The sequence below is a fragment of the Emticicia sp. TH156 genome, assembly GCF_002855535.1.
Classification (GTDB): domain Bacteria; phylum Bacteroidota; class Bacteroidia; order Cytophagales; family Spirosomataceae; genus Emticicia; species Emticicia fluvialis.
The window spans coordinates 1-57,671 of record NZ_PKRS01000001.1; the positions used below are offsets into that span (position 1 = coordinate 1).

The following is a 57,671-nucleotide window of genomic DNA, read 5'->3' on the forward strand; positions in this document are numbered from 1 at the left end:
ACAAAAACCCCGAAATTCCAAGAAATTGGCAGTTTTCGGGGTTGTTTTTTTATGTAATACGCTGATATTTAATTACTTATCTCTCATAAGGTTTCCCTAAATACTTTTCTCTGGCATAAAATCTTTAGGACTACATTCGAAGTCCTTTGCTATTATATTGAGTTGGTTTAGCGAATACATACTAGGATAATTGCGACTTTCAATCTGACCAACATACCCATCAGAAACATCCAATATCATAGCAATATATGATTGAGGCCTGTTAAGTTCTTTTCGTTTTTTCTTAACATTTTCAACGATAGCAAGCTCAAATGCAGATTTTACCTTACTCATAATAAGCAAGGAGTAAATATTTTTGCAATTTTATACTTAGTTATAGCTTAGTTTTGTTATATTTGTATAGTTTTAAGGTATTAAACTAAGATCTCGACTGCAAATTCCGACAATTTGATTTAGAGCGAGATGGTAGAATTAATGCCCGTGTGACTACTTTTGCCTAACTTTGGCGATGTAGCACATGGGTTGCTACCATTTGCCGTCTCTAAAAGCCGTCGGAAGCTTGCAGTGCGGTGGGTAGTGCCCTGTGCTACATTGCTTTTTATAGCCCACCGAACGAGACTCGTAAAATAGATACGAGTTATGCAGCATCTTTCATTTTATCGCAATCTTATTTGGGCTTTGTTCGGCCTCAGCATAGGCGTATGCCCTAAACAGCTCTTCAAGAACATCATCAAGTCTCCGGTGTAAGGTGGTGGTAATCTCCTTGTTGCCAAATTTTTCTATCTAAACTGTTACAATCATGAACGTAAAAAAATACGTATGGGCTTTGCTATGCCTTTACCTAAGCCTATCAACCCATTTTCTCCTCCCTGCCCAGACTCTTCGTGTGGGAGACACTCTCCCACCGGAGCTCTGGCGCTTGCCGCTCCAGGTTGTCAATCATCCTGCAGGTAAGGAAACACTCTTGTTGCATGAGTTTAAGAACCAACCCATCATCCTGGATTTCTGGGCAACCTGGTGTGCTCCTTGTATTAAGAAATTCCCGCAGATGGGAGAATGGCAAAAGCAGTTGGGTGACCGGCTCCAGTTTATTGGTGCCACGGGTGATGACCGGGAACGTATTACTGCTTTTATTAAACGTTACCGGGCAAGAGACAGCAGCCGCTTTGTCCCTGTCACTGCTGTGAGTGCTTCTGTATTACAACAATATTTCCCCTATCAGTCCATTCCGCAATATGTCTGGATAAATCAGCAGGGAATCATTCAGGCGATTACTTATGAAAGAGATCTCACGCTGGAAAATTTGAAACGGTTTATCCATGGACAAACCTTTGCCTACACACTCAAGCAGGATCTGGTGAACTTTGATTATGCGGCACCGCTTTTTGTAAACGGTAATGGAGGTGAATCTGCGGCTATCCGGAATCGCTCCCTGCTGACCGGTCCCATACAAGGTTTAGGCTTAATGATTACTACGGTAAGAGGTAAGCCGGAAAAACCGGTTACCCAATTGACCTGCATTAACTGCAGCATTGCTCAGCTTTTTTCAATTCCCTATCCTGACATAGAAAACTGGCCACCTGCCAGAGTGATTGTAGAAGTCAGGAATGATACAACTGTTCGCTTTAAAGGATCCGAAGAGGGGTATGAAGACTGGAAAAAGCACAACACCTACTGCTATGAATTGAATCTGCCCCCTACGCCTGTCTTGAAAGCGAAAGCGCTAGCTGCCGCAGACTTATTCAGGTACTTTGGGATGACAGGGCATTTCGAAGAAAGGGAAATAGACTGCCGGATTTTCACGGCTAATGAAAACTTCCATCTCGCTCATACCCGCGGAGGGCCGGCTGAAAATAATATGCATGCGCCGGACAAGGAAAAATACTTTAAAAACGCACCGGTATCACTTGTGATGGATTACCTCAATAGGAAGCTTCCCATCTATCACATAGATGAAACCGGATACCGGGGGAATCTGGATCTCAGCCTGCCCGTGGCTATTGACGATACCCGGTTGTTGGATGAGCAACTATCCAAGCAAGGGATAAGTATCTCTATGCAAAAAAGAAAAATAAAGGTGTTTGTGATTACCGAAAATCCATCTATCCCATGAAAAAGTACTTAACTTTCTTTTGCTTGATGGTCTGTTTAGAGCTCTCAGCTCAGACCTTACTCAGCGGTCATATTTCAGCTGAAGACGGAAGTGCCCTACCCGGAGCTACTGTACGTCTGCTCGCCAGTGGCGCTTCGACTTTATCAGATGCCGAAGGTCGTTTTGAGATCCTGCTTCGTCTGGAGAAGGATACCCTTACGGTGAGCCATATCGGCTATCTTTCTACGCGAGTACCGGTCTCTGCTTTAATAGTGCGGTCTCTTGATATCCGACTGATTCCGGCAGAGTCTTTATTAAATGAAGTGATGGTCAGTACGGGTTATCAGTCTTTGCCTCAGGAAAGGGTGACCGGCAGTTTTGAGAAAATCAATGCTTCCCTGATTAACAGAAGTGTGAGTACGGATCTGTTGAGCCGGCTGGAAGGGGTTACCAGCCTGTATTTTGATAACAGAGCGGGTATCGGAGGCCGTAAACTCTCCCTTCGGGGTCGCAGTACCATCCTAGCGGGTGCCGACCCTTTGATTATCGTAGATGGCTTCCCTTATGAAAGTTCGCTGGAAACACTCAATCCCAATGATGTGGAAAGCATCACGCTTTTAAAGGATGCCGCAGCTGCTTCGATTTGGGGAGTTAGAGCCGCCAATGGGGTCATTGTGGTAGAGACCAAAAAGGGTAAGGCAGCCAAACCTGTCTTTGAGTTCAGAACTAATTATACGCTAGGTATGCAACCTGATCTCTATTATGCCCCTTCCATGGCTTCGAAGGATTTTATCGAAGTAGAGCAACTGCTTTTTGATAAGGGCTACTATAACAGTTCTCTGACCAATAACCGTTTCCCGCTGATTTCGCCGGCCGTAGAGGTCCTTGCTGCCCAAAGAAGCGGCAAGATCACCGCACAGGAAGCCTCAACCCGGCTATCAGGTTTGGTAGCTCAGGACGTACGCCGGGATATGGCTCAGTATTTCTACCGGAAGAGTCTGAATCAGCAGTATTCTGCTTCGTACAGAGGTGGGACTGACCTATACACTTATTATCTGTCTGCCGGCTGGGATCAGAACCTGTCTAACCGGGTAAGGGATGGGAACAGCCGTTTGAGTCTGCTATCTTCTAATCATATCCGGCCTTTGAAAAATCTGCAGCTGCAGAGTGTTATTTCCTATACTCAGTCCCGCAGCACTGCCAATAATCCGGTAAGCAACCTGGCTCCTACTTCCAAGGCCCTTTATCCTTATGCAGCATTGGCTACAGCGGACGGGAAGGCCCTGCCCTTAGATAAGGACTACCGGCAGGCTTTTATTGATACGCTGAAAGATAGCCGCTTACTGGACTGGAATTATCGTCCGTTGGATGAGCTAAGGCTGGCGGATAATACCAATTTGCAGCATACCTTTCGTTTCAATACAGGAGTGAACTACCAGCTGCTGCCCGGATTGAGTGCCGATGTGAAATACCAGTATGAAACACAGCTGTCAGATATGCGTAACTATTATGCGCAGGAGACTTATACTGCCCGTAATCTGATCAATCGCTTTACGCAGATCAATGGGAATCTGGTCAATAGACCAGTGCCTCTCGGAGGGATCCTGGATTTAGCAGAAACCCGTCTGTCAGCGCATACCGCCAGAGCGCAGGTCAATTACGCAGTCAATTGGGGTGAAAGACATGCTTTGAATGTACTGGCCGGCTCAGAAATCAGACAGACCACGGCTTTGTCAAATAATTACAGAACCTATGGGTATGATGATCAGACTCTGGTATTTGGCAGTGTGAACTATGTCGATCTGCTGCCCACTTATCATAATCTGAACGGAACGCAGCGGATTGTCAATCCCGCAGGTTTTAACCATACGCTGTCTAGGTTTACTTCTTTTTATGGCAATGGCTCCTATGTCCTGGATGATCGCTATTCTCTTTCTTTCAGTGTTCGCAAAGATGCTTCTAACCTCTTTGGGGTAAGAGCCAATCAAAAGGGGGTTCCGCTTTGGTCAGCAGGTTTAAGCTGGCAACTGAGTGAGGAAGCGTTTTTCAGCAATGCAGGGATAGACCTGCTCAAATTACGCTTGACCTATGGCTTTAATGGCAATGTCGATAACACCGTTTCTGCCCTGACTACCCTCGCTTATTATTCGAATGCTGCCCTCTCAGGACTGGATTATGGCATGGTTGCCAACCCGGGGAATCCTGATCTTCGCTGGGAACGCTCAGGTATGTTGAATCTGGGTCTTGATTTTGGGCTGAAAAACCGGATGTTTTCCGGAAGTATAGATTATTATGTCCGACGCGGAACGGATTTGTTGGGGGAGGCGCCCATAGACCCGACCACTGGCGTTACCAGTCCTACCGGCTCATTTGCCTATAAGGGGAATGTGGCCGCCATGCGTGGAACAGGACTGGATGTTGCCTTACACTTTTCCCAAACTTCGGGAGCCTTGACCTGGAAAACTGACCTGATTTACGGATATGCAACTAATCAGGTAACTAAGTATCAGGCCTTGTCCACCGTGGCTTCTGCTTATGTGGGTTCAGGCAATCTGATCACGCCTGTCAAAGGCCAACCGGTATATGCCTTGTACAGCTATGCGTGGGCGGGCTTAGATCCCATAACCGGAGATCCTCAGGGATACCTGGAAGGACAGGTAAGTAAAAACTATACATCTATCCGGAATGCCTCCCCTGCTACTTTAGTGTATCACGGTTCAGCGGTACCTGAGCATTTCGGATCCATCCGCAATACCCTGTCTTATAAAAGCATCAGTATTTCTGCCAATGTTGTATATAAGCTGGGTTATTATTTCCGTAGGTCTACCATTCATTATGCCAATCTCTTCAGTACCTGGCAGCACCATGCGGACTATGCACAGCGGTGGAAAGCCCCGGGTGATGAGGCATTCACACAGGTGCCTTCACTGGTGTATCCCAATGTCAGTAACCGGGATGCTTTTTACAATTCCGCTGCGACACTGGTGGAAAAAGGGGATCATGTGCGATTACAGGACATCAACCTGAGCTATGACTTTCCGGCTGCCGGCAACCGTAACTCTTGGCAATGCTACCTGTATATCAACCAGATCGGCATGTTGTGGAAAGCCAACGCATCCGGTCTTGATCCGGATTATTATGCCAGCGGGTTTCCTGTACCCACCAGTTATGCTTTAGGATTGAAATTGAATCTTTAAACTTCCCAACTATGAAAAAATATCTTTTAGTGCTGATGCTGGTACTCCCATGCAGTGGCTGTCAGGAATTCCTGGATGCCAAACCGGACAAGAAACTGGCCATTATTACCAGTGTGAAAGAAGCCCAAACGCTTTTGAATAATGTGAATATCTTGAATGGGGCTTATCCCTCGGCCGGACAGGTGGCTTCAGATGAATTTTATTTATTGACCGCCGACTGGCTGGCGGTGAATACGGCATTGGAGCGTAATGCGTATATCTGGCAGGAAGAGGTATTCAATGAGAATCCACGCAATGACTGGTCTCTTTCTTATCAGAAAGTCTATTATGCCAATCTGGTACTGGAGGGTTTAGCGGCAGGGCGAATCAAGGGCACTTTGGAGGAGACAAATTCGATTAAAGGACAGGCCCTGTTTTTCAGGGCTTATGCCTGCTATCATCTGTTACAGATTTTTGCGCCGGCCTGGAATCCGCAGACGGCTGCAACAGATCCGGGAATCGCGCTGCGGCTCAGCTCTGACCTGCATGCGCCTACCGTGCGTGCCAGTGTGGAACAGGGTTACCGGCAATTGCTGGAAGATGCCCGGTCTGCGTCAGAGCTGTTACCTGTCGAAACATCCGTTAAAACCCGCCCTTCCAGGGTGGCGGCCTTGGCTTTGCTGGCCAGAGTATACTTGACTATGGGGGATTATCCACTCGCGCTGGAACAGGTTGAAAAAGGATTAACCTACCGTTCTGTACTGATTGATTTCAATACTCGCAATCCTGCCGCTGCTTTTCCTTTTCCGCTGTTTAATGAGGAGGTGATCTTCCATTCGCATATGAGTACGCCGGCGATGTTTTATCCGCCTGTTTTGAAGGTGGATTCCTTGTTACTTAACTCCTATCAGGCGGGTGATTTAAGGTCTCAGCTGTTCTTTGGTTCCAACCCGGGTGGCAGTTTTCATTTCAAGGGGAGTTATGCCGGTTCTAATAATCTCTTTAATGGCCTAACGGTCGGAGAATTAATGCTGATTAAGGCGGAGTGTCAGACCCGTTTGAATCAGGTAACGCAGGCCGCCAGTACGCTTAATGCTTTGCTGCAAAAAAGATGGAAGGCCGATTTGTTTGCACCGGTGGTTGTTTCTAATGCTCAAAAGCTGTTGGATCTGGTGCTGGAAGAAAGAAGGAAGGAGCTGGTTTTCAGAGGCTTGCGCTGGATGGATTTAAGAAGGCTCAATCTGGAGCCGGAACGTGCTGTTACGATCAGGCGTCTGGTCAATAATCAAATGTATGCACTGGAACCTAATAGTGCCCGATATGTCTTCAAAATTCCTCAGGACGTGATTGCCGCTACGGGGATTGCGCAGAATCCATAGAAAAGGGTGGTACGCGCCACCCTTTTGCTGATTTAAAACTTGTAATTCAGTACCTGAACGGTGCCGCTCAGATCCGGCTTTCCGGGATCGCCTTCAGGGGCCATGATGATGCATCTGACTGAGGTACTGTTCGGACAGTCCGGAATGCTCCCGGCCGGTTCGTAATTGTCTGCTACACTTTCTCCCCCGCTTGTGTTAGGGATAAAATGCCACCTTAAAGTAGTCGTTCCCGCGGATTTAGTCATACGCTGTTTTTCCGATAATTTAAACGACATAGTCGCCACTGAGAGTAGCAGGGCAAATCCCCAGAGCAAGTGCTTTTTTACTAATGTTTTCATGATAAAAAAAATTAAAGGTTAAAAATTATACTTTGCCTTTAGGCCGGCAAACCCTTGGCAGCTCCACCTCCCGCGTTGCTGCTTCGCTTTCGTTGCATCAGATAAAAGCCCCATCCGCTCAGGGCTGTAAAAAACAGATTGAACAAGAAGTGTTGTCGCCAGCTCATTCCACTGATGACACTTCCGCAGCTACAAGGTAATTTCTCCCAGGCTCCTAACAGAGCCAGGCCAATGTACACCGTGAAGATGGTCATAAGTAGTAGAGAAAGCAGTAGACCATAGTACTGCATCCGTACCATAAGCAGAAATAGTATTGTAAGACCTTCCAGCACAGGAAGTGTGTAAATGAGGATATACCCTAATTTGTCACTAAAGGGTTGTCGCAGAATTTCGGTCTTAAAAACGGTAAAATCTATGATCTTATCCAGAAATACAGGGATCCATAGAGCCAGCAACAAAAGAATTATAATTTTCAACCTCATACGGGTAATGATTTTACCTTGCAAAGTTCAGAAGCTCTTTTGACTTACGAAACAGAAAATTGGAAGGGTTTTAGGGGAAAAAGGTTCAATTCTTTTCCAATTCTTCACCTGGCAGGTCTGAAGGTTTTATACGGGTTATTTTGAATAGCAAGAGTATGGAAGGGCAGGATGTATATCGAAGAAAACTAATAGGTAGAAAACATACTATTAGTATAAAAATAGAATTATTTCGGGACTTCATAACCAAGAAAATTCGAAAACACGTAAATCTGATTACCGCCAGTCAGGGCTATAAACAAATACCCTCTTAACCTCTTCCATAGCTATGAGCATACAATTAAATTAATCACTAAAAATCTTCTAAGTTATAACAGAGAAAAATAGAGTAGAAATTCTGCATTTTCCGATATAAAGTGGCTACTAACAAGGATTGGCTATCTTACAGCCTTCTATAATACTAGTTGATGTACTAATGTGTTAATTTTGTTTAGTGAATCAATGACAATAACCAGCTCTAAAAATGAAGCGAAGGATAGAAGAATATACTTGCGTATATACATACTCGTTCTTTACGTTTTTATAACTTATTTGTTCAGTTTGGTTCACGCCACATACTAAATCAAGTACTTAAAAATTACTTTTGCACATGACAACCAGAGAAACAAATCTCCCTCAAAATTCCGGCTATGACATGAATCAAGTCTTCTTAAATTCAGTCTCGAATGCCAATTAATCGTTAACGCTCTCTGATATCGAATATTCTGATTCGATTATCCCCAATAATCATTGGGTAGGCTTTGCTATGGCTTAAATGTTCTCATTCTTTTCATTACTAAATCAAACACGCAGGAATTTCAATGAAAAATTCACTCTTTTTTGCTTTGTTTATTTGCCTCTCGCTTAGTGCAGCGGCGCAACAAGGCTCTTCACTTGTAGCTCCCTTTGAGGGACTCTCAAGTAGATTAAGGCTACTGCCTCCGAATGCTGCCAAAACGCAGGAGGCCGGAAATGTTCCGATTAACTTCAGTACAGGGCAGCTGAACTACAGCATGCCGCTTTACCAGATTCAGGTAGACGAAAATCTGAGCATACCTGTTCAGTTGGCCTATAACAACACAGGTTTGAAACCGCAGGATGTACCCACCTGGGTAGGAAACGGCTGGAATCTGGATGTTGGCGGCACCATTGTTCAGAACATCAATGGAGTATCTGATTTTGAAGGCAATGGTCTACAAAACGCAGGTGTCCGTACTGAAATGGTAAATTATATGAATGGTGGAATGACTGACCCTACCAAATACTACTATTTGACAGAGGTATTGAATGGTCAGAAAGATTCTCAATATGATTTATTTTCATTCAATTTTCTTGGTAGAAGCGGCAAGTTCTATTTTCAGGGCGACAGTATTATTCTGATGAATAAGATGCCCATTAAAATTGCGTATGCTTCTAATTCATTTACTATCACTGACGAAAAAGGTTATCAGTTTGCTTTCACATTGTCACTTGCAAATGGTGGAACTTTCTCAGACGGGTTTGTACATCCAATTTCTGACCCCTCCTATTTGAGCAGTGTTACCTGGTATCTCAAAAAAATCACTTCTCCAAATGGGGTTGAAGTAAACTTTAATTATATTCAGGATGCTTCTTACGCAACAAATGTCACGGGCGTATCTTACTCTACCGGATTTACTGTTGCAGAAGAATGTGTATATAATGGTGGATTTGCCCCAAGCTCAACCACTACCGAGACGGGTATCGCACAATACCTGCTGGATAATATTACATGGAAGGGAAAAACAGTAGATTTCCAATTCTTTGATCGAAATGACCTGATAGGCATTACTGGCACTAAGGCAAAGGGTTTGTCAGCCATTGTGGTGTCTGACGAGGCAGGTCTGGAAACCAACCGGATAGGTTTCAGCTATGGTTATATCGGAACAAATGACCGCCTGCAGTTGAATTCAGTATCGTTCATTGAAAACAAAACTCCGTATGCGTCTGTTCAGACTACTTCTTTTGAGTATTTCGCGAAAGTTGGTGACGATATTCCTATCCCCTCTCTCCGAATTTCAGGCGTCACTCGACCTGCTAACAATGGTGTAGACCATTGGGGTTATTACAACGGAAGTAATGGTACTAATAAAATTCCGTTTGCCGATTACTCTCAGATTACTTCCACTCATTTAACTAATTTCGGAGAAGCCGACAGGGGAGCGAATAATACTTATTCTAAAATAGGTATGCTGAAAAAGATAATCTATCCTACAAAAGGCTATACAGAAATATTCTATGAACCAAACACGGCGACCTTTAAAACGGCAGACATTCCTTTCTTTTTAAAATGGCAAACACGTGAATCAGTTCCCGGAGACAGCAGCAGATTGCAGATAGGTGGTAACCGGGTATCGCGCATTGTTGATTATGCAGGATCTTTAAAGTCGAACGAGAGAATTATTACTTACGAACAGGCTAATCTGCTGGCAGTGCCCTATTATGTTACAGCTATTGAATCGGGTCTACCAAGCAAAGCGCCATGGCCAACAGCACCATGCACCTCTTGCGGGTCAAGATATTTTATCTCAGAGAATAATGTCCGTAACTGGGATGGCTACCAGATAGAGTACAGAAAAGTGACCGAGACTTACGGAAGTGCCGGAGAAAATGGCAAAAAAGTGTACGTGTTTAAAGGCAACAGTTTTGTAGGCACTCAGATTTCTGAACCACCCCACGCTGCTTCTATTAATTTAAATTGGCGAAGTGGAAATCTGGAAAAAGAACAGACCTTTGAGAAAACAGGATTGACTTACACGTTGGCAAAAGAAGTAACAAATGTGTATAACAATCCAACAACTGTTCCTCTTACAAGATATGGGTTCAAAGCCGGAAGAACCATGGCTTGTACACACACCGATATTTCTTCGGGGTTTAATTACAATTATTTCACACATGTTATTACCCCTGTCTTCACAGACCATTATAAGTTAGAATCCACTACTACCTCTGAATATTCAGGAGGTGTGGCTTTAAGCAATACTGTCAGTTATGCTTACACGCCGGAAATGCTTCAGAGAAGCACCAAAACTATCAATAGCAAGAATAAAGTAGATTCAACGATTAATTACTACGCGAATGACTATAAAAATATTGCCGGTAATAATGTTGACCAATTAAAAAGCAAGAACATCATTGGCATGCCGCTGAAGGTTGTCCGTAATGTAGATAATAAGACCGTTGACGGGGTAATGATTAAGAGTGACACCAAGGGCAACCCCATTGAAGTATATCGTTATGAAAATGCCTCACTGGTTAAACTTGCGCACGATTCTTCTCAGTATATTCCTTCTCAATTTAAACTGTTGGAAAGCAGAAAGTATAGCAGCAAGGGGAATCCGATAGAGATAAAAAGATTAAATCAGCCGGCAACTACTTACGTTTGGGGATATAAACACTCTTATCCGATTGCTTCCGTCCAAAATGCTACAGTTGCCAATGTAGAAGCCGTCATTGGCAGTCTGGAAACAGTGGCAGACACTTACAACTCCACCAGTGTAGAAACCATTGGTACTAATCTGCGCAGCGGCTTGCCTTCTGCCATGGTAACCTCTGGTGTGATGAGATCGGGTGTAGGACAAAGCCTGATTGTGGCTCCAAACGGACTTAAAAGCAGCTTTGAGTATGATGGCGTAAACAGGTTGAGTACCGTTAAAGACCACACAGGAAACCTGACGGATCTTTACAGGTATTACTATGCCACAGGGGCTGAAACCTGCGCTACTCCGGCTGCTCCTGTCATTTTAACAACAGGCACAACGCTTTGCTCGGTTACACTTACAGCAGCAGGCTGTGAAACCGGCACAGTTCTATGGTCGAACGGAGCTATAGGTAACTCTATTTCTGTAGGCACAACCACAACAACCAGTTATACTGCCCGATGCAAAGTAGGCACCTGCGTAAGCGCCGCATCTAATGCTTTAGCAATTCCCGTGCTTCCTTCTACCTGGAGTGCCATGGACTTAGGAAATCCTTCTGTACCCGGCTGTACGCAAAATTCTTTTGGAACCTTTACTATGTTAGGCCATGGCATTGTGGGTGGCACTTCTGATAGCCTCCACTGGATGTATAAAGCCTTTACTGGTAATGTAACCATCATTGCTAAAATCAATTCCATTCCGGGCGATGACGGCGACAGAGCTGGTATCATGATACGCAGCAGCCTGAATGCCAATGCCAAATTTTACACGCTGATTCAGGATGGAAACGCCAATGTGGGTGAACTGAAACGTGATACAGACGGTGGCACCGGAGGGTTATACAGCTATGCGCCATCTGCACTAAACCAGACCTGGATAAAAGTAGTGAAGACCGGAAGTACCATCAAGGGGTATTACAGCACGAACAGTAATCCGGAGGCTAACAATGCCTGGAATGATTCATTCAGCCTGACAGGCACCAGCCCGACAACACTCGACTTCGGCAGTAGTTTCTACATAGGTTTTGCCTTATGGGGGGGCTCCAATCAGACCATCTTTACGAATGTGAGCATTAACGGAGTAGCATTATTTTAAATCTGCACATACCAATGAAAAAAATTATCAACTTATTATGGTTTTTGCTTCCGCTATTTAGCTGGGGGCAAACCATTACCAATCACAAAAATGCTGTTGTTCACAGTTCTTTCCGTGTCAGTGGTGCAAGCACCTCTGATGCAGGTGATGCAACGAAAGCGTTGATTTCTATACAGTATATGGATGGCCTGGGCCGTCCATTACAAACGGTTGGCTATAAACAGTCTCCTACGGCAAAGGATATAGTCTTTGAAGGGAAAGCATACGATAGCTTAGGACGTGCCGTAAGAACCGCACTGGCTGCGCCGACTACTGTGCAAACCGGGGAATATCAGGCCAATCCTTTTGCGCTTGGTACCACTTTTTACGGCGACAACTTTGCTTATAATGAAATAACGGCCTTTGATAACTCTCCGATGAACCGACTGAGGGCACAATACGGTGCGGGACAACCCTGGAGAACAGCCAACAGGAGAATTCAGACTTTTGATGAAATAGCCGGTAGTGCGGTGCATCTGTATAGTTCAGACTCAACCGGGAATATCACACTGCATGGAATTTTCTCGAATAACAGCCTGTATAAGACCCGGGTGGTAGATGAGCAGAACAATACCTCAGTTGAAATAAAAGACAAAGCTGGTAACGTGATACAAACGGAAAGACAAGTAGGCGGTGCAACTTACATTACCTATTATGTGTATGACGATTGGCAACGGCTAAGGGCTGTGATACAGCCGGAAGGTAAGAATTTGAATGCAAGCATTGCCAAAAACTCAGATGCCTGGAATAAGTGGGTGTTCGGATATAACTACGATGCGGCAGGAAGAGTGATTGAAAAGCATACGCCGGGCGCGGGGTGGTCATCAATAGTCTATGACAAAAACGACCTCCCGGTTTTGACGCAGGATGCCAGTCAGGCTGCTTTAAACAAATGGTCGTTCACTAAATACGACCAGTTTGGCAGGGTAATTATTTTGGGTGAATTGAACAGTTCGTCAAGTCGGGCTACATTGCAAGCCGCTTTTGACGGCGTGACCAACACCTATGAAACCTGGCTTGGCGTGACGGGCTACTCTAACGTCAGTTATCCGATTAGCTATGGCTCAACAGACGAAAAAACCTGGAATTTTTATGACGGATATGATTGGATAGCCGGAGAATGGGCGTTTAGCTCAGGTACTGCCTATAATGCCGGCAACTACTACAGTAACTCTAAAGGGTTGCAGACAGGATCGTTTGCCCGCAGTCAGGACACCCCAAGCAAAGTTTACCATACTGTTTTTCATTACGATAACAAAGGCCGTAAGATGCAGAGCTACCGCACGCATGATAAGGGCGGAGCTACACCTGCCACTAAAGCCATTGTTACCAATCTGGGGTATAATTTTGCAGGTGAAGTAACCAACGAGAAAGTGCTGTATCAGGTAGATGGTCTGTCAAACACAGAAACCCTTGCCGCTTATGAGTACGATAACACGGGTAGACAGACGAAGGTATCGCATGGCATCAACACTGCGGTGGCTGAAGTGAGAAGGTCGGAATATGATGAGGCCGGACGAATGAAACAGGCCAAAATACGAGCTACAGGCTCATACACTGCCAATGGTACTGCTATCAGTGGTTTACAAACTACCGATTATACTTACCACTTAAGAGGGCAGCTAAGAGGCATTAATCTGGATGGCTCAGGCAACCCTGTTCCAAACGCCAGCCAGGGGGATTTGTTCAGCTATAGGTTGGATTACGAAACTGCCTTTTTCTATGATGGCAACATCGGTAAGCAGTCGTGGCAGGCCAGCAATAATAATGCACCTTCGGGTCTGCGCAGCTATACATTTACTTATGATAACATCTCGCGCTTAAAGTCTGCTACTTATGCCGGAGTTGGTTCGGAGAACTATTCATTACCTACCATTAACTACGACAGAAACGGTAATATTACCAGTATGCAGCGGAATGGTAAACTGAGCAGTAGTTACGGGTTAATGGACAACCTGACATATACCTACTCAGGTAACAGATTGACGCGTGTGGAAGATGCCGTATCTGGCAATTATGATGTAGATTTTGTGAACCGGAATTCGGGAACTGATGACTACACCTATTATGCCAATGGCGCTTTGAAAGCTGATAAGAATGAAGACATCACCGATATTATTTATAGCACTTATGCCAATCAGCCTGTAGAAATTCAGCTTAGCGGTAGCAGATGGATTAAAAACTTCTATGATGGCGAAGGCCGACTCTACAAAACCAGCTATTCAACGGGAGAATACTGGGAGTATCTGGATGGAATGGTTTTCAAGAACGGTGCTTTCTATCAGCTGACCACACCTGAAGGCAGGGCGAATTATCAAAGCGGAGCCTGGTCTTATGAGTATTTTATTAACGACCATCTGGGTAACACCCGAATAGCCTACAAAGCAACCGGCTCAGCCTTGACTAAAACATCAGAAACTTCTTTTGACCCTTGGGGAATTGTGTTAAAAGATGTGGGTTTGGTGAATGCTTTTCAAAATAAATTTGAATATCAAAATAAAGAAAAGGAAAGTACGTTTAACTTGCGAAGAATTAGCTTAGGCGCAAGGACTTATAATGCGAGTATAGGGAGATTTGATGGGGTGGATTTTTTGGCAGAGGCCAGTGAGGATTTTTCACCATACCAATATGCAGCAAACAACCCGATTCTTCTAGTTGACTTTTTTGGATTGACCGATGTTAATGGAGATGGTATTGATGATGGAACGGTTTTACCAGAAATTGTAATAAGAGGGGAACGTAACAATAATGAACGTACCCTCGATAACATACAGAGAACACTTGATGTTTTTGGTTGGATACCAGGGGTACAGACTGTTGCTGGAATTGCCAACGCAGGTATAGATGTCGCTAGAGGAAATTACGGTTCTGCATTAATAAATTTAGGCACTTCAATTCCCGTAGCGGGTTATCTTTTCAAAGGTGCCAAAATAGCTGCCGTGACTACTAAAGTGGTTAGTAGTATTGTAAAAATGAAGGTAGTTAAGGGCGCCTTGGCTCTTACATATCACAATATGAAATCCATATCCGGCTTTGCAAAACATCATGTTATTCCACAAGCACTTTTAAAAAAATATGGGGATGAATTTGCAGAAGCTGGGTTTAACATTCATGCAGGTGAAAATATCCGATATTTAGAAAATGGTTTTCATACCAAACACAATGCGTACACCAACGTTGTATCAACAAAGTTGGAAAAAATCATTAATGAGAATGGGAAGCTAACTATGGGTGATATCAAAAATGTAATCAACGATATGCACAATATTATTGACAAAGCACAAGATTCATACAAAACCACTGGTACATCCTTAAATAACTTTATTAAGCAAAATTTTTAACAAATTATGATTTACTACATTCTTAAAAATAATACCGAACCCAAAATAGTTGGTGTTAATGATGGTGCTGGACAAGCTCATATTCAGGTAGGTGATTTTTTAGAAAGAAACGTATGGTATAAATCTATTTTTCATGAAACTAAATTAGCTGGAAAAGATTGGTGGAAACCATGGGCCAATATTACCCAATATGCTCAACCACTATATGGAGTATTTATGGAAAATAAATCTAAACACACAGACTATATCGGATTCTTATATAGGGGCTTTGTAGTTAATAATAAATTGCGAGATATATTAGAAAGCGTAAATTTACCAAAAAACCATAGATTTTTAGAAACTACTTTTCTACAAAAAGGAAAGATTGTTGATGGATATTGGTGGTTTGTTTATGATATGGATACAGGAGAGCAAACGGTTGATTTTGCTAAAAGTGAATACGATTTACGCTATCACAAACGAAAATTGGGAGAAGACTTTTCAATCAACATTCGCACTTATCAAGACTATATGAATGCGTTTTACGAAACAGGCAGTGCAATAGGTGTTTCGAAGCTAGTATTTAATCAAAATTTTGACCAAGAATTGGATATTTTCGGAATGCAGTTTTTGGGCTCAAATAATTATATTTCTGACAGACTGTTAAAAAAGATGGAAACTGCCAAAATAACAGGCTACGAAGCTATATCACCAGAAAGGGCCAAAAGACGAGCAGAATTTTTAGATGATACTTACTGCGAACTAATTTTCAAATAAGTTAGCAGACGCAATTGCGACTATTTACTTTAAGGCCATCCAATAGAATATTCATTGGGTGGCCTTTATTTATTAAATTGCCCATCTATAAAACACCAATGTGGTCTTTAAGGAAAGCGCCCATTCTTTAATTGTAAAGAATTCTCCCAATATGATTGGAATATTTATTAACTAAATTAGGAACACAAAAGGGAATAGCCAAAAAGCTTATTAGAGAATCGGATGAATATTTTAAAAGTATTGAAGTAAATCATAATACAAAGACAAGGATACCTGGAAACAGAAAATAATTATATCAATGAAAAAAAATAATATCGAAAAAATCCTCAAAAAAGTTGTTGAATACTTAACGGATGGAAATTATAATTTAGTCTATGAAAATGACAAGAATAAAAGGTTATCAATAGCTGAAATAGAAACTGCAATAAAAGAATATAATGGAACTATTTCATTTCCACCTAATAATGCTTTTGATAATTTTTACGATTATAATGATGAAAGTAGCAATGAAAACTTTATTGAGTTCAATCTCTGGTTTGATAACAGTGAAAGTGATTTAACACTAAGTATAACGATCTACGAGACAGGAGAATATAGCATAGAAGACATCCATGTATTATAATCATTTTATCCTGAAGTAAGTTGGCAAATTATGTAAGAGCATTTGTTTTAGGGCCATTCTGTCTCGTCCTGAAATAGGTTGATAGATTTAAGTAGGAGTATTTAGTTTAAGGCCATCCAATAATTAACCTATTGGATGGCCTTTTTATTAAGCAATGAAATGATGACTAAGCCGACCCAACCCTAAACAAATTTGAATATCAAAATAAAGAAAAGGAAAGTACGATTAATTTGAGGAGAATTAGCTTAGGTGCAAGGACTTATAATGCCAGTATAGGAAGATTTGACGGGGTGGATTTTTTGGCAGAGGCCAGCGAGGATTTTTCACCATACCAATATGCAGCAAACAACCCGATTCTTCTAGTTGATTTTTTTGGGTTGGCCGATGTTAATGGAGATGGTATTGATGATGGAACGGTTCTACCAGAAATTGTAATAAGAGGGGAACGTAATAATAATGAACGTACGCTCAATAACATACAAAGAACTCTTGATGTTGTTGGTTGGATACCAGGAGTACAAACTGTTACTGGGATTGCCAACGCAGGTATAGATGTAGCTAGAGGAAATTACGGTTCTGCATTAATAAATTTAGGCACTTCAATTCCCGTAGCGGGTTATCTTTTCAAAGGTGCCAAAATAGCTGCCGTGACTACTAAAGTGGTTAGTAATATTGTAAAAATGAAGGTAATTAAAGCTTCTATACCTTTAGTATTAAGAAAGTTACAACCAGCTGGTTCTCAAATCCACCATATAATACCAAAAGCTGTTTATAAAGAACATTCTGAAATTTTTAACCAACTCAAAAATTTCGACATTGATAATATAGGAAATTTAATACCCTTAAATAAAGGGTTTCATGGAAATCATCCTGCATATAGTGAATATGTGGCAAAAGAACTTACAGAGTTAGCAGACAGAACAATTGACAAAAAATTGACAATTCAGCATATCAATCAAGTTGTTCAAAAAATGGAGGGCATAATTCAAAATGCTCACAATAGCTCATTACATTTGAATGATTATATTAAAACTCTTAAATAAATGGAAGTAGAATATTATATTTTCACAACAGATGGAGGTGAGCCTAAGGTAACAGGTATTAGAACTGGCACTGGACAGGCATGGTTTGATGATACTTTTTGGGCTAAAAATAAGCAAATTAAAGATTTTATGTGGCCCAATGATAGAAAAGACAATAGATTTCGCACGGGTATTCAACCAGATTTTAGCTTAGATTTAAGAGGACTACCTATGCACAAAAATGCCAAACATACTGATTTAATCTATCTTAGTTCTTTACTTCATGGATTTATTGTTTCTTCAAAATTCAGGGAATTGTTGGAACAATTCAAACTGCCTCCTCATAATTTTTATCAAGTCTCTTTTAATCAGCCTGATAAAAAAAGCAAGGAGATTAATGAAGTTAGCGAATACTGGTATTTTTATTTTCAAAAAGAAACAGGGGAGCAAACAATAGATTTTGCAAATTCAGAGTTTGATAGGAGCTTTCATACAAAATATCTTAATCTAAAAGAAGATGAATTACGAGTAAGTACATATGAAGAATATATGAACATTTTTTATAATACAGGTACTGCTTTAGCCGCAACTAAGTTATTTCTTAATGAGAGTTTCAACAAAGAATTGGATCTCTGGAGATTTAGTTTGTTATCATCAAAATGCTATTCTTCTGAGAAATTAATAAAATCAATTGAAGAAAAAAAGATAACAGGCGTGAGAGCTATTACACGAGAAAGAGCTAAGAAAACTGCACAAATGATAGGTGAATCCTCATGTGAGCTGTTTTTCGTGAATAGCCTTAAGAAATAGATACAGGATTAATAATTGTTAAAATTAGTTTATCAAGCAGTAGTAATCGAATATTTACTACTGCTTTTTTCGCCTTTTAGAGGGATTATTTGCTTCTAATCCTCTTCTACATTTAATTCTTAGGATAGACTTTGTAATGCTACTACTAGAATACAGATTATTATTGCAAATATAAACAAACCAAAGTATCGCATGGCATCAACACTGCGGTGGCTGAAGTGAGAAGGTCGGAATATGACGAGGCCGGACGCTTGAAACAGGCTAAAATACGAGCTACAGGGTCTTATACCGCCAATGGTACTGCTATCAGTGGTTTACAAACTACCGATTATACTTACCATTTAAGAGGGCAGCTAAGAGGTATTAATCTGGATGGCTCAGGCAACCCTGTTCCCAATGCCAGTCAGGGAGACTTGTTCAGCTATAGATTGGATTACGAAACTGCCTTTATTTATGACGGCAACATCGGTAAGCAATCTTGGCAGGCCAGCAATAACAATGCACCTTCGGGTTTGCGTAGCTATACTTTTACTTATGATAATATCTCGCGCTTAAAGTCAGCTACTTATTCCGGAATAGGCTCGGAGAACTTTTCTTTACCAACCATTAACTAAGACAGAAACGGGAACATTACCAGTATGCAGCGAAATGGTAAACTGGGCAGTAGTAGCTATGGGTTAATGGATAACCTGACTTATACCTACTCAGGTAACCGCCTAATGAAAGTGGAAGATGCCGTATCGGGTAATTATGACGTAGATTTTGTGAACCGCAACTCTGGAACTGATGACTACACCTATTATGCCAACGGTGCATTAAAAGCTGATAAGAATGAGGACATCACCGACATTATTTATAGCACCTATGCCAATCAGCCTATAGAAATTCAGTTGAGTGGCAGTAGATGGATAAAAAACTTCTACGACGGCGAAGGCAGACTATACAAAACCAGCTATTCTACCGGAGAATATTGGGAGTATCTGGATGGTATGGTTTTCAAGAACGGCGCTTTTTATCAGCTAACAACACCTGAGGGCAGGGCGAATTATGAAAGCGGTGCATGGGCTTATGAGTATTTTATTAACGACCACCTGGGTAATACCCGCATAGCTTATAAAGCGAACGGCAGCGCATTAACCAAGACATCAGAAACTTCTTTTGACCCATGGGGGATTGTGTTAAAAGACGTAGGTGCAGTGAATTCTTTTCAAAATAAATTTGAATATCAAAATAAAGAAAAGGAAAGTACGTTTAACTTGCGAAGAATTAGCTTTGGCGCAAGAACTTATAATGCGAGTATAGGGCGGTTTGATGGGGTGGATGAGTTGGCGGAGAAGATGTCATTCTCATCATCTTATGCTTTTAGTCTAAATAACCCAATTAGATTTGTGGATCCTAATGGTGCAGCGCCTTTTGACATAACATTATTAGGAGCGAACAATTCAAGTGTTACAGTTAAAACGGACCTGATAGATTTAAAAGTCAATGCGAGCGGTTTAGGAATTGATTTTGGTGGAAACTACACACTATCTGGAAATGATGTTTTACAAGCTGTAGTAGACATTGGTGGAGTTTTTGATCCTACCCCAACTTTAGATGCATTTGGGGCTTATCTTTCTGCCAAAAGTGGTGACTACTTCGGTGCTGGAGCAAGCGTTATGGGTGCGGCGGTCCCATTTGTTGGAGACTTAGCAAAAACGGGTAAAATAGCTAAGGGTATTGATAAGATTTCTGATGCGATTGAGTCAACTAAATCCGCTTTAAAAATTGATATAGACGATGCTAATAAGATAAACAGAGAATTATTAAACCCACCAAAAAAGCATGGTAATGCCCCAACATTTAAAAAAGATGACACTCCGGTAGAAATTCACCATGAAGGACAAAAACGTGAGGGACCATTTAAAGAAATGCATTGGGAAGACCATAGAGGTAAAGGAAATGATGCATTAAATCACCCTAATAAAAATAAGCCAAGTCAAGTTGACCGAAAAGAATTTGATAAAGCAAAAAGAGAGTACTGGAAACAGCAATACCCTAAAAAGTAGTACTATGGAAAATTTAATCAAAGAATTACTCAAATTTTCAGATGATATCCTAGAAATAGGCAGTACTATTGATGACAATAGAATTGAAGATTTTGAGCAGCAGCGTAATTTAACATTACCTCTTGACTTTAAACAATTCGTTAAAAGAATTAATGGATTTAGTTTAATGGGTACAGAAGTATATGGTTTTGATAAAGACAAAGTGAACGCCATTGAAAACATTTATTATCGCGAACACTTTGAAGTTAGAATGCCTCAATACTCATATCTTGTACCATTCTCGCCTGATGGACGTGGCAATTTTTATTGTCTTGATACAGTAAATCAACTAGAAAATGGAGATTTCCCTATAGTATTTTGGGTCTCAAATTATGAATACACAAAAGAAGATTCTCCAGAGGTAACACATAATAACTTTCTTGACTGGGTTCAAGAAATTGTATTAGATTGGATTTTAGAAGATTATAATTATGACGGTTCGGAGAAGTAACTATAATACCCTAGTTGTCTTATCCTAAAATAAGGTAAATAATTTAGGTATGAGTGTCTCGTCCTGAAATAGGTTGATAGATTTAAGTAGGAGTATTTAATTTAAGGCCATCCAATAGATTATTTATTGGATGGCCTTTATTACAAATTAAAAGTTAATGTCATTTTCTCTTTTTTCAATCTCTTTCTTGATTTCTTCGATTAATTGCTGTTCTGTAGGTAAGTACAATTTGTATTCGCTGGCAATGATGGTTTTATTATTTTCCGGTAGAGAAATCTTGACTACAGCATTGTTTTTTTCGGCACAAAGTAAGATACCTATGGTGGGGTTTTCAAACTCTTTCTTTTCATAACGGTCGTAATAATTTACGTACATCTGTAATTGTCCTATATCCTGATGTGTAAACTTTGTGGTTTTTATCTCAATGATTACAAAGCATTGTAGAAGCCTGTTGTAGAATACAAGATCTATAAAGAACTCATCGCCTTCAATGTGCAACCGTTTTTGCCTGGCCACAAAAGCGAATCCGTTACCTAACTCCAGCAAAAAGTCGTGCAAGTGTGTAATAATCGCTTGTTCTAAGTCTTTTTCATAGTAGGACGCTTCCCTGTGTAATCCTAAAAATTCAAGATACATGGGGTCTTTGATGATTTCCTTCGCATCTGATGGCTGTTTTTCATTTCGCGCCACGGCCAGTACACTTTCTCTGTCATTACTTAATAATAAGCGCTCCCATAAGCTACTATGGATTTGGCGTTCTAGTTGGCGGGTAGTCCAATTATTCTTTATGGCTTCTGCAATATAAAATTCTCTTTGGTCTTGACTTCCAAGCCGTATGAGCATTTTGTAATGTGTCCAGCCCAATTGCGAACGCAGTGCGTTCGCAATTGGAAATGTGCGATAAAACTGCCGAAAAAGCTCTATCTGACGTTTAGAAAAACCGCTTCCGTATTCTGGTTCCAATTGTTCAGCTACAAATTTGGTCAGATAGTTGCCATAATCCGCACGGTCTTTCCCTTGCTGTTCTTCTTCAAAAATACGCTGTCCGATCAACCAATACATCATAGTACGTTCGTGATCCACTGAACGAATGGCTTTTTCTTGCGCATTAAGAATGATGGCCTTGATGTCTGTTATGACAGATTGACTTATAATCATGTGTCCTACGTTTAATTTTACAAAATTACAAAAAGCTATAGGGTGTCCCTTTAATAAGAATATCAATATTCCGCTTGCTCGTGAATACTTTTTGATTCATTCATTACTTCTAGTAGCTGAATAGTCAGCTTAAACCTAACTATTCAGCTATAAAATATCATTTGGAGATGGTTTGCCTATTTCCTTCAGCCTGTTCTGAATTGATATATGCCTTCTCCATCAGTTTTTTCACTTCTTTGCCGTTATTGTTATATAGATAGTCCCAAGACTTTTTTATTCTGTCATTTTCAATCATCTGCATTTTAATTTCTTTTTGATTGTCGCTGTAATGGATACCCCACTTATAAAAATTGGTCAGGAACAGCATAATAACCAGCCACAAAAACCAACGGCCGAAAATAACCTTGTAGAACAGCTTGGCATCCTGCTCAGGAAATAGCAGTATCTGAAATTTTCTGACAATACTTTTCGGCTGTGTGCCGATCATTAGTTTTACATCGGTTAAACCCTTACATACGATTTGCCGGATAGACTCAGTGTTGACTGTTACCGAAACGGATTTTGGATTGTCCAGTTCTCTCTTAAAATCATCAAGCTTGCTGCCGATGGTGTTGACAGCCGCGATCAGGTCGTTCATGGTTTGATTGGTGGTTTTTTGTTCCTGGGTAAATTCTTCCAGCACCAATCCCAATGTTTCTTTTTCGATTTGTTCGTATTTATCTGTAGTATCCATAACCATGCGTTTTAATAATTACTTATTTGTACCCTTCTCCTTCTACCTTTTTTCTTAGCTTCTTTGATAAGTTCAGGATTAATATAATCCGTTCCTTCCTCTGGTTTCAGCAACTGATACAATATACTGGAAAGCTGCTTTTCAATCACTTCAAAAGATTCCTGTATCTCCCACTTATAATCTTGTGCTGGTGCCTTCGCGTAGACGATGGATGATCTATTACCTTCCGGCTGTATATGCTGCTTGGCTTTGTTCATTTCCAATTGCTGCTTAACGCTTAAAATCCTCTCAAGTTTTGCCAGCGAAAAGCCAATCTCACTACCTTTTATTTTCACCTTTTTATCATCTATAAAGGAAATGCCCCTGCCTTTGATAACCTTATAGCCCAATGCCTGCATCTGTTTTTCAAATGCGGAATAGTGGTTTACTTTCTCTAAGGTCTGTCGGATCTCTGCCTTTAATCGTTCTTTGCGCTGGTCGTGGCGTGGTAATAGTCTGTCTTTCTGTGACAGAAAAGCCCTGGGACTTAATACTGGTTGCAGGTTATATTGCTTCTCCAAACTCCGGCAGAGGCTGGCCATGCGCTTATAGCTGTTACTATCGCTAGCAACCTTACCGCTAAATCCTACACGGTTAGCTGCAATATGGATATGCTGCTCTTTGGTGTCCTTATGTAACACACAGATATACTGATTTCCTGCCACGCCAAATGCTGCGGCGCAAGCTCTACCCATTTCAATAAGCTGGTCTTTGTTCAGCGTTTCATCAGGTGCTAGCCGCAGGGATAAATGCAGTACTGGTTTCTCAACCCGCTTGCTTAGTTTCTGAACGTCCTTAAACTGTTGGGTCAGTTCATGTTTGTCGCCAAAGCACTTATTGTATTCCAATACTTCTGCGCGTCCCCTGTGCTGCAAATGATCCTGCATAGAAAGCTCTTGTTTTCGCTGCTCAGACAGTTCCTTTTTATCTTCCAGACAGTAGCTGATACAGTGATAAAAAGATGAGCCAATTGATACATGCCCTATCATTGTAAATAGCTTTTAATCTGTACTGCGATTTCTTTTAACTGCCCCGATTGCAATTTTAATTCTGCCCGCTCTAACGGGCTTAATTCATCTGTTCCATTCCGCTTTTTAGCGATCTGGTTCAGGTTGGCACCCATGTGATTGAGCGCAGCATTAAGGTTCAAAACTTCTTTTGGCAACGCCTTATTTCGTTTGTCAATTTTCCCAGTCAGCCCGATTTCCCGCAGGTATTCCGAAACGGAAAGATTAGCACTCTTGGCCTTGGCTTCAATTACCTTACGTTCGTACTTCGTGCATTTAATTGCCATTAGCTGGTCTCTTTTGATGGCCTTTTTAGGTCTGCCGCCCTTGTTCTTTGTAATTACATTCTGCTCCTCCATCATCTTCCTCCTCTTTATTTTTGAATGCAATAGCATGAAAAAAATCTCTCACCGAATGCGGTAGCATGAGATGAGCCAGCGTTTTGGTTTTACCAAAACATAGCTGGCTATATCACTCCAGACATACTATATCTCTTCAGACACAAAAATTTCATAAAGACTTTCCATGTTTATAAGATTGTCGTATCTCGGGCTTACAGCTTTTAAGCCAATCGTTCAAGTCCTGAAAGCCACTGTAAAAATTACTGTAGTCGATAAATTTATCCCGTCTTCCATTTTCCCATTCCAGCACTTTTAGTGTCGCCTCTACCCCGGCCTTATCCCTATCCAAAAACAAGTGAATGTGTTGATATCCTTCCATCAGGTCCCTGCTTTTTTCAAGCAGAGACAGTGAGTTTAACACCAGATAATTTGACAAAGGTGCTGCCTTGTTTCGGTTAATCAACTGAAAGGAAAGGAAGTCGAAAAAGCCCTCGAATACTGCTAGGGCCTCTGTCTTTTTATCAGTAATTAGAGTTAAATCTTTAGGTGAGCTGCTACCTTTAAACCCTTCATTTCTGAGTTCATAGCCACCGGAATTATTTCGAAAACCGATAGCCGTTTGTTTCTTGCCATAGAGTAAAAAATCAACCTCATGGCAGTATTGTCTGGCAATATCCAAAGGGATTTTTCGGGTATTTAAATATGCCAGCAATTCAGCGTCGGACAAGACCCTGCTTTCTGCAATCACGATTTTGCTTTCTTGATTTTCTTTCTTTTCACCAGCATTGATTGAAGGTTGATAAAGGAAAGGTTGTAGGCTACTAGTAGATAACTTTCCCAACAGCTCACTGATTGTACATCCGAAATAAGCTTTGCCGAAATCAATCAGGTCACCTCCTTTTCCGGTACCATGATCATAGTATACATTTAATTTCCTGTTAACTTTAAAAGAAGCTGTAAGCTCTTCCCGAAGGGGTGAGCGATACCAATAATCGCTTCCATTGGTTACCTGCTGGGGCAGGTGTCCAAGGGAAATCAAGTAGTCTACCATATCAATTTTTTTGGCTGTCGCACAGGTTAGCTTTTCCATTTAATTATTCTAATTGAAATATAAAAAAAGCGGTGACAAACTTAGGGTTTTAAACCGCTATGCTTGCCAGCCGCTTTAAATCATCTATAAATAAGTTCGAAAATTGTACAGGTAGGACGACTTGAGCCGCTGTAAATCAGTGGCTCATTTTTTTATAAACTTCGAAAAAACTCAACTTTAGCAATCAATTCAAGAATATTTAGATTGTGCCTAAAACAAAAATAAATTTTACTGTAAATTCAAACTTAAATTCATAAACACAACAAATAGGACTATTTAACTTTTTTAAAAAGAAACCATCGAACAACAAAAAACCGGAAGTACAAGAGACATCATCAACCGATAACAACTCATACTTACTTGAAACCTTAAGCAACAGAATTAAAGCATTAGGCTTTGAGGTTAACGTCCATCCCAATTATCTGGCAATAATTTTTAATTCCGAACTTGAAATTGCTACAGTTATAATTGACAATCCTAACAATCACCCAAATGTTATGCAACTGATGATTCTGACAATTCATCACGCGTATTTCCCGGATGGAATTGAAGAAAATATTGTCGGTGTCGGTACCAATATAAAAGACAAAGTCTCTTCAGTTTTAGATAATTACATTAACACTACATTTTTACCAATTATTGCGAGCCTTTCAAACCGCCATAATCCAGAATTTAACTTTTCAGTAATCGCTGATGAAGGTAAAGAAGTATTATGGCATACCACATTGGGAAATGTAAGGTTACAAGGAGAGTGGATTGACCAAAATCAAAATGAGTCCTTTTTTGAAATTGTGAAAGACAAAATAAAAAACAGGCTAAGCTCAGACAAAATCAATTGGTTGAAGGTTTACGTTTCAAAAAGGGCTGATGGCACAATCATTGGAGAGTGCCTATTAAATAATATACCCTGGGAAGAAGTATGGGCAGATCTTAAAAAATATGCGGAATCGTGGGAAATGAAAAGTGATTTTAAGGCATAAAGCAGTTTATTGTATTCAGAAGATGTGAGGTACACCAAGAAAAATAGTGCTACAAAGCCCCTGAAAAATCTTTATTCATCTATATATTAAGCCCTGAGTTATCACTAGTACGCATGAAGGTTCAGGGCTTTTTATCTACTCTTTCAAAACTCCAACTGGCCTTACATTTTTGCCTTCTTTTTTCTGCAAGGCATCGCCTAAATCTTCGCGTGCCACATCAGCAACCTTTAGCAACTCGGCCACAATTTCGGGGTGCTGCAATTTCACATCGTATTCCTCACCTGCATCGCGTCTCAGGTCATATAATGCCATCTGAACCGTAATGTTTCCATACTTGCCTGCAAAGCCGTTATTACCCGGCAAAACACCCTCATAAGAACGTTCAAACTGGTGTGGCAACATCAGTTTCCAGTTGTCTCGTCGTACGGCTCTTAACTCATTATATGCATAATAATAATAGAAGTATTTGCGGGGACTTTCAGTAACATTACCTTTCATTAAAGATAAAATCTCGACACCATCAATCTTCCGGTTCGGCAACTTAGTACCACAAATTCTCGCCAACGTCGGAAAAATATCAAGTGTAGACGTCAATTGATTACAGATTAAACCTTTAGAAATGGTACCTTTCCAGCGCATCAGGCAGGGTACGCGTTGCCCTCCTTCAAAAACAGTACCTTTCCCTTCTCTGAATCCCCCCGTCGACCCGGCATGGTTTCCGAAGTTAATCCATGGGCCATTGTCGCTCGTAAATATCACCAAAGTGTTTTTATCCAGACCATTTTCTTTCAGGGTTTTCATGATTTGCCCTACCGACCAGTCAATTTCCATCATCACATCGCCATACATACCCTGTTTGCTTTTACCTTTAAACCTGGCAGATACCCCTAGCGGAACGTGGGTCATAGAGTGGGGCAAATACAAAAAGAAAGGCTTGTTGCGGTTTTTCTTAATAAATCCAACTGCTCTTTCGGTATACAGAGTAGTCAGTTTGTCTTGCCCGGCCAGGTCATTGATGGTTTCCTTGGTATCATTGTTTTCTATTAAAGGTAAAGCTGGGTAGGTTTGCTTTCTGTAATCGTTTTCATTAGCTATAGGTTTACCGTCATAATCAACCGGCCACATATCGTTAGAATACGGAATACCCAGATACTCATCAAAACCCTGCTGCAACGGCAAAAATTGTTTATGATGCCCCAAATGCCATTTACCGAAAATACCAGTGGCATAGCCCTTTTGTTTCAGCATTTCGGCAATGGTTACTTCATCGGTATGAAGCCCGATTTTCTGGGAAGGATCCAAAGCTCCGGCTATACCTATCCTGTTCGGGTAGCAGCCTGTCAGCAATGCTGCTCTGGATGCGCTGCAAACCGCCTGCGCTGCCAGAAAATTGGTAAAACGGATACCCTCCATTCCTAATTTATCCAGATTGGGTGTCTGGTAATCCAAGGCTCCGGTGCTGGTCAAGTCTCCATAACCCATATCATCCATAAAAATCAGCACAATGTTAGGGGATGATACAGCATCCGGTTTTTTCCATGAAGTGGCTCCCAGCAAAAAGGTAAAAGCCAGTAAAAGTATCAGGTTAAGTCTCATGTTCGTAGTGTTTTTATGAAACAGCACATGCAAATAAAAAAATAACAGCCAATTTTTCAAATGGCTGTTATAGATATAATATAGGTATAGATTACTGTAGTTTCAAATCGAAGATTTTATCAGTAAAAATCCACTTTTCACCCGGCTTTGCAACAGGCAGTGCCTGCTGATACCTCCACATCAGGGTTTCCCATTCCTGCACTTTGGCATTAGCGGCATCCATTTCGGCTTTCCGTTCAAAAGAGAAATCATCCTTTGTTTCCATAATCATAAACAGGCGGTTACTGATGCGGTAAATTTCCATGTCCATAATTCCCGCCTCTCTTATACTCGCTGCTATTTCCGGCCAAATCCGTTCATGATATACCTCATATTCGGCTATCAGCGCCGGGTCATCTTTCAAATCAAGTGCCAGGCAAAATCTTTTCATATTATATCAGGGCTCTGTCTAAATGTACATAACCCCCATCTACATGAATCAACTGACCCGTAGTATGGCTCGACCGCTCCGATAACAGAAATACCACCATGTTGGCAATTTCCTCGGCGGTGGTCATACGATTCCCTAAAGGTATTTTCTCAGTAATTTTCTGCAAAGTCTCTTCCGGGTTTGGCAGGGTCTTTATCCACTTTTCATACAATGGTGTGTAGCACTCTGCCACAATCACCGAGTTCACCCTGATACCATATTTCAGCAACTCAACGGCCCATTCACGGGTAAGGGCGTTGCGTCCTCCATTGGCAGCCGCATAGGCAGAAGTACCTCCCTGCCCGGTCTCTCCGGTTTTTGAGCCGATATTCACAATGCTACCTTTGCTTTTCTTCAACTCTGGCAGGGCATAGTGGGCAATCAGATAATAATGCACCAGATTTTTGTGTATTGATGCCATAAAGGCTTCATAGCTGCCGTTTTCCAGATTCACGCCATCGTTTACACCTGCATTATTTACCAGCCCGTCAATGCGGCCAAACTTGGTTATCACCTGTGCTACGGCATTTTTACATGCTTCGGGTTCGTTCAGTTCAGCACCAACCTGAAAACCATTACCGCCAATGGCATCCAGCGTTTTCTGATTATCGGCTTCATTACGGCCAATAATTACAGGTATTGCTCCTTCATTGGCCAGAACCTTCACAATGCCTTCGCCAATTCCCTTGGCGCCACCGGTTACTATGATTACTTTATCTTTTAAATCGAGATTCATTTGATTCAGTTTTTTGAATAGTCTACTGCTACTTGTTTTTGGGTTCCCAGTCCATCAATTCCCAGTTCAACCACGTCGCCGGCTTTCAGATAACGTGGTGGTTTAAAGCCCAGACCCACCCCGAAAGGTGTACCGGTTGAAATAACATCGCCCGGTAGTAAAGTCATGAACTGGCTCAGGTAATGAATCAGGAACGGAATTTTAAAAATCATGTCGTCAGTGCTGGAGTTTTGTAGTTTTTCTCCGTTCACTGTCAGCCATAATGGTAAGTTGTGTGGATTTTCTATTTCATCTTTAGTAGCGAGGAAAGGCCCCAGTGGAGCAAAAGTGTCTGCACTTTTGCCTTTTACCCATTGTCCGCCTCTTTCTATCTGAAACTCTCTTTCAGAGTAATCGTTGTGCAAAGCATAACCGGCCACGTAGTCTAATGCTTCTTCTTCAGAAACGTACGAAGCCTTTTTACCAATAACAACCGCCAGTTCAACCTCCCAGTCTGTTTTTACCGAGTTTTTCGGAATAATCACATTATCGTAGGGGCCGCAAAGCGCGGTGGTAGATTTAAAGAAAATAATGGGTTCTTTCGGAATCGGTGCATTTGTCTCTTCAGCATGCTTGGCATAGTTAAGACCAATACAAACAATTTTTGAAGGGCGCGCAATACAAGAGCCTATACGCACATCAGCAGGTACTTTCGGGCAGCTGTCGGCATTGGCTTCTACCCATGCGGCCAGGCGCGCCAACCCATCAGTACCGAAAAACTTCTCGGTATAGTCTTCTTCAAACGCTGAAACATCAATCCGGGTGCCATCTACCAGCTCAACACCTGGTTTTTCCTGCTCAAACTCACCAAAACGAAATATTCTCATAATCAAAATTTTTTATCTGTATTTACAAAAATTCAAGTTACAAATTCACCCCTCTTTTCCAGGGCATGAAATCGTCCTGACCCAGCTGCTGGGCCTTTGTCTGATAGGCGCCGCTGGCAAGGCCAATGCAATATTCAAGTAATGCTTCAGCGGTCTGCTCAATGGTTTTTTCACCGGTTATGATTTCGCCACAATCAAAATCAATTATATCAGACATCTTTTGTGCCAATTGGGTATTGGTTGAAACCTTTACAACCGGACAAACCGGATTACCCGTTGGTGTACCTAAACCAGTTGTAAACAATATGATTGTAGCGCCAGAGGCCGCCTTACCTGTGGTGGCAAGTACGTCGTTACCAGGTGTACAAACCAGATGTAAGCCCGGCTCTTTTGCAAGTTCTGTATAATTCAATACATCAACAATTGGAGCAGTTCCTCCTTTTTTGGCAGCCCCTGCCGACTTGATGGCATCGGTAATCAAGCCGTCTTTTATATTGCCAGCCGACGGGTTCATGTCAAAACCTGCGCCAACGGCTTCTGCTTTTGCAGCATAGTCGCGCATCAGGTATTCAAACTTCTCGGCTTTTTCTGTGGTTATGCAGCGGTTGATCAGCTCCTGCTCTACACCACACAGTTCAGGGAATTCGGCCAGATAGGTTGTACCGCCCATAGCCACCACGAGGTCAGACAAATGACCCAGCACCGGATTGGCCGATATACCCGAGAAGCCATCTGAACCGCCACATTTCAAACCAATATTCAGTTTGGTAAGCGGGGCTGGCTCGCGCGTCAGCTTATTGGCTTCAATTAAGCCTTTGAATGTCTCTTTAATTGCTGCCGACATCATGTCGAACTCTGTGCCGTACGCCTGTTGTTCAAATAACAGCACAGGTTTATCAAAATCAGGGTTGCGTTTTTTGATTTCGTCCATCAAATCGGTAAACTGGGTTTTCTGACAACCCAGGCTCAATACAGTTATACCGGTTACGTTAGCATTATTGGCGTAAGCAGCAAAAAGAGCAGCCAGTATTTCAGAATCCTGGTTGTTTTCACCACAGCCCGACTCATGTGTCAAAAACTTGATGCCATCCAGATTCGGGAATAAACGGTTACCTGCTCCGGAAGCCCCGTTTATGTTCTGATTATAGCTATCAACGCTGGAAGAATCCCCTTTCTGATGCAGATGCACCAAATCTTCTACCTGGCGCAGATAAATATCCGGAAAAGCATAACCCAGCGCCTTGTCAAACGCTTCTTTCAGTTTTAGTATATTGCGGTTTTCGCAGAATACCAACGGTACTACCAGCCAGTAATTGGCAGTACCCACCTGTCCGTCTGAACGATGGTAGCCCATAAAAGTTCGGTCTTTCCACTTCGACACATCAGGAGCCTGCCAGTCTGTCTGAGGCACTCTTTTATTTACAGAGTACTCTTCCGACTCATGCTTCAGGTTAAAAGTAGTTATCTGTTCTCCACGTTTAATAGGCTGTGTAGCTTTCCCAACCAACACTCCATACATGGTTACGTGGTCTCCTGCGTTTAAATCCTCCGTTACAAATTTGTGCTTGGCTGCTATAGAACGTGGTAATACGTAATTTTCTCCCTCAAAATCTATACGCTCTCCCGCTTCCAGATTCCGAAGCGCTACTATCACATTATCAGAAGGATTTACTTTCAGAACTTTATGTTGCATATACTAATTTGTGAATTAAATAATATCTTACAAAAATACAATTCATTCTTTTGTTTTTTTTATGAAATGTTATACACTTTTGATGAAATATTATCAACTTTACAGCTTCAGGCGCATAATGTTAACATTATATCAATAACCAGTGCAGGCAGTACTTCGTAAAGTTAATATTTCGGCAGATTATTCATTCGTTTCCCGTAAGGACAAACTACCTGTTCTGTACGACAAATGGCATTTTCATCCCGAGCTTGAGCTCACCTATATTATAGAAAGTAAGGGTACCCGTTTTGTGGGCGACAGCATTGAGGAATTTGAAGAGGGCGATATGGTTTTGCTGGGTGCCTACCTACCCCATGTATGGCGAAACGATGTGGGTTACTATGCCGACAGCTCAGGCCTGAAAGCCGTCGCAATGGTGGTGCAGTTTTTACCCGATTGTTTCGGTAAGGATTTCCTGCACCTGAAAGAAATGGAAAACATCAACCGGCTTATCGAAAAATCGAAGCGGGGCTTAAAGATTTCAGGCATCACCAAAGCGCAGGTATTGGCCTTGTTGTCTCAATTGGTTGAAAACCAGAATGGTGTGCAGCGCATCAGCCTTTTGCTGCAGATGCTTGAGCTTATAGCCAATTCTGATGAACTCGATTTCCTGAGCAGTGAAGGTTTTGTTGAGTCTTACCATCGTTTCGGTGCCGATACCATCAACCGGATTTATGAATTTACGCTTTCACATTTTAATCGTAAAATTCTGATTGAAGAAGCTGCCACAATAGCCAATATGTCGGTACCTAATTTTTGCCGCTATTTTAAGAACCGTACTCAAAAAACCTACATACAGTTGCTCACCGAGGTACGCATTGGCTATGCCTGCCGTATGCTGATCGAAAACAAAAAGAGCATACAGCAGATTGCTTTCGACTGCGGCTTTCATAATCTTTCTAATTTCAACCGTTCTTTCCGCTTGCTAAAAAAACAAAAACCTACCGATTACCGGCAGGTTTTTGGGGGGTTAAAGTCCTGATTTTATTATTTCAGTGAATTTATCCAGGCAGCAATCTTTAAGGCATCCTCTTTAGGTACCTGTGGCATAGGAGGCATCTCGGTAGCGTAATCAGGCCAGTTTTTAGGATTCGGCTTTGCAATTAAACCCACAATTTTGGTATCTGAATAGTTGCGTTTGGCTACGTCTTTAAAGGCAGGGCCTACCTGGCGTTTATCTGTTTGATGACAGGCAACACAAGTATGTTTCTGCAATAACGGTTTTATTTCTTCATAAGTCGGCACCACTTTTTTGGCAGGGGTTTTGGCTGTTCTGTCGTCAGGTGTTACCAGTTTTTCAGCTTTTACGCGTGTTCCGGTTACTGGCAGATTAGCAGGGCGAACCAAATGGCCTGTCAGCTTTTCACCAGCCGGAATATTATTAAGCGTATAAAACGCTGTATTGTGTAGCAAACCTTTGCTTTCAGCGTCTTTTATACCATCGGCTTTTATTTCATGTATAAAATGGTCTCTCAATCCTTCCACCAACAATCTTACTTTCATTCCGTCTTCTGACACTTTCAGACCTTTTACATTCAGAAACTTCTCGCCTACTGTCGGGCTGCCATATACCGGATGATACTTGTAAATAAAACTGCGTACCTGATAATTTTTAAAATCGGCAGCTGTAGCTTTGTTTACGGGTTTGGTAAACTCAATTTCAAAACCATCAGGCATGGCTCTTACGGCTTTCATTTCAAAAGGTGTTTTGCCCGTCCATACAAGACGTTCTACTCCGGCAGTTGTATTTCCGGCCGAACCCCATCCACGGTTGGTTTCGCCTACAAATAATGAGCCGTCTTTGCCCCAGGTCATACGTAAAATACCAGACTGAAAGCCCTCACGGAACATAAAAGAAGCGCCCTGGTATTCGCCGTTTACTTTTTCAATAAACACCCTTGAGATATTACTCTTACCCTGGTCGCCAACAAAAAGCTGCCCTGCAAATGGCCCGAAGCCCCCTGCGGTTTCATCTTTCAGTATTTCAGAGGTAGAAATCCCCAGCACACCGTGCGGCAACCACACGGCTGGTGTTTTCAGTTCTGGAATATCCTTTTTCAGTTCAAAAAGATACACACCTCTTTCGTTTTCAATGTTTTCGGGCTTTATGTAATAGCCATTGGCATCTTTGTCTCTCCTTGGGTTCACTTTGGCAAACAATTGCTCTGCGGTCAGCTTCACCGGCGATGCCGGGTCGCTTGTCCAGCGTAAACCTGCCGGATGCCCCATAAAATCGCCTCTGTTAACCTGCGCAATAAACCCAGAACCCATCCAGTCTCCCTGGTTGTCGCCATACCAGAACTCCCCGTCAATCATACCAATACCACACGGAGAACGCATACCAGTGGCATAAGGCTCAATTTTGCCGTCTTCGGTAATTCTTACTGCCCAGCCTCTCCAGGGCACTCGGCTTTCGCCTCTCCACCATTCTTCATCACCAAAAGCTACGTTGCCGGTAACAATCATTGAGCCATCCGGTAAAAATTTAGGGCCGTAGCTGTATTCATGATAATGGCCTGAAATCGGCAAGGTTGCTATGGTTTCATATGCATCTGCTTTGCCATCACCGTTTTTGTCAATCAGTTTTGTCAATTCACCTCTTTGTGCACAATAAAAGGCTCCGTTTCTGTAAACCAGACCCAGAATCTCGTGTAAACCACTGGCAAATTTCTTAAAATAAGGTATAGCCGTACCTGCCATTGAGGGGTTGCTAACTACCCAGATATCTCCTCTGCGTGTTGCAAGCGCTATGTCTCCATTGGGCAAAGTAGTAATACCGCCCACTTCAAGCAGCATGTTTTCTGGCACAGGAAGCGTAATGATGCGGTAATATTCATTTTCAGCGGTATTCTGCGCCCATGCAGCAGACATTATAGCCACCGAAAAAAGGATTGTTTTAAATATTTTCTTCATGCTTATAGAATTTTAAAGCCTCTGTTTTACCAAATAATCGAATAACTGATTTTCTCACCCAACGGAGCCATCAACTCCTGCTTGCCACCTACCGTTCTGATGCTGGCAGTTCCTTCATTTATTTTAATCAGATAGGCGTTGTCTCCTATAATGAAAGTTCCGTCAGCTTTCTTGCTGATAACCTCTGCACTTGCCAATCGTGCGTATAAGTTGCTTACTGTACCGGCAACAGAAATATCGCGTTTCAGCATTTTGCCTTCTTCTACAGGCACTATTTTGTCTGATATCTTAGCGCCATAAATTTCATATTTAAAAGTAGGCTGTCCGTTTTCATCGAGTTCATATCCTTTGGTACGGAAAGTCGCATCAGCCAATCCCCAGGGTTTGTCTTGCGATTCTAAAACAGCCAGCAAGGGGGCATCGCCAAAAAGCATTACACTGCCCATAGGTTTCGAGCTGCCATCGCCTCTGTCAAGCCACATCGGGGTGGTGTTCAGGTAATTTCCTTTCCAGGCCTGAAACAACGCACCGTTATCAAGATTATAAGTAAAGTGTACACTTTCTTTGTTACCTACCGAAATGGCATGCACAATACGTTTGTTTTTACCACCCTCAGTAATATCCATAAACGAGCGCAGCAATACCGGTTCGGCAGCTGTACCTAACAATATAGGCGACGACGGACTATTAACCATTGCCGAATTAGCCGAATGCAAAGGATGCTTACGTACCGTTTCTGATTCGGCATATAAACCCAGCATTGGCTGTAACCAGCCGTCGGCTTTCCAGTAATATAACTCAAACGGCACTTCTCCGGCTGGCAATGTTACTGTTACGCTTCTTCCTTCCAGGTCAGATGCCCTCCACCCATTTTTAAATGCTTTCTGGCCGTTAATACTCATTTCTGTATTACCGCCATGCGTAGTAGTAAAAGTGTATGTTCCGGCATCAGGCACTACAATTTTACCTGCATATTTTACGGCAAATTCATTTTCAGCGTTTGATACCGCCCAGTTCAGAATATTACCGGCACCGCTGTATTCGGGTTTTATTTTTTCTATGTCGGCTATCGTTCTGAAGTTCCCTTTATACACACCATATTTCAGGTCTTTAAAACTCAACACTTTCTGGTTATAGCTTTTGTACTTAATGTTTCTGATAGCCACATTGCCGTGGTCGCCCTGAAAACGAAGAGGCCCCATGGATACTTCGTTGTCTTCCCATGCACCTCTGGTTTGGCCGGTAAGCTCTACATTCTCATGGATCAATATTCCGTTCAGGTATATTGACAGAATTCTTGCGTTGGCTATTTTCTTACCAGAGGCATCAAACCTTGGCGCTTGAAAAGAAATCTTAATATTTTGCCATAAACCCGGCGCTTTGGCTACGTTGATACGCGGCGCTACACCCTGATATCCTTTTGAGCCCTCTGGCTTTGAGTCGTCCCATCGTTCGTAAATTCCGCCCAGGTCGTTGTATTTCGGTAATTTTTTACCCCAGCTGTCAAACAACTGAATTTCGTAACGACCCTGCAGATAGATGCCCGAGTTTGACCCCTTGGCCATCATGAAATCTAAATCAAGGTCCAGGTCTCCGTGTTCCATTCTGGTGAGCAGGTCCATTTCAATGCCATATTTTCCCTGAGGGTGCTCGCATAATAAAATGCCTGTATTTACACCGTTTGCAGCATCTTTTTTATGTAAATCATTAGGTTTAGTGAGGTCTGCTTCCACCGCACCGACAATACTCCATTGTCCTTTGGTTGGTCTGAATGCATCCATGTTATTCAATGGAATTACCTGCTGTGCTGAAACGGCACCGGCCAATAACCCACAGAAAACGAGATTCGTGAGGAATTTTTTATTCATTGCTTGGTTTGATTTGAAACAACAAATGTAATAGCATTTATCATTAATTGAAAATTGCTATGGTTAGAAATGAATTTCAACGCCTTCTGCGATATATATCTGCAGCACCTCAGTGCCTGCTTCTAACACTTTCTTATAAAGTCGCTCATAAATACCTGTTGTCATTCGTTTTGTTTGTAAACTTGCATCAAAAACCCTTAGCCTTTCCTTAGTACATGAAATCGAATCGTATCATTCTGCTGCTTATTTTCTTTGCCGTTGGTTTTGTTCTCTTTTATAAAGACCAGCCCGGGCCTCTCGGCAAAATATGGCAAACTGCCAGCCATTACATTAAAAACAAAGATTCTGATCAAAATCAGTTAAATCCGTATCAAGCGCCTGAACCGGCCAGCCAACCGTCTCAAACGGGCACGAAATCAAAAAACCTTAAAAAGGAAGACAACTTTTCTGCAACCAATGAGCCAACGTATGAACCCGACCAGATAGACCTTACTTTACCTGATTACGTTTTACCTGCCATTCAGAAAAACAATGAAATTATCAGGCACAAAAACTACACGCTGCGGTATGAAGAAAAATACGAAATACCTGCCTGGGTAGCCTATCAGCTGCGTGGAACGTTTACAAAGGGTAAAGCCGACAGAAGTGAGAACCAGTTTGTGCCAGACGGTAAAGTAAAAGAGGCGTCTGCTTTATCTGCCGATTATACAGGCTCTGGTTATGACCGGGGCCACATGGTACCTGCCGGAGATTTTAAATGCTGCCAGGAGTTAATGAATGAAACATTTTTTATGAGCAACATCTGTCCGCAAGTGCCTGAATTGAATCGCGGAATATGGGAAAACATCGAAAGCCGTATCAGAAGCTGGGCTGTAAGAGATAAAGAATTGTTTATTGTAACAGGGCCTGTGCTGAGCAAAAACATGAAAACCATTGGTAGATATAATACGGTTTCTGTACCAAAACACTATTATAAAATTGTGTTGTATTACCCTAAAGGCAGCACACAAAAGCCACGGGCCATCGGGTTTCTGCTCCCCAATTCAGCCGAATTGAATAAAAAGATGAACACCTACGTAGTTTCTATTGACGAAATTGAGCAGAAAACCGGACTCGATTTTTTTACCAAACTGCCCGATACCATTGAAAATCAACTGGAAGCAGCAAGTGATTGGTCAGCCTGGACAAAAGCACAAAAGTAAAGAGTTTATAACTACAGTATTTGCATTGAAAATCACCCTCCTTTTTCAAGGAGGGGTGGTTAAATTTCATAAACTATATAAGCAGCCTTTGTTCGTAGATCTTGCCTCACTACAAAACCCTTTGAATGATATTTCCGGTGGCCTTTTCTTTCAGAATTACCTTCTTGCGGCCATCTGGTAAAAACTCATCCTTTATATGCCAGTGGTCTGCATCAAAATCTACAAACGGCGACGGCTCCGTTACGTCTGTTCTACCTCGCCAGTCTATTATTTCTACCGGCTCCCACTTCTTAGTTTTAGCCGATTTGTAGCAGGCATCTATTACCGCATTAACTATGTAGCCGTCATAGAAACTTTCCATTGGCGTACCTCCGTTATCCAGGCTATCAAACATATCCGTAAACATGTGGGTATAGCCCAATGAATTTACCTCATCGCCAACAGGAAACAACCAACCTGAGGCACTTTCTGCCTTTTCGGCCACGTAGTTTGACTCTTGCGCTGCCGTAAACATTTCAAAACCGGTACGCATAAAATGGTCTGTTCTGATAACCCCTTCCGTGCCTGACACTTCGTCTCTTAAATCCATGCCTCCCCTGAACGACCAGCTCACTTCAAACTGGGCAATAGCGCCACTGGCATATTTTACCAGTGCAATGGCATTATCTTCTGCTTCTATGGGTTTTACCTGTGTGGCAGCCCAGCACATCACTTCAACGGGTCTTATGTCTTTGCCTATGTAGTTGCGGGCAATTTCAATACAATGGCAGCCCAGGTCTACAATTGCGCCGCCACCGGCTTTCTTTAGGTCCCAGAACCAGCTTGAGTGAGGCCCTGGATGCGCTTCTCTTGAGCGCGCCCATGTTACACGGCCGATTACGCCGTTTTTCACCGACTGCAGGGCATGCAGGGTTTTAGGGGTATAGGCCAGGTCTTCCAGATATCCATGAAAAATACCTGCCTTCTCAACCATTTCAAGTATCGCTCGGGCTTCATCTCCTGTACGAGCCAGAGGCTTTGTGCATAGCACAGCCTTTTTATATTTACAACAAAGCTCAATAGCCTGAAAATGCAGGTCATTAGGTAAGCCTACAACTACCACGTTGATGTTCTCATCTTTGATGGCGTCTTCCATGCTGGTGGTATACTCAGGTATCCCCCACTCTTCGGCAAAAGCTTTGCCGCGTTCTTCACTTCTTGAATAAACAACTTGTACACGGTCAGGTCTGCGATGCTCATGAAGAGATTTGGTATAGAACCAGCCAATAAGGCCGGTGCCCAGCATAGCAATTCTATGAGGTTTGTTACTCATGGTTAAATTATTTTAAGGTTGATAGATTGGGGGCTGCTTGTCTATACAAGCCAATGCAAGATACTAAAGAATCAGGAAACCCAAGAGGTAGAAATAAAAAAGAATCTGCCACACAGGTAGCAGATTCTTTTCCGGTAATATAGGCATGAAGGTAAGGCTTAGCCGTTAAGTTTCAGACGCATTTCTTTTTTAGCAGCTCTAAACCAGATAAAAATCAGAGTAGGTACTGAAAGGTAAGTAATAACAAGCAGATACAAGATTCCGTCATTAATACCTGTTCCTATTTCGCCTCTGCCTTCACTTAAATTGCTACCAACGGTGGCACGGCACATGGCACATTGCGCCATTGAAATTGAGCAATTAAATAAAAACACAATAACTGTTACCGCAAATAATTTCAAGGCTTTCATGTTTTTAGACATAATATGGTCTGATCATAATATAAGCAATCACACCTGTTATTGAAACATATAACCAGATAGGGAATGCAATTCTTGCAATCTTTTTATGTTTGCCCATCTGATTACTCCACGAAAAATAATACGTTCTTAAAACCAGTGGCAACACTATAAAAGACAAACCTATATGGCTTATCAACACAAAGAAATAAATGTAGCGTATGGTACCTTCGCCGCCAAACTTTGTGCTCGGATTCGAAATATGATAAGCTACATAACACAAAAGGAATAATGCACCTAATGCAAACGCACCCGTCATTACACGCTTATGCTGTTCAATCTGCCCCTGCTTAATTAAGTAGAAACCATACAATAACAATACAGCCGTTAAAGAGTTAATCACCCCTATTACATGAGGCAAAGTACTTGTCCAGGCACCAAAATCTATCTTTTGGGGAATCCCCAACAACAATGCTACTGCTACCGGTATCACCACCGACAACAGGTTTATCCACAACATGGATTTTCTTTCTAATTGCGCTTCCATCTGCTTATTTTCCTCTATCGAGATTTGTTTTGATCTTTATAAATTTCTTCTAAAACTTTTATTTCTGCCTGCAAACGTTCTATATCTGCATTAAAAGTTCCATCATATATTCCTCTTATGTAGCCATCCTTGTCTATCAGCATTATCTTCTCTGAATGGATAAACATCTCATCTACATTTTTTATGTTCTTATCATACTCAGACGCATCTGCCACAGGTAATTTATAACCTTTAATAGCCAAATCATAAATTGCCTTTTTTTCGCCTGTCAGAAAAAACCATTTCCCGTTTTTGGCATCAAATTTCTTTGCATATTCTTTCAATACCTCAGGGGTATCATGGTTCGGGTCTACGGAGTGAGAAATCAACAATACATCCGGGTTGTCCATAAAAACATCCTGTACCCTAAGCATGGCCGAACTCAGTTTAGGACAAATAGTGCCGCAGCGGGTAAAGAAAAAATCTGCAACGTAAATTTTGCCTTTGGTTTGCTGAGAAGAAAACTTCTGCCCATTCTGATCTGTCAATTCAAACGCAGGTATCTGATGAAAAACCGTGTCGGCACCTTTCATCAAAACTATTCCCCTATCGTCCGTTTCAGGCATAAAATAGGGTAGTTTGTAATAATTATTTCCGAACAACTTCAGAAATATAAATATAAAAGCCGGAACTACCAGTATCACTACTAGTATTCCGGCTTTGATAGCATTTTTGCTCATTTTGGAAATATGAAACGTTCGAAACCGATATACCCACCTTCCACAATCAACGCTATAATCAACCAAACCACAAAGATACAAGGTAAGATGATTGTCCATATCAAAGACTTCACTTCATGCTTTAAGTGCATAAAGATACCTACAATATAATAGGCTTTGACGATAGTCAGAATCACAAAGATTCCAATCTTTGTCCATTTATAGTGGTCTGCATCAATTAAAAATGCAATTACGAACTCAAATGAAGTAATGATTAAAAGTATCCAAAACGTTTTCCAGATCTCTTTTGTTTGCGCTGGAAGTTTTTCTCCGTGAGGTTCTGAATGATGAGCCATTTTTTGTCTAATATTTTAAGTTTACTCAATCTATAGATTGAATTTTCTGAAATCAATATCCAAGCCAACTACACAAGGTAGAAGAAAGTAAATACAAATACCCAAACAAGGTCTACAAAGTGCCAGTATAAGCCAACTTTTTCGATCATCTCGTAGTGTCCGCGTTTCTCGTATACACCATTAGCGGTGTTATAAAAAACCAACACGTTAAGCACCACACCAGACAACACGTGAGTGCCGTGGAACCCTGTTATGAAGAAAAAGAAATCAGCAAATGCCGGAGGACCATATTGGTTTTGAACAAGGTTAGCACCAAAAATCTTAGTTCCGTTTGCCAGTGTTAAGCCCTCTTCTGTACCATGGATAAAGTGTGACCACTCCCATGCCTGAGAACTTAAGAAAGCTATACCACCTAGGATAGTCCATAACATATATTTCTCAACATCAGCTTTATCCCGACGATGACCTGCCTCAACAGCCAACACCATCGTTACCGAGCTCATGATTAGAATAAAAGTCATGATACCCACAAATACAAGTGGAGCCTCTATACCATGTAAAAAAGGTACGGCTTCAAATACACGTTCTGGTATTGGCCACCAGGTAGTAGAGAATTCAAAGTTTTTTCTTAATCCTTCAAAGGTCGGAAAACTAAATCGTACCAAACCATAAGAAACCAGTAACGCTGAAAAAGTAAACGTATCTGAAAGGAGAAAAACCCACATCATCAGTTTTCCATATCCAACTTTCATAGGTTGGGTTCCACCTTTCCAAATCAAATGTTCAGCGGTTGTTGAGGTATTTGCACTTGCCATAGCTGATAGTTTCTGAATATCAAACCGGTCGGTTAGGAACCAGCCTGAATCTTGAAATTGTAAAATGTTTATCTAAAATACAATAAAAATACAAATAAATACACCCATAGTAGGTCAAGGAAATGCCACGAAGTAGCGCAAACCTCTACCAATAAAGTATTTTTCGAGTTAATCCTGGTTCTGAACGCCATAATAAAAGTGGCTATCAGAATACCCAGACCAATAACCAGGTGCGCCATGTGCAGGCCGGTGAAAATGTAAAAGAATGAACCCGAAGGATTACCCTTTAAAAACACACCCTGCTGCTGCAGATTTTGCCAACCCAGGTACTGCATAACCAGGAACGCAATTCCGAATCCGAAGGTTACCGCTACTGCCAGCTTCAATGTCGGTTGTTTATCAGCCTTAGCTGCCCTCAGGGCAAAATGCATTGATATACTACTGATAACTAAAACAACAGTGCTAAACCAGAATATTTGAGGAATCTCAAACTCAACCCAGTTACCTTCTGCTCTTCTTACCAGATATGCACTTGTTTGCGATGCAAACAACATAATAATGGTAATGATAAAGAGCCAAACCATAAACTTCCACTTGTTTACCGACAAAACCGCTTTGGGTTGTTCGGCAATTTTATTTGCAGGAATCTTTACTACTTTCTGACTCATCTTTTTTCGATATCTATAGGTCTTAAAGTTTATCCAGAAGGTATGCAATCTGCACAACAGGAAGATAAATAAAAGACCCGAACATTAATTGAAGTGCTGCTTTACGATCAACTTTTCGCATTAAATGAAACGTCTGCGCCAGAAACAACACCCCGAAAATCATGGCCACTACTGCCGAATTGATACCTGTAATACCCATGTAATAGGGAACCCAACATAAGGGCAACAAAAACAGGGTATAAATCATAATCTGAATAGCCGAGTTAAGGTTTTGACCTCCTCTAGAAGGTAACAACTTAAACCCTGCCTTATTATAATCTTCATCAAGCACCCAGGCAATTGCCCAGAAGTGCGGAAACTGCCAGAAAAACTGAATGGCAAATAAGATACCAGGCTCCATTCCGAAATGGTTAGTGGCGGCTATCCAGCCAATCATCGGAGGAAACGCCCCCGGTAATGCACCAACTGCAACTGCAATGGGGCCTACACGTTTCAGAGGAGTATAAACAAAACCATATAGTACCATTGATAATAAGGCTACCAGACCGGCTCTGAAATTGAACTCATAAAACAAAATATACATAGCAACTGCAGCCAATACCCAACCAAAAAAGGCCGCTTCCTTAACAGAGAGTCTCCCACTGGGTAAAGGTCTGTCTTGCGTGCGCTTCATTAATTTATCCAGATCTTTTTCAATTATCTGATTAATAATGTTCGCTGCTGCTGTAGTAGAAAAAGCAGCTATACAGAAAAGAACTAACTTAAATGCATCAACTTTGTCGGCCCCCAAAATAAAACCAAAAGCACCAGAAAAAACCACTGTCGCCGATAACCGAAACTTAGTTATATCGTAGAGAGCTTTTAATTTTACACCAAATATATTTTGACTAACGGATTGATTCATTTCTTAAATAGAACTCCTGAACTCCTCTAAAAACTCTTTCCTTATTCAATAAAAGATACAAAATAAATTGTATCCCTAACATCAGAATAGCTACTGTTAAATGTACAGGCTGGGCAAAATACGGGAAACCGAGATAATTTAAAAACAAACCTGATAACATTTCTACACCTAACAAGGCTATTAAAGCAACCGAAAAACGATTAATAATTCCTTTGCTACTACTATTTCTTTTTAAGCGATAGTAAAACAATAAATGCAAAACTGTAACTACAATTGAGAACCATCTGTGCATTTGAAACTTACCACCCAAGTTAGAAACCCATTCAGACCGCATGTCAGCCCCCATTAGTATCGCTACCTGATCTATCGTTTCTCTTACCTGTGTACCTAATAGAACCTGACCAGTAGTTACCAGAATCAAGGCAGTAAGTAGAAAACTCAACGACCCTCCATCCTTTACCTCTTCAACAATAACCAATTTTGTATAAGAACGGGCAACTGCGTACAAAAGAATAAAAACAATAACAACTGAAAGCAACATGTGCAAGGTAATAATTACCGGATGCAATTCAGTTGATACAACAATTGATCCCAGCCATCCTTCAAAACCAACCAGAACAAACGCCAGAAAACTTAACCAGACAATTGCTCTATCCTTTACTCTAAAGGCTACAAGCGAAGAAATAAATGTAGCAAATATTAAAAGACCAATTGTAACACCAACCAAACGATTTACATACTCAACCCAGGTTTTAACGGCATTAAATTCAACTTCACCTTTAAGTTTTGAACCAAAAATCTCTTTATAATTTGGCGGAAGCTGTGAAGCTTCAGTAGGCGGAACCCAACTGCCAAAACACTTTGGCCAATCTGGGCAACCCATACCAGAGCCAGAAGCACGAACAATCCCCCCTACCAGAATCAACACATAAACTGCGCCGATTGTCCAAACACCTAGTCTCCTGAAAACTTGCATACCTCTACGCTTTTCTTTAACCGGTAGTTCTATTGCTAAAACTACCGGTCTATATTATAACCTGAAAATCAATCAGGAATACTGTAATCATATTTGATACCTTCAATATCCTTCTCAATTTTAATCTCTTCATTCTCTTCCTCCAGATTTGATTCAGGAGTAGCCGAGAACGGAATATTCTGAGGGATAAAGTCTTCAGCAGCACCAGGCTTGCTGTAATCATAAGGCCAACGATATACGGTTGGTATTTCACCAGGCCAGTTACCATGGCCAGGCTCTACAGGTGTTGTCCACTCCAAAGTATTCGAACGCCAAGGGTTGGCAGTTGCTTTCTTACCCCAGAACATTGAATAGAAGAAGTTGAACAAGAAAATTAAGTTAGCTGCAAAAACTACAATGGCAGCAATGGTACTTAACTCTGCTAAGTCCTGATATTTAGATGTAAAATCGAAACCTGTATAAGAGTAATAACGTCTTGGGAAACCAGCAATACCCAGATAATGTTGCGGGAAGAAAACCACATATACTCCGGCAAATGTTATCCAGAAGTGAATATAACCCAAAGTTGAGTTCATCATTCTACCAAACATCTTAGGGAACCAGTGGTAAACACCAGCCACCATACCAAAGAAGGCAGCAGAACCCATAACAAGGTGGAAGTGAGCTACCACAAAGTAGGTATCATGCAATTGAATATCCAAAGCACTATTACCAAGAATAATACCTGTAACACCACCGGATACAAAGAATGAAACAAGACCAATTGAGAACATCATCGCTGGCGTAAATACAATATTACCTCTCCACATGGTAGTAATATAGTTAAAAGCCTTAACCGCTGAAGGTACCGCAATAATTAGGGTTAGCAACATGAATACCGACCCAAGGAAAGGATTCATACCAGACATAAACATATGGTGAGCCCATACAATAAACGCCAGGAACATAATACCCAACATTGAGAAGATCATAGCACGGTAACCGAAAATCGGTTTTCTTGAGTTAGTAGCAATGATTTCAGAGGTCATACCCAAAGCAGGTAGGATCACAATGTAAACCTCAGGGTGACCTAGGAACCAGAACAAGTGCTGGAACAAAATCGGGCTACCACCCTGGTTAGGTAATGCCTGCCCGTTGATATAAATATCTGACAAATAAAAACTAGTTCCAAAGCTACGGTCGAAAATCAATAACAATGCTGCTGACAACAATACCGGGAAAGAAAGAATACCCAATATGGCAGTAAAAGTAAATGCCCAAATCGTTAGCGGCATTTTATCAAACGTCATACCTTTAGTACGAAGGTTGATAACGGTAGTTACATAGTTTACACTTCCCAACAAACTTGATACAATAAATATGGCCATACTTACCAACCATAGTGTCATACCGGTACCTGAGCCAGGAGCAGCACCAGATAATGCACTTAGAGGCGGGTAAACAACCCATCCGCCACCGGCAGGACCATCTTGCACAAACAATGATGCAAACATAATAACACTTGAAAGGAAGAAGAACCAGTATGACAACATGTTCATAAAACCTGATGCCATATCTCTTGCTCCAATCTGAAGTGGAATAAGGAAATTTGAGAAAGTACCACTTAAACCTGCAGTTAATACAAAGAATACCATGATGGTTCCGTGCATTGTTACAAGCGCAATGTAATAGTTAGGGTCAAGCTTTCCGGCATCATCAAACCATCTCTCACCCAGAATCGGTTTTAACCAACCCAGGTCAATACCAGGATAACCTAATTGAAGACGAAATACTAATGACAGAAAACCACCAATCAGCGCCCACACAATACCTGAAATCAAATATTGTTTAGCAATTACTTTATGGTCTTCAGAAAAGATATACTTTCTGATAAAACTTTGCTCATGGTGTTCGTGAGCGTGGTCATGGTCATTGGCATGTACGTCTGCGTGTGCTACTGCTGCCATAATTTATTACTATTTTAAGAATTTTCTGTTGTTATAAAGAATTACATAGAAGCCGCTAATGGCTTTGCTGTTGTGGTTGAATCAGATGCGGCCGCTTCACCACCAGTATATTTCAAGGCTTTGGCTTTCAGATTGGCCGGAACCTTGTCAATAAACTCAGGTTTAACAGACAATAATGGTTTTTGCTCTTTCTTCCATTTTTCATAATCTGCCTGCTCATCAACAATAAGATTCAACTTCATTGCAAAGTGGCTACGGCCACAAACCTCAGTACATGCAATCTCATACTTAAAATCAGGATTACCTAATTCAGCACGCATATCAGCAGTACTTTTATCGGCAACAAACCAAAACTTGGTAGGCATACCCGGCACTGCATCCATCTTCACACGCATATGCGGAATAAACACACTGTGCAACACATCTCTTGCTCTGATCTTCAACAATACAGGTTTTCCTTTTGGAATATGTAGTTCTGTATTACTTGTAAAATCATCAAATGAATGTTCGTCGGTGAAATCAACTCCAAATTCATTACCTTCCGAATCGTTGATTAATTTGTAGTTATAGTTACCCAATTTTTCATCATCCACACCACTATAACGCACCATCCATGAAAACTGTTTTCCTACAATCTCAATTACTTCTGCATCTTCAGGCGCATCAGACATAATTCTGTTCCAGGCTCTTAAGCCAGTGAAAACCAAACCTGCCATCACAATCGCAGGAATCAAAGTCCAAACAATTTCAAGGGTATTATTATGAGGATAATAATAAGCCTTTCTATCTTTTTTATAACGATACTTTAAAGGGAAGTAAAAAAGAACAGAGTTAACCAAAAAGAAAGCCAATGTAATAACAGTGATACCAAACCAGAACCAGTAATCGGTTTCTTTTCCATGCACAGAAGAGGCAGAAGGCATATCACCAAAAGCCATCAGGAAATCTTTCTTGGCATAGTTAAATGACCATACAACTCCGATTACACTAACAATCCAGAATATAAATAGACCAATGGCATTAGAATTATTTGCACCATCAACCACCGAGTCATTTTCTTCCTCCGTCTTTCCCTTTACACCTTTCAATAGAGTTTGGGTTTTGGAAATAACCAAAATGGTTAGTACCAAAAACACAACAGCTAAAATAACAATTAATGAGGTCATGTTACTAAAAATTTACAAGTTATAAGTGCCTAATCCTTGTATGTTTTAAAATTTAATCGAAAAAACCGGTACCTGAAAAAACTTTTCTGTATTAGATATCGTGGTGCAAAGCTTCCTCTTTAAACGGATGTTTCTGAGGAATAAGATTGGCTTTCGACAACTGATTTGCAACAAAATAGATAAACAAAGAAGCAAAAGTAAGCGTAGTACCCCACTCAATGATACCAATACCACCCTGGTCTTTGGCAATACCAGGCATGTGCATCTGATAAAAGTCAAACCAGTGACCAATCAAAATAGCACCACAGGCAAGTTTCAGGAAGGTTGGTCTTCTCTTAGAATCACGTGCCATCAGCACAAGAATCGGGAAGAAGAAGTTGAGCACAAAGTTAATGTGGAATGGCCACCAGTAACGTCCGTCATACCCTGTAAAACGTTCGCGGAAATAAATTGTTTCTTCAGGTAAGTTAGCATAGAAAATCAAAAGATACTGCGAGAACCAAACGTATGTCCAGAAAATCGAGAATCCGAAGATAAACTTCCCAAGGTCATGCAAATGGCTGTCATTTACATACTTCATATATCCTTTATCTTTCAGAATCAGAACGGTAAACATAATAGCTGCTAAACCAGACACATGCCAGCTGGCAAGGTGATACCAACCAAACATAGTTGAGAACCAGTGCGTATCAATCGACATTGATAAGTCCCAGGCTGCGGTAGATGAAGTAACAGCAAAGAACAATAGGAACACTTTAGAAATATTACGGCTTTTGTAATAATTATCCAAACCAGCTTCCTGGTCTTCAAGTAAAGAGAACTTACGTACCTGCAACCATAAGAAGTACCAAACACCAACATAGGCAATCAAACGGATGGCATAAAAAGGTGTGTTCAGATACCATGCTTTGGTTGCGATAATCTTGTCATAATTCTCGCTTCCTTTATCCATAATACCCTCGTGAGTCCAGTGAAGAATCATGTGGCGGGTTGAAGGAATAGCAAAAAGAATAATAAGAATGATACCCGGAACTATAATGAAAGATGGGAAGGCTTCAGCTACACGTTTGATAGAAACAGACCAACCCGCTTTAGCAACGTAATTGTAGGCAATAAAAAACATACCTACTACTGAAATTCCAAGAAAATAGACACTATTCATCCATAGGTTTCCGATAACACGGTTGATAAGAGTAGCACCATGATGCTCTCCACCACCATGCTCGCCGTGACCACCGCCATGGGCTGCTGCGGCTCCATGCTCGGCGCCGTGCGACTCCCAAACGCCGATTGACCAGCCTTTGTGTAAAAGAAACATTCCGAGCGCAACCAAAACAACACCTAAGGCTGCAGCAATCAACAACTTGCTTTTCAATCCGGAAGTAAACTCAAATCTTTCTTCTGTTGAAGGAATTTCGTGAGTATTATGAGCCATTATTCTTGAAATTTGAACCCCTCCCCTAAAGAGGGGTAATCATATTAATATTTCTAACACGCCCCTTTAGGGATGGGGGTGAGTTATTAATTTCCTAATTGTAATCTGTGAACGTAGTGTACAATTTTCCAGCGTTCTTCAGGATTAACCTGAGAAGCATGAGGCCACATTCTGCCTTTTCCATAAGTAATTACATGGAAAATATGTCCGTCGTTCATATTCTTGTAAGCATCACTGGCATAATTCGGTACCCCTTTATAAACTTTACCTACAGGGCCGTCACCTGCCCCGCCATCTCCATGGCAGTGCGCACAGTTTCTTTCGTATAAAACCTTACCTTCTTCTTCTGCGGCTTCAGACCACGGAATAGGGTTCTTCAAGGTTACCTCTGCAACTGCAATACTGTCTTTAGGCAGATTATAAATCATCAGGTCATTTATTTTGGTGCTATCATCCAGCATAAAAGAGGTATGATAGTTTGAGCGAGGAATAGTACCCGCCACAGGCGACCTCATGTTTTTTCCATCCACATTTATAGTATTCTCACGCCATTGTGTCAAGGGCTCGTAAGCACGAGAATTGTACATGTTAGGTGCAAACTCCCAACCGGTGCTGTTATTATCTTTACATGATGATAAAACAACTGATGAGAAAGATGCAACTGCTACTGCAAGCGTGATATTTCTGACTGAAAATTTCATTTGAAAACAAATTAATGTATAACTATCTGAGCCCGTAACCGGATACCCGTCAATGTTCTGTTTGTAAATTGTATTGAACAACCCTGAGGCGGTTCATTGTTTTCTGATTTTATGCCTCTTTCACATTTACCTCAGCGGCACCTGACTTCTTTAAAATATCAGTTATCTCGCCTTCTGATAGTTTATTTTTAGCTAAATCAATTGCCATCACAAACTTATCATCAGTACTTCTTACATCAAAGATGATTGGTTTGGCGGTTGGCCCCATACCCTCCATAATAAAGAAAGTAAACGACATACCAAATGAAGCTAAAAGTACCGTCAACTCAAACATGATAGGTACGTTGGTAGGCCATGGGAAGAAGTTCTTACCACCCACGTTAATCGGCCAGTCGATACCCATTGTCCAGAAGGTTAAAACAAGCGCGCATATCGTTCCGGTAATACCAAACAAGAATGCAGCTACACCCATTCTTGGGCGGTCATAACCTAAAGCACGGTCAAGTCCGTGGATAGCGAAAGGAGTATACACTTCATGAATTTTAACACCGCTGTGTCTCACTGAACCCACTGCGTGTAATACCTCATCTTCGTCTTCAAAAACACCAACTAAATATTTGCTATCTGCCATTGTCTGATAATGGTTTCTTAAATCTAATAATTATGCTTGTTTCTTTACTTTTTCAGGATATTTTTCTGAAGATGACTTCAAAACTGATTTTACCTCGGCCATATTGATAACTGGTAAGAATTTGGCAAAAAGGAAGAATGCAGTAAAGAAGAAACCGAACGAGAAAATATAGTCTGAAATATCTCCCATACGTGGGGTAAAATATGTCCAGCTTGATGGAAGGTAATCTCTGTGAAGAGAAGTTACGATAATTACAAAACGCTCAAACCACATACCGATATTTACCACAACCGCCATCACGAAAGATATAACGATATTCTTACGGATTTTCTCAAACCAAAACAACTGCGGAGAAAGAACGTTACAAGTCATCATGGCTGCGTAAGACCACCAAAGCGGCCCCGTAGCTCGGTTAATAAATGCATATTTCTCATACTCAACACCCGAGTAGGCGGCAATGAAAAACTCAGTGATATAAGCAATACCTACAACAGAACCCGTAAGGGTTATAATTTTATTCATTAACGAGATATGCTCAAGAGTAACGTAATCTTCCAGTTTATATACAACACGCGTAACCAGCATCAGGTTTTGAACCATTGCGAAACCTGAGAAAATAGCACCTGCCACAAAGTAAGGAGGGAAGATGGTTGTATGCCAGCCAGGAATAACCGAAGTGGCAAAGTCGAAAGATACGATCGTGTGAACTGAAAGTACCAGAGGAGTAGAAAGACCCGCAAGAATTAACGATACGTCTTCATATCTCGCCCAACTTTTAGCACCGCCTGTCCAGCCTATTGCCAATGCACCATACACTTTTTTGCGAACACCAGTGGCACGGTCACGGATAGTTGCCAAATCAGGTATCATACCAATGTACCAGAATAAACATGATACTGAGAAGTAAGTAGAGATAGCGAAAACGTCCCAAACAAGAGGAGAGTTAAAGTTAACCCATAACGAACCGAAAGTATTTGGTAATGGTAATGCAAAATAAGCTAACCAGGGGCGACCCATGTGCATTACAATGAATGAAGCCGCACAAATTACGGCAAAGATGGTCATCGCTTCTGCCGCACGGTTAATGGAGGTTCTCCACTTCTGACGGAACAATAACAATACCGCCGAGATAAGTGTACCGGCGTGACCAATACCTACCCACCATACAAAGTTGGTGATATCCCAGGCCCAACCTACTGTTTTATTTAAACCCCACACTCCCAGACCTTCCCACCAGGTCCACAATACCCATGCAGTACCATACAATAATACCAGTACTGATATTCCGAATGCTACTTTCCACTCTTTGGTAGGGGCGCCTTCAACCTGCTTACAAATATCTTCTGTTATATCATGGTAAGACTTACCACTCAATACCAGCTTCTCTCTTATAGGTGAAACTACGTGCATAGTTTTTTTTGTTTATTGAAAATGCTAAATTCTTAAAAAATTGACTTTAGAAGTCTTAATTATGAATGTGCTTCGTGTGCCGCTTCTTCTTTCACTCCTGCAGCTTTAACTTTATCTTTATTACGGATTTTAGTTAAATAACTGATTTGCGGCTGCGTGTTAATCTCTTCAAGTACATGATATGCTCTCCCTTCTTTTTCTACTGCCAGTACTTTTGAAATTGCAGACTCTGGGTCAAGCATATCTCCAAACACGATTGCATTAGTAGGACAAGACTGCGAACAAGCTGTTTGGATTTCTCCATCAACCGGACGACGTTTTTCTTTTTTGGCTACCAGCTTACCAGCCTGAATACGTTGCACACACATTGAACACTTCTCGATTACACCTCTTGAACGAACAGTTACGTCTGGGTTTAATACCATACGACCCAGGTCGTTGTTCATGTTGTAATCAAAATTGTCATTTTCAAAGTATTTAAACCAGTTGAAACGACGAACTTTATACGGACAGTTGTTGGCACAATAACGAGTACCGATACAACGGTTATAAGTCATTTGGTTTAGACCTTCAGAGCTGTGGGTTGTTGCCAATACCGGGCAAACAGTTTCACAAGGAGCATTAGAACAGTGCTGACAAGTCATCGGCTGGAATACAACCTCCGGATTATCAGAAGCAATTTCCATTGCTCTGAAACCACTTGGGCTATACCCTTCTTCATGTGGTGCATCTGAACTATAATAGCGATCCAGACGAATCCAGTGCATTTCTCTGGCACGGGCAACTTCTGCCTTACCTACCACCGGAATGTTGTTTTCTGCCTGGCAACTTACAAGACATGAACCGCAACCGTGGCAAAGGTTCAGGTCAATGACCATTCCCCAGCTATGGTTTTTCTTTTCATGACCATTCCAGAGGGTAATCTGGTTGGTTTTCTTGATACCATCTGAAGTCTGCAAAGTAGGCTCAAAACGGCCTGCTTTAACATTCTTAACATATTCACTTAGAACAGACTCCTGAATTATAGACTCACGACCCATTACGGTGTTGTGCGTTTGTGTCTGTGCCAGGGTATATCCGCTCTTGGTTTTTTCTAATTTAACATCACCAGCCCAGTATTGACCGTTGGATACTAATGGAAAAACATTGGCACCTACGTTACCAGCCTTCCCTGCTGCTGTACGACCATAGCCTATTGCTACAGAAACGGTTCCATGCGCCTGACCCGGTTGAATCAACACTGGTAGTTCTATTGTTTTACCACCTACAGTTAATTTAGCCCAGTCTCCCTGATCAATACCTGCTTCTTTGGCCGTTTTTTGCGAAATTGCAATGGTGTTTTCCCAGGTAACTTTAGAGATTGGATCGGGCATTTCCTGAAGCCAGGGGTTATTTGCCTGATTACCCGTACCTATGGCAATGGACTCAAACGCTGAAAGCTCAATACCAGCACCTTTTATACCAGCTATAGCAGTAGCTGCACCGGCCAGGTTACCGCCAAAAGAAGCGGCAGATGCTACAGCTCCAGCACCGGGCTCATAAACGCCGTCATGCAATGCCTGCACCCAAGACTTACCACTTAATATATTTTTGGTCCAGTTTGATTTCAGATAAGCCTGATAATCACCCGAAGCACCAGCCCAAATCAATAAGCTTGATTCAGCCTGACGGGTATTAAATATAAGAGAGATAGTTGGCTGAATTAAAGAGTAGAAACCTTTCTTTGGTTCAGCATCACCCCATGACTCAAGATAATGTGGAGCCGGAGCAATATATTTACATCTAGAGGCTGTTTCGTCGGCATTAGCTGCAAAAGAAACCGATGTGGCTACCTTGCTAAGCGCTTCACCTAACTCAGCACCTCTGATATGGTCATAAACAGGATTTGACAGGAACAATACTGAACTTACCTGGCCACCTTTCACTTCGTTGATGAAGGCATTCATTTCAGTATCATTACCCTGACGGAAATAAACCGGATTGCTCAAATCAATGGTTGTTCCGTAGCTACCAAGCAGGCTATTCAGAGCATTTATTACCGTTTGAACTGCCGGATTATTTGAACCAGACACTACCAATGCCGAACCTTTGGCAGCAACCAAATCTTTAGCACATTTGTCGAGGTTCTGAACTTCAATGGCAGCACCTGAAATGGTGGCGCCACCTAAAGCAGCTGCTACTTTATTATATAGTGCAATTGCTACCGCTCCCTCTTGTGAAGGTTTAATCATTGAGCGATAATCAGCAGATGCACCTGTAATCGTCATACCGGTTTCAAACTGATAATGACGCGACATATCGTTTTTACCACCCTTGCCACTAATTAAACGGCGATTTTGAGCCCATTGAGTAGCAAAAATATCTGGTGAAATCCATGTTCCCAGGAAGTCAGCATTGATACCTACCATTACCTTTGCCTTACTGAAATCGTAGCTTGGCACAACTGCCTGTCCGAATGATTCGGCATTGGCTTGTATCAGGCCTGATGCTGAATTAGCATCGTATGTTACATGCTTAGCTGTAGGGTATTTGGCAACAAAATCAGCAATTACTTTCTTGAAAGTTGGAGAAAGTATTGTATTGGAAACAATTCTGATATTACCTCCTTTTGAAAGCCCGGCAACCACCTCTTTATCCAGGTCTTCCCAAGATATGTCTGAGGTGCCTTTTTTAGGGGCTTTCAGTTTTTCGTTATCATAAAGACTCAATACTGAAGCGTGTACACGTGCGCTTACTCCGCCTTTGGTAAGGCTCGACATCTTGTTACCTTCAATTTTAACAGGACGTCCCTCACGGGTTTTAACAAGGATGCTTGAGTAGTCGCCACCTTCAGCGTAAGTTGAGGCATACCAGTTAGGAATACCCGGCTCAACATCTTCAGGTTTGTTCAGATAAGGAATAGCTTTGCGAACAGGTGCATCACAGGCAGCCAGCGAAACCGCAGCCAATCCAAAACCTAATACTTTCAGGAAATCACGGCGGTGAGTAGGTTCAACCGTGTCAATATCGTCTAAATTAAATTCACGATTGGCGTTTTTAACGAACTCAATATCGTTCTTTAATTCTTCAACCCCTTTCCAATACCTTTTATTAGTATTCTCCATGAGCAAAAATGCTGATTTAAGTATTTATATGTTAAATCCTTGTTAAAGGGACTTAATATCTTTGATTAATTTATTCTAAAACTTTACGTATTCGGTTTACAGATTAATAGTGGCATCTTGCACACTCTAAACCACCGATATCAGAAACTTTCATTGTACCGTTACTTGCGGCATTGTGGGCTTCCATTAGCTTATCATAATAAGCGTTATCTTTACCATTTACCTCAGTTTTACGGTGACAATCAACACACCAGCCCATTGTAAGTGTGGAACGTTGTTGCACTACTTCCATTTTGGCTATATCACCATGACAGTTGTTGCAATCAAGACCGCCCACATTTGTGTGTTGAGCGTGGTTGAAATAAGCAAGGTCTGGCAAATTATGTACACGAACCCATTCAATTGGTTTGTTGGTTTCAATTGCCGTGTAAATCTTCTGGATTTCAGGCGACTCACGTTTGATTGTGTTATGGCAGTTCATACAGATGTTAGCGGAAGGAATACCAGATTGTTTTCCTTTGTATACACCTGTGTGGCAATAAGCACAGTTGATTTTCATTTCACCGGCATGTAGCTTATGAGAAAATGAAATAGGTTGTTTAGGAGCATAGCCCTGATGAACGCCTATACCATACAAACCGTCAAAGGTAGCTTTGGTAGCCAGTAATACAAACACCCAGATAATGGCTGAACGAACCGTTTTGTTAGAAACAATCTGCTTAATGCTCAATTGAATTTTCTCACCCGCTGACACCGCAGAACCTTCAGTGCCTTCTGTTGAACCAGTAAGTTTATTTAACAACTGAAGAATACCCAACAAAGCAACCAATACAAGACCCATGATTACCAGAAGGGCAATCATAATTACGGTTACAAACTTGCCGCTTCCGGTATCAGCGGCAGTAGCAGAGGTAGTTGTACCATCACCAGGACCTGCCGTAGGAGCCGCCGGAGCAGAAGCAACTTTAACGTAATCAAGTATGGCGCGAACCTGCTCGTCAGTAAACGACGGGAAGGCTGTCATAGGAGTTTTGTTAAACTTTACGAAAAGCTCGTTTGCATACTTGTCGCCGCTTGCAATAACACCCATTGGGTTGTTAATCCATTTTTTAAGCCAGGCAAAGTCTCTGCGGGTTTCTACACCGGCCAGACCAGGCCCTACTACTTGCTCACTCGTCGGAGCATGACACTGCGCACAGTTTTCTTTGAATAATTTCTCTCCAAGTGCTGTGTCTCCTCCCCCTGCAGGTGCTGCTGCGGTAGCTGTTGAATCTTGTGCAAATGCGTTGCTGAAAGAAATGGTAACAACAACAGCAAGAGCTAAAAGTGATTTATAAAAATTACGAATCATATTATAAGTAAGTAGTATAACCTAATTTTCTGACTGCAAAACTACGCCAGTAATGTTTTCAATCAAATAGCTTTTTTAACTTTTTTTATTTTTTGCAGTAATTTAGAATAATTTTAAATAAAAACATAAAACACTGCAAATCAGCATTTTAACAAAAAATACCATTCCATGATTCACCCGTGCAGGGGTGCCTGGAATGGTATTTTAGCAAGATTATACGCACAAAAGAAACGTATATTCATTCTTATATGTTAATTTTTTTCAGTTTAGGTCAGGGCATTAATGTCGATACAAATATACGGCCAAGGGCGCTCTGTTACAATAGTTTAATCATAAATTTCTAGCATTTTAATCCTGCTCGCTGGCAGTACTCTGTCTTCAGGCATCTGCAAAAGGCTTAAAACCAGTGCGTTGTATTTTTACCTGTTATACGCAGCTCAATGCATGCTGTATTTCTTTACAACAAAATAATATGGCCTGCACTTCAAAAGTATATATACGCACAAAGCTAAAACCGGCCAATCTCTCTTATCTTAGGTGTGTACTATCAAAATAATAGGCTAAAATTCCGCACAAGGCTTTTAAAAACATAAGCCCATCAATAACTGTAAGATAAAAAAAGATGGTTCTTCGCTGTTTGAGCGCATAAGCCACCAGAATCATAGCCAGAAACGGAATCAAATTAAAAAGCAAACGGGTAACAGAAAACCCATTATAAATTGCAAATGCAAGAAAACTGGCCATGCCAGCCAATGTAAGCGGCACAATGATACTGAAAATGGTAAACCGTAGCCCTTTGGCCACTACAAAGGTTTTGATATTGTGATTGGCATCAGAAGCATAGTCTTTGATATCGAACATGATACAAAGCACTGAAACAAACATGAAGTTTTTTAGAAAAAGCCACCAACCGGTGGGGCTCATGCTTTGGTTGGTCTGATGCGAAATATGGTAAAATACCACAGGGGTAAGGGTTATTAAACCCGCCCAGGTAAAGCCTATGATAAATGGCTTCAGCCACCCTATTCTTCTAAGATTAAAACTACCCAAGAAACTTAAACCATAATAAAGCAGCGCGGCCAGAGGCGTAAGCAGCAATGGCCATAGTTGCCCTTTGCTGATGCCCGTCAGGCCAACCCTGTATTTGTACAAAAAAAACAGAAGTATGATACTACTGCTTATCAGACACAACCTCTGGCTATAAAGAACGTAAACCCTGTACTGAATAAACCAACGGGTTCTGGGGTTTCTGGACGTCTTAATTGATGGGTCTTTTATGTACGCCAGCGTATAAAACCAGACAGTAACCGTAAAAACCAGAACATAAAATACTGGTGGATTAAAAGAATAATTTTGCTGC

The 57,671-nt window shown here is 41.4% G+C and carries 48 protein-coding genes and 1 pseudogene (1 of these 49 running past the window's edge); 16 read left to right on the forward strand and 33 right to left on the reverse strand.

Annotated features, from left to right (window positions below; translation table 11 throughout):
- Positions 1–96: 96 nt before the first annotated feature.
- Complete coding sequence (locus tag C0V77_RS00005; protein WP_101724263.1) at positions 97–333, reverse strand: helix-turn-helix domain-containing protein; 237 nt, start codon at positions 331–333, stop codon at positions 97–99.
- Between the two features lie 466 nt (positions 334–799).
- Between C0V77_RS00005 and C0V77_RS00010 the strand changes: the two genes are divergently transcribed.
- The 3 genes from C0V77_RS00010 to C0V77_RS00020 are packed head-to-tail and all read left to right on the forward strand — an operon-like array spanning position 800 to position 6,647.
- A complete protein-coding gene (locus C0V77_RS00010) occupies positions 800–2,113 on the forward strand; it encodes a TlpA disulfide reductase family protein (protein WP_101724264.1) in 1,314 nt (437 codons plus the stop codon).
- Positions 2,110–5,289, forward strand: coding sequence for a SusC/RagA family TonB-linked outer membrane protein (locus C0V77_RS00015; protein ID WP_101724265.1), 3,180 nt, complete (start codon positions 2,110–2,112; stop codon positions 5,287–5,289). The genes C0V77_RS00010 and C0V77_RS00015 overlap by 4 nt, the downstream gene beginning before the upstream one ends.
- An 11-nt stretch (positions 5,290–5,300) precedes the next feature.
- Positions 5,301–6,647, forward strand: coding sequence for a RagB/SusD family nutrient uptake outer membrane protein (locus C0V77_RS00020; RefSeq protein WP_101724266.1), 1,347 nt, complete (start codon positions 5,301–5,303; stop codon positions 6,645–6,647).
- A gap of 32 nt (positions 6,648–6,679) precedes the next feature.
- On the opposite strand, the gene C0V77_RS00025 is transcribed toward C0V77_RS00020, so the two are convergent.
- The gene (locus tag C0V77_RS00025) at positions 6,680–6,985 is read right to left on the reverse strand and encodes a hypothetical protein (RefSeq protein ID WP_101724267.1); all 306 of its coding nucleotides are present in this window, start codon (positions 6,983–6,985) and stop codon (positions 6,680–6,682) included.
- Between the two features lie 38 nt (positions 6,986–7,023).
- On the reverse strand, positions 7,024–7,467 hold the full coding sequence (locus tag C0V77_RS00030; RefSeq protein ID WP_101724268.1) for a MauE/DoxX family redox-associated membrane protein: 444 nt from the start codon (positions 7,465–7,467) through the stop codon (positions 7,024–7,026).
- An 857-nt stretch (positions 7,468–8,324) separates the two neighbouring features.
- Between C0V77_RS00030 and C0V77_RS00035 the strand changes: the two genes are divergently transcribed.
- From C0V77_RS00035 to C0V77_RS00075, 10 genes and pseudogenes are all read left to right on the forward strand, one after another.
- A complete protein-coding gene (locus tag C0V77_RS00035) occupies positions 8,325–12,035 on the forward strand; it encodes a hypothetical protein (protein ID WP_101724269.1) in 3,711 nt (1,236 codons plus the stop codon).
- 14 nt (positions 12,036–12,049) lie between these two features.
- Entirely contained in the window at positions 12,050–15,415 is a 3,366-nt protein-coding gene (locus tag C0V77_RS00040; protein ID WP_101724270.1) for a DUF6443 domain-containing protein, read from the forward strand.
- Between the two features lie 6 nt (positions 15,416–15,421).
- Positions 15,422–16,171, forward strand: coding sequence for an imm11 family protein (locus C0V77_RS00045; RefSeq protein WP_101724271.1), 750 nt, complete (start codon positions 15,422–15,424; stop codon positions 16,169–16,171).
- Between the two features lie 298 nt (positions 16,172–16,469).
- Positions 16,470–16,793, forward strand: coding sequence for a hypothetical protein (locus C0V77_RS00050; RefSeq protein ID WP_101724272.1), 324 nt, complete (start codon positions 16,470–16,472; stop codon positions 16,791–16,793).
- Positions 16,794–16,987: 194 nt separating this feature from the next.
- Positions 16,988–17,161 (forward strand): annotated as a pseudogene (locus C0V77_RS23445) (RHS repeat-associated core domain-containing protein); the annotation flags it as partial.
- Positions 17,162–17,170: 9 nt separating this feature from the next.
- Positions 17,171–17,836 carry an AHH domain-containing protein gene (locus C0V77_RS23535; protein WP_409012772.1) on the forward strand — a complete coding sequence of 222 codons (666 nt, stop codon included), beginning with the start codon at positions 17,171–17,173 and terminating at the stop codon, positions 17,834–17,836.
- On the forward strand, positions 17,837–18,625 hold the full coding sequence (locus C0V77_RS00060; protein WP_101724274.1) for an imm11 family protein: 789 nt from the start codon (positions 17,837–17,839) through the stop codon (positions 18,623–18,625).
- Between the two features lie 218 nt (positions 18,626–18,843).
- Positions 18,844–19,239: a hypothetical protein gene (locus tag C0V77_RS00065; RefSeq protein WP_143705976.1), complete on the forward strand. Its 396-nt coding sequence runs from the start codon at positions 18,844–18,846 to the stop codon at positions 19,237–19,239.
- Between the two features lie 105 nt (positions 19,240–19,344).
- Positions 19,345–20,673, forward strand: a complete 1,329-nt coding sequence (locus C0V77_RS00070; RefSeq protein ID WP_158237853.1) for an HNH/ENDO VII family nuclease — start codon at positions 19,345–19,347, stop codon at positions 20,671–20,673.
- A 4-nt stretch (positions 20,674–20,677) separates the two neighbouring features.
- A complete protein-coding gene (locus tag C0V77_RS00075) occupies positions 20,678–21,163 on the forward strand; it encodes an SMI1/KNR4 family protein (RefSeq protein ID WP_101724277.1) in 486 nt (161 codons plus the stop codon).
- Between the two features lie 147 nt (positions 21,164–21,310).
- Here C0V77_RS00075 and C0V77_RS00080 read toward each other — a convergent pair whose 3' ends face one another.
- From C0V77_RS00080 to C0V77_RS00100, 5 genes are all read right to left on the reverse strand, one after another.
- A complete protein-coding gene (locus C0V77_RS00080) occupies positions 21,311–22,321 on the reverse strand; it encodes a YhcG family protein (RefSeq protein ID WP_101724278.1) in 1,011 nt (336 codons plus the stop codon).
- Between the two features lie 157 nt (positions 22,322–22,478).
- Positions 22,479–23,054, reverse strand: coding sequence for a hypothetical protein (locus C0V77_RS00085; protein WP_101724279.1), 576 nt, complete (start codon positions 23,052–23,054; stop codon positions 22,479–22,481).
- A gap of 11 nt (positions 23,055–23,065) precedes the next feature.
- A complete protein-coding gene (locus tag C0V77_RS00090) occupies positions 23,066–24,082 on the reverse strand; it encodes a relaxase/mobilization nuclease domain-containing protein (RefSeq protein ID WP_101724280.1) in 1,017 nt (338 codons plus the stop codon).
- Positions 24,079–24,459, reverse strand: coding sequence for a plasmid mobilization protein (locus tag C0V77_RS00095; RefSeq protein ID WP_101724996.1), 381 nt, complete (start codon positions 24,457–24,459; stop codon positions 24,079–24,081). Before C0V77_RS00095 ends, C0V77_RS00090 begins: the two co-directional genes overlap by 4 nt.
- Positions 24,460–24,610: 151 nt before the next feature.
- A complete protein-coding gene (locus tag C0V77_RS00100) occupies positions 24,611–25,531 on the reverse strand; it encodes a toprim domain-containing protein (RefSeq protein WP_101724281.1) in 921 nt (306 codons plus the stop codon).
- Between the two features lie 467 nt (positions 25,532–25,998).
- On the opposite strand from C0V77_RS00100, the gene C0V77_RS00105 reads away from it, so the two are divergent.
- A complete protein-coding gene (locus C0V77_RS00105; protein ID WP_310587011.1) occupies positions 25,999–26,511 on the forward strand; it encodes a DUF6348 family protein in 513 nt (170 codons plus the stop codon).
- A 135-nt stretch (positions 26,512–26,646) separates the two neighbouring features.
- Here C0V77_RS00105 and C0V77_RS00110 read toward each other — a convergent pair whose 3' ends face one another.
- The 5 genes from C0V77_RS00110 to C0V77_RS00130 all read right to left on the reverse strand — a co-directional run bounded on the left by C0V77_RS00110 (position 26,647) and on the right by C0V77_RS00130 (position 31,871).
- Positions 26,647–28,107: a sulfatase gene (locus tag C0V77_RS00110; RefSeq protein WP_101724283.1), complete on the reverse strand. Its 1,461-nt coding sequence runs from the start codon at positions 28,105–28,107 to the stop codon at positions 26,647–26,649.
- A gap of 91 nt (positions 28,108–28,198) precedes the next feature.
- Positions 28,199–28,537 (reverse strand): L-rhamnose mutarotase, encoded by a 339-nt coding sequence (locus C0V77_RS00115; RefSeq protein WP_101724284.1) that lies wholly within the window; start codon positions 28,535–28,537, stop codon positions 28,199–28,201.
- Between the two features lies 1 nt (position 28,538).
- Positions 28,539–29,312 carry an SDR family oxidoreductase gene (locus C0V77_RS00120; protein WP_101724285.1) on the reverse strand — a complete coding sequence of 258 codons (774 nt, stop codon included), beginning with the start codon at positions 29,310–29,312 and terminating at the stop codon, positions 28,539–28,541.
- Positions 29,313–29,317: 5 nt separating this feature from the next.
- Positions 29,318–30,178, reverse strand: coding sequence for a fumarylacetoacetate hydrolase family protein (locus tag C0V77_RS00125; RefSeq protein ID WP_101724286.1), 861 nt, complete (start codon positions 30,176–30,178; stop codon positions 29,318–29,320).
- Positions 30,179–30,215: 37 nt separating this feature from the next.
- On the reverse strand, positions 30,216–31,871 hold the full coding sequence (locus tag C0V77_RS00130; RefSeq protein WP_101724287.1) for a UxaA family hydrolase: 1,656 nt from the start codon (positions 31,869–31,871) through the stop codon (positions 30,216–30,218).
- A 142-nt stretch (positions 31,872–32,013) separates the two neighbouring features.
- Here C0V77_RS00130 and C0V77_RS00135 point away from each other — a divergent pair, with 142 nt between their 5' ends.
- Positions 32,014–32,892: an AraC family transcriptional regulator gene (locus C0V77_RS00135; protein ID WP_101724288.1), complete on the forward strand. Its 879-nt coding sequence runs from the start codon at positions 32,014–32,016 to the stop codon at positions 32,890–32,892.
- A gap of 5 nt (positions 32,893–32,897) precedes the next feature.
- Here the strand turns inward: C0V77_RS00135 and C0V77_RS00140 are convergent, their stop codons facing one another.
- Together C0V77_RS00140 and C0V77_RS00145 are read right to left on the reverse strand one after the other, a co-directional pair.
- Positions 32,898–34,823: a c-type cytochrome gene (locus C0V77_RS00140; protein ID WP_101724289.1), complete on the reverse strand. Its 1,926-nt coding sequence runs from the start codon at positions 34,821–34,823 to the stop codon at positions 32,898–32,900.
- Positions 34,824–34,849: 26 nt separating this feature from the next.
- Positions 34,850–36,691, reverse strand: coding sequence for a family 16 glycoside hydrolase (locus C0V77_RS00145; protein WP_101724290.1), 1,842 nt, complete (start codon positions 36,689–36,691; stop codon positions 34,850–34,852).
- Between the two features lie 215 nt (positions 36,692–36,906).
- Here C0V77_RS00145 and C0V77_RS00150 point away from each other — a divergent pair, with 215 nt between their 5' ends.
- Positions 36,907–37,893: a DNA/RNA non-specific endonuclease gene (locus C0V77_RS00150; protein ID WP_101724291.1), complete on the forward strand. Its 987-nt coding sequence runs from the start codon at positions 36,907–36,909 to the stop codon at positions 37,891–37,893.
- 109 nt (positions 37,894–38,002) lie between these two features.
- Here the strand turns inward: C0V77_RS00150 and C0V77_RS00155 are convergent, their stop codons facing one another.
- The 18 genes from C0V77_RS00155 to C0V77_RS00240 all read right to left on the reverse strand — a co-directional run.
- Complete coding sequence (locus C0V77_RS00155; RefSeq protein ID WP_101724292.1) at positions 38,003–39,205, reverse strand: Gfo/Idh/MocA family protein; 1,203 nt, start codon at positions 39,203–39,205, stop codon at positions 38,003–38,005.
- A gap of 158 nt (positions 39,206–39,363) precedes the next feature.
- Positions 39,364–39,615: a hypothetical protein gene (locus C0V77_RS00160; protein WP_101724997.1), complete on the reverse strand. Its 252-nt coding sequence runs from the start codon at positions 39,613–39,615 to the stop codon at positions 39,364–39,366.
- A 4-nt stretch (positions 39,616–39,619) separates the two neighbouring features.
- Positions 39,620–40,150, reverse strand: a complete 531-nt coding sequence (locus C0V77_RS00165; RefSeq protein WP_101724293.1) for a DUF420 domain-containing protein — start codon at positions 40,148–40,150, stop codon at positions 39,620–39,622.
- Between the two features lie 14 nt (positions 40,151–40,164).
- Positions 40,165–40,869, reverse strand: coding sequence for an SCO family protein (locus C0V77_RS00170; RefSeq protein ID WP_101724294.1), 705 nt, complete (start codon positions 40,867–40,869; stop codon positions 40,165–40,167).
- Entirely contained in the window at positions 40,866–41,204 is a 339-nt protein-coding gene (locus C0V77_RS00175) for a cytochrome C oxidase subunit IV family protein (RefSeq protein WP_101724295.1), read from the reverse strand. Before C0V77_RS00175 ends, C0V77_RS00170 begins: the two co-directional genes overlap by 4 nt.
- Positions 41,205–41,272: 68 nt before the next feature.
- A complete protein-coding gene (locus C0V77_RS00180) occupies positions 41,273–42,019 on the reverse strand; it encodes a cytochrome c oxidase subunit 3 (protein WP_101724296.1) in 747 nt (248 codons plus the stop codon).
- Between the two features lie 68 nt (positions 42,020–42,087).
- Positions 42,088–42,687, reverse strand: coding sequence for a cytochrome c oxidase subunit 3 (locus tag C0V77_RS00185; RefSeq protein WP_101724297.1), 600 nt, complete (start codon positions 42,685–42,687; stop codon positions 42,088–42,090).
- Positions 42,688–42,709: 22 nt separating this feature from the next.
- Positions 42,710–43,591, reverse strand: a complete 882-nt coding sequence (gene cyoE, locus C0V77_RS00190; RefSeq protein WP_101724298.1) for a heme o synthase — start codon at positions 43,589–43,591, stop codon at positions 42,710–42,712.
- Complete coding sequence (locus C0V77_RS00195) at positions 43,575–44,567, reverse strand: heme A synthase (protein WP_101724299.1); 993 nt, start codon at positions 44,565–44,567, stop codon at positions 43,575–43,577. The genes cyoE and C0V77_RS00195 overlap by 17 nt, the downstream gene beginning before the upstream one ends.
- A 68-nt stretch (positions 44,568–44,635) precedes the next feature.
- Positions 44,636–46,513: a cbb3-type cytochrome c oxidase subunit I gene (locus C0V77_RS00200; protein ID WP_101724300.1), complete on the reverse strand. Its 1,878-nt coding sequence runs from the start codon at positions 46,511–46,513 to the stop codon at positions 44,636–44,638.
- Positions 46,514–46,554: 41 nt separating this feature from the next.
- Complete coding sequence (locus tag C0V77_RS00205; RefSeq protein ID WP_101724301.1) at positions 46,555–47,679, reverse strand: cytochrome c oxidase subunit II; 1,125 nt, start codon at positions 47,677–47,679, stop codon at positions 46,555–46,557.
- Between the two features lie 91 nt (positions 47,680–47,770).
- Positions 47,771–49,114 carry a quinol:cytochrome C oxidoreductase gene (locus tag C0V77_RS00210; protein WP_101724302.1) on the reverse strand — a complete coding sequence of 448 codons (1,344 nt, stop codon included), beginning with the start codon at positions 49,112–49,114 and terminating at the stop codon, positions 47,771–47,773.
- 86 nt (positions 49,115–49,200) lie between these two features.
- Positions 49,201–49,815 (reverse strand): cytochrome c, encoded by a 615-nt coding sequence (locus C0V77_RS00215; protein ID WP_101724303.1) that lies wholly within the window; start codon positions 49,813–49,815, stop codon positions 49,201–49,203.
- 109 nt (positions 49,816–49,924) lie between these two features.
- A complete protein-coding gene (locus C0V77_RS00220) occupies positions 49,925–50,446 on the reverse strand; it encodes a DUF3341 domain-containing protein (RefSeq protein WP_101724304.1) in 522 nt (173 codons plus the stop codon).
- Positions 50,447–50,476: 30 nt separating this feature from the next.
- Entirely contained in the window at positions 50,477–51,856 is a 1,380-nt protein-coding gene (gene nrfD / locus C0V77_RS00225) for an NrfD/PsrC family molybdoenzyme membrane anchor subunit (protein ID WP_101724305.1), read from the reverse strand.
- A gap of 59 nt (positions 51,857–51,915) precedes the next feature.
- Entirely contained in the window at positions 51,916–54,960 is a 3,045-nt protein-coding gene (locus C0V77_RS00230) for a TAT-variant-translocated molybdopterin oxidoreductase (protein WP_101724306.1), read from the reverse strand.
- 103 nt (positions 54,961–55,063) lie between these two features.
- Positions 55,064–56,311, reverse strand: coding sequence for a c-type cytochrome (locus tag C0V77_RS00235; RefSeq protein WP_101724307.1), 1,248 nt, complete (start codon positions 56,309–56,311; stop codon positions 55,064–55,066).
- 528 nt (positions 56,312–56,839) lie between these two features.
- Positions 56,840–57,671, reverse strand: the 3' portion of a protein-coding gene (locus C0V77_RS00240; RefSeq protein ID WP_101724308.1) for a UbiA family prenyltransferase. 86 nt of this gene lie beyond the right edge of the window; the window shows 832 of its 918 coding nt (coding positions 87–918); its start codon lies beyond the right edge, outside the window; its stop codon occupies positions 56,840–56,842.

Bases quoted from the DNA above. Each gene is read 5' to 3' on its own strand.
- C0V77_RS00090 (WP_101724280.1), bottom strand. From the start codon at position 24,082: ATGATAGGGCATGTATCAATTGGCTCATCTTTTTATCACTGTATCAGC.
- C0V77_RS00185 (WP_101724297.1), bottom strand. From the start codon at position 42,687: ATGAGTCAGAAAGTAGTAAAGATTCCTGCAAATAAAATTGCCGAACAA.
- C0V77_RS00170 (WP_101724294.1), bottom strand. From the start codon at position 40,869: ATGAGCAAAAATGCTATCAAAGCCGGAATACTAGTAGTGATACTGGTA.
- C0V77_RS00220 (WP_101724304.1), bottom strand. From the start codon at position 50,446: ATGGCAGATAGCAAATATTTAGTTGGTGTTTTTGAAGACGAAGATGAG.
- C0V77_RS00115 (WP_101724284.1), bottom strand. From the start codon at position 28,537: ATGAAAAGATTTTGCCTGGCACTTGATTTGAAAGATGACCCGGCGCTG.
- C0V77_RS00060 (WP_101724274.1), top strand. From the start codon at position 17,837: ATGGAAGTAGAATATTATATTTTCACAACAGATGGAGGTGAGCCTAAG.
- C0V77_RS00140 (WP_101724289.1), bottom strand. From the start codon at position 34,823: ATGAAGAAAATATTTAAAACAATCCTTTTTTCGGTGGCTATAATGTCT.
- C0V77_RS00035 (WP_101724269.1), top strand. From the start codon at position 8,325: ATGAAAAATTCACTCTTTTTTGCTTTGTTTATTTGCCTCTCGCTTAGT.
- nrfD (WP_101724305.1), bottom strand. From the start codon at position 51,856: ATGCACGTAGTTTCACCTATAAGAGAGAAGCTGGTATTGAGTGGTAAG.
- C0V77_RS00015 (WP_101724265.1), top strand. From the start codon at position 2,110: ATGAAAAAGTACTTAACTTTCTTTTGCTTGATGGTCTGTTTAGAGCTC.
- C0V77_RS00165 (WP_101724293.1), bottom strand. From the start codon at position 40,150: ATGGAAGCGCAATTAGAAAGAAAATCCATGTTGTGGATAAACCTGTTG.
- C0V77_RS00230 (WP_101724306.1), bottom strand. From the start codon at position 54,960: ATGGAGAATACTAATAAAAGGTATTGGAAAGGGGTTGAAGAATTAAAG.
- cyoE (WP_101724298.1), bottom strand. From the start codon at position 43,591: ATGAATCAATCCGTTAGTCAAAATATATTTGGTGTAAAATTAAAAGCT.
- C0V77_RS00215 (WP_101724303.1), bottom strand. From the start codon at position 49,815: ATGAAATTTTCAGTCAGAAATATCACGCTTGCAGTAGCAGTTGCATCT.
- C0V77_RS00010 (WP_101724264.1), top strand. From the start codon at position 800: ATGAACGTAAAAAAATACGTATGGGCTTTGCTATGCCTTTACCTAAGC.
- C0V77_RS00155 (WP_101724292.1), bottom strand. From the start codon at position 39,205: ATGAGTAACAAACCTCATAGAATTGCTATGCTGGGCACCGGCCTTATT.
- C0V77_RS00045 (WP_101724271.1), top strand. From the start codon at position 15,422: ATGATTTACTACATTCTTAAAAATAATACCGAACCCAAAATAGTTGGT.
- C0V77_RS00150 (WP_101724291.1), top strand. From the start codon at position 36,907: ATGAAATCGAATCGTATCATTCTGCTGCTTATTTTCTTTGCCGTTGGT.
- C0V77_RS00180 (WP_101724296.1), bottom strand. From the start codon at position 42,019: ATGGCAAGTGCAAATACCTCAACAACCGCTGAACATTTGATTTGGAAA.
- C0V77_RS00145 (WP_101724290.1), bottom strand. From the start codon at position 36,691: ATGAATAAAAAATTCCTCACGAATCTCGTTTTCTGTGGGTTATTGGCC.
- C0V77_RS00020 (WP_101724266.1), top strand. From the start codon at position 5,301: ATGAAAAAATATCTTTTAGTGCTGATGCTGGTACTCCCATGCAGTGGC.
- C0V77_RS00050 (WP_101724272.1), top strand. From the start codon at position 16,470: ATGAAAAAAAATAATATCGAAAAAATCCTCAAAAAAGTTGTTGAATAC.
- C0V77_RS00085 (WP_101724279.1), bottom strand. From the start codon at position 23,054: ATGGATACTACAGATAAATACGAACAAATCGAAAAAGAAACATTGGGA.
- C0V77_RS00125 (WP_101724286.1), bottom strand. From the start codon at position 30,178: ATGAGAATATTTCGTTTTGGTGAGTTTGAGCAGGAAAAACCAGGTGTT.
- C0V77_RS00080 (WP_101724278.1), bottom strand. From the start codon at position 22,321: ATGATTATAAGTCAATCTGTCATAACAGACATCAAGGCCATCATTCTT.
- C0V77_RS00070 (WP_158237853.1), top strand. From the start codon at position 19,345: ATGAAAGTGGAAGATGCCGTATCGGGTAATTATGACGTAGATTTTGTG.
- C0V77_RS00130 (WP_101724287.1), bottom strand. From the start codon at position 31,871: ATGCAACATAAAGTTCTGAAAGTAAATCCTTCTGATAATGTGATAGTA.
- C0V77_RS00005 (WP_101724263.1), bottom strand. From the start codon at position 333: ATGAGTAAGGTAAAATCTGCATTTGAGCTTGCTATCGTTGAAAATGTT.
- C0V77_RS00200 (WP_101724300.1), bottom strand. From the start codon at position 46,513: ATGGCAGCAGTAGCACACGCAGACGTACATGCCAATGACCATGACCAC.
- C0V77_RS00175 (WP_101724295.1), bottom strand. From the start codon at position 41,204: ATGGCTCATCATTCAGAACCTCACGGAGAAAAACTTCCAGCGCAAACA.
- C0V77_RS00120 (WP_101724285.1), bottom strand. From the start codon at position 29,312: ATGAATCTCGATTTAAAAGATAAAGTAATCATAGTAACCGGTGGCGCC.
- C0V77_RS00205 (WP_101724301.1), bottom strand. From the start codon at position 47,679: ATGACCTCATTAATTGTTATTTTAGCTGTTGTGTTTTTGGTACTAACC.
- C0V77_RS00040 (WP_101724270.1), top strand. From the start codon at position 12,050: ATGAAAAAAATTATCAACTTATTATGGTTTTTGCTTCCGCTATTTAGC.
- C0V77_RS00025 (WP_101724267.1), bottom strand. From the start codon at position 6,985: ATGAAAACATTAGTAAAAAAGCACTTGCTCTGGGGATTTGCCCTGCTA.
- C0V77_RS00075 (WP_101724277.1), top strand. From the start codon at position 20,678: ATGGAAAATTTAATCAAAGAATTACTCAAATTTTCAGATGATATCCTA.
- C0V77_RS00235 (WP_101724307.1), bottom strand. From the start codon at position 56,311: ATGATTCGTAATTTTTATAAATCACTTTTAGCTCTTGCTGTTGTTGTT.
- C0V77_RS00195 (WP_101724299.1), bottom strand. From the start codon at position 44,567: ATGCAAGTTTTCAGGAGACTAGGTGTTTGGACAATCGGCGCAGTTTAT.
- C0V77_RS00100 (WP_101724281.1), bottom strand. From the start codon at position 25,531: ATGGAAAAGCTAACCTGTGCGACAGCCAAAAAAATTGATATGGTAGAC.
- C0V77_RS00095 (WP_101724996.1), bottom strand. From the start codon at position 24,459: ATGGAGGAGCAGAATGTAATTACAAAGAACAAGGGCGGCAGACCTAAA.
- C0V77_RS00210 (WP_101724302.1), bottom strand. From the start codon at position 49,114: ATGGCTCATAATACTCACGAAATTCCTTCAACAGAAGAAAGATTTGAG.
- C0V77_RS00110 (WP_101724283.1), bottom strand. From the start codon at position 28,107: ATGAGACTTAACCTGATACTTTTACTGGCTTTTACCTTTTTGCTGGGA.
- C0V77_RS00160 (WP_101724997.1), bottom strand. From the start codon at position 39,615: ATGAAAGCCTTGAAATTATTTGCGGTAACAGTTATTGTGTTTTTATTT.
- C0V77_RS00030 (WP_101724268.1), bottom strand. From the start codon at position 7,467: ATGAGGTTGAAAATTATAATTCTTTTGTTGCTGGCTCTATGGATCCCT.